The following is a 57671-nucleotide window of genomic DNA, read 5'->3' on the forward strand; positions in this document are numbered from 1 at the left end:
ACTTGAGCTCTATTCGTGCCGGTGTTGCTAACGCAGCTTTACTTGATGGGGTAAAAGTCGACTATTATGGAGCGCCAACTCCCTTGACGCAAATGTCTAGTGTGACTATTCCAGAGCCACGCGTGTTATTAATTACACCTTATGATCAAAACAGTCTTGATGATATTGAACATGCACTCTTAGCATCCAATTTAGGTTTGACTCCCGCCAATGATGGCAAGGTCATTCGCCTTGTTATTCCGCAATTAACTGGTGAAAGGCGTCAAGAAATTGCTAAAGAAGTCAACAAAATGGCTGAAGAGAGTAAAATTGCAATCAGAAATGTACGTCGGGAAGCTATGAATAGTCTGAAAAAACAGCAAAAAGACGATGAAATTACTGAAGATGAACAACGCAATTTGGAAAAGAAGGTACAAAAAGTTACTGACGATGCTACTAAGCAGATTGACCAAATTGCAGAAGAAAAACGTAAAGAGATTACCCAGGGCTAATTAAATGGCAGATAAAAAAAATCAGTTAAATCATTTAGCTATCATTATGGATGGTAATGGTCGTTGGGCAACAAAACAAGGCAAACCACGAATTGCAGGTCATTACGAAGGTATGAATAACGTGGAAAGAATAACTTTGGCAGCCAATCAATTAGGCATCAAAGTTTTATCTTTATATGCGTTTTCTACTGAAAATTGGGGTAGGCCTAAAGAAGAAGTAGCATATCTAATGAACTTACCTGTACGTTTTTTTGACAAGTTTATGCCAACCTTAATGAAAGAAAATGTCAAAGTGAACATTATGGGCTATTTAAACGAGTTACCTTCTAAGACCTATGATGTGGTGCAGAGAGCAATGGCTGAAACTGCTAATAATAATGGCTTAATTTTAAATTTTGCTTTTAATTATGGTTCACGAAGAGAAATTACTACAGCAGTAAAAGAGATTGCTACTCTGGTTGAAACAGGTAGTATTACCAGTGATGAAATTTCTGAAAAAATGATTTCGCAGAGATTGATGACTGCAAGCTTTGGTAAATACAGTGATCCAGATTTATTAATCAGAACATCTGGTGAGCAAAGAATTTCTAATTTCATGTTATGGCAATTAGCATATTCAGAGCTTGCTTTTAGTAAGAAAAACTGGCCTGATTTTACTAGAGAAGATCTGGAAAAATTTGTTATTGATTTTCAAAATCGTCATCGACGTTTCGGTAAAGTCGATGAATCGGATAGTTAGGTAAATATATGAAACAACGTGTAATCACAGCAGTTATTGCTTTAATTTTATTTATTCCTATCGTCATAGCTGGCGGACTTTGGATGGATTGGCTCACCGTTTTGTTTGCGGCCGTTGGTATCAGTGAATTCTTTTTAATGAAAAAGCAAATATTGGTGTCAGTAAACTTTCTGCTGGCTTTACTTGCTACCATTGTTTGGGCAGTTCCTGATAGCTTTCTTAAGTCAATGCCATTTCATTGGACAAAGTATGGCATTTATTTTGCTTTGATAATGCTAATGCTGACCTGGACTGTTTTAACTAAAAATAAAACTACTTTTGATGATGTAGCGGTTTATACCTTGGGTTCATTATATGTGGGAACCGGCTTTCATTACATGGCAAGTATCAGAAACGCAAATAATGGACTTGCTCTTCTTTGCTATGTTTTTGTTGTAGTTTGGTTGACAGATACTGGAGCCTACATGATCGGGCGTAAAATAGGCAAACATAAGTTGTGGCCTGTAATCAGTCCTAATAAAACCTGGGAAGGATCACTTGGAGGCACAATTTGCGCGGTAATTTGTGCTGCAATTTATGTTTACTTTGTGAACTTGAACCATTCGCAAGTTGAAATGATTATTTTTGCTCTTGTGTTATCAATAGTCGGACAAATGGGTGACTTGGTTGAATCAGCCTATAAGAGGTACTATGGCGTGAAAGATTCTGGTAAAATATTGCCAGGCCATGGTGGTATTCTGGATCGCTTTGACAGTATGCTCTTTGTTTTACCTGTTTTTGCTGCTTTAATGGGAATCATACACTAGGAGGATTCTTGTGAAAGGTATACTTATCTTTTTAGTAGTATTTGGAATATTAGTTTTTGTCCATGAATTCGGGCACTTTATTGTTGCTAAAAAGTGCGGCATTTTAGTACGTGAATTTTCAATAGGCATGGGACCAAAGCTTTTCCAAGTTAGGCGCAACCCAACTACCTATACGATTAGATGGTTGCCGCTAGGCGGTTATGTCCGTTTAGCAAGTAAAGATGACGAAACTGATCTGGCAGCAGGGATGAGAGTAGTTTTGCAACTTAATCAGCAAAAAGAAGTTGTAAAAATTGATGCTTCTGAATCAGAAATGCCAATCGAAGGAGTACCATTACAGGTTACTAAATTTGATTTGGTCGATAAACTTTTTATTTCTGGATATGAAAATGGTGAGGAAGATCGGCTAGTTACCTATAAGGTTAATCATGATGCCACGGTTATTGATCATTCAAAAACTGAGTTAATTATTGCGCCAAGGGATACCCAGTTTCAAGAAGCTAATGTCTGGCAAAAGTTGGCTACTAACATTGCTGGACCATTAATGAATATAATTCTAGGCTTTGTTGTTTTTTTAATTTGGACATTTACTGTTCCAGGGCCTGCAACTACAGAAATAGCTGAAGTGACACCTAATTCACCAGCTGCTATTGCAAAAATGGAACCGGATTCAAAAATTGTGGCTCTTAATGGTCACAAAATAACGTCCTTCGAACAAATTTCGGAAGAAATATCTCAGAACAAAAGTAAAAAAATCAGTATTTCTGTTATCAAAGATAAGCAAAAAAAAGTGGTAAGCGTTCAACCAAAAGTTGTTAAAGTTCAAGGCCAAAAAGTATACCAAATCGGAATTAGAGCAAAAAGTGATGAAAGCATCAGTGCTAAATTTAAACGCGGTTGGAATACGGCTGTTTCTACTACGGGAATGATTTTCAATGCAGTTGGTGGCTTATTCCGTCATTTTAGTTTAAATAAACTTTCCGGACCTGTGGGCATTTATTCTCAGACATCACAGGTTTCGCAAATGGGTTTTACCTATATCTTGGCCTTTTTAGCCATGATTTCAATTAACTTGGGAATAGTGAATCTAATTCCTATACCTGGTCTTGATGGTGGTAAGTTTTTGCTTAACCTTATTGAAATAGTTCGTGGTAAACCAATTTCTGAAAATCATGAAGCCATGGTAGAATTGATAGGTTTCGGCTTACTATTAGTGTTAATTATTGCTGTAACGGGAAACGATATTTACCGTTACTTTATTAAATAAAATATAAATTTGGGAGAGAGTTTTAATGCGACAATCTAAATTATTTATGCCGACTTTAAAAGAAGCACCAGCTGATGCTGTAGCTGAAAGTCATAAATTGATGCTGCGAGGCGGATATGTTCGTCAGGTTACGGCAGGCGTTTATGCCTATTTGCCTTTAGGGTACCGTGTTCTAAGTAAAGCTGAACAGATAATGCGTGAGGAAATGGCTAAAATCAACGTGCCAGAAATGGCAATGCCTGATCTATTACCTGCTACTTTATGGGAAGAATCTGGCAGATGGCAAAAATATGGTCCGGAAATGTTTAAACTTAAAGACAGACACGGTCGTCAAAGTCTGCTGGGACCAACTCATGAAGAAACATTTACTGATATTGTCGCAAAAGATTTAAAAAGTTATAAACAAATGCCGATAGCTCTTTTCCAAATTCAATCAAAGTTTAGAGATGAAAACAGGCCTCGTTTCGGTTTACTGAGATCGCGTGAATTTATCATGCTTGATGCTTACAGCTTTGCCGCTACTAAAGAACAGCTTGATCAACAATTTGAAGATGAGAAAAAGGCTTTTACGGCTGCATACCAACGTTGTGGCTTGAAAGTTACACCAGTTATTGCTGATTCCGGAACTATGGGCGGAAAAAATTCAACTGAATTTCAGGCTCCAGCTGCCATTGGTGAAGATACTATTGCTACGAATGAAACAGGTACATATTCAGCAAATTTGGAAATGGCTTGCAGTATTGATACGTTCAAGCAGGAAGAGGAACCGTTAAAACAAGTTGAAGAAGTAGCTACTCCCGATCAAGAAACAATCTCAGACCTAGTTGACTTTTTAAAAGTTCCAGCTACCAGAATTGTTAAAAGTATACTTTATATTGCTAATGAAAATGATAAAGTATTGGTTTTAATTCGGGGTGATAAACAAGTAAACGAAGTAAAACTGAAGCACCTATTAGATGCTGATTCACTTAGAGTAGCAACAGATGAAGAATTGGAGCAAATTACTGGTGTTACTAAGGGCAGCGTCGGACCAATTAATGCCGATTGGGCTGATCAGGTAATTGCAGATAATACAGTAAATAATCTTTATAACGTGGTTGTCGGGGCCAATAAGACAGGTTTTCAATTTAAAAATGTGAATTTGAAGCGAGATTTTAACCCTGATAAATTTGGTGATGTGAGAGTAGCTAATGAAGGTGAACCAGATCCGGTCGATCATTTACCTTTAAAATTTACTACTTCTATTGAAGTTGGTCATATTTTTAAACTGGGAACTTACTATACAAAAACTATGGGTGCAAACTTCCTTGATAAAAATGGTAAAGCTCAACCTGTTATAATGGGTTCATATGGTATTGGTGTGACAAGAGTTTTGTCTGCAGTAATAGAACAGCATTTGACCAAAAATGGCGTGGCGTGGCCTAAAGAAATCGCACCATTTGACCTGCACATTGTGCAAATGAAAATGAAAGATGAAGGTCAAACAAATTTGGCTCAAAAACTTGAAGAAAAATACAGCGCTACGTATGATGTATTATATGACGATCGTAATGAACGGGCAGGAGTTAAATTTGCTGATGCTGACTTACTAGGTGCTCCAGTGCGAGTAACAGTTGGTAAAAAAGCCAGTGAAGGAGTAGTCGAAGTTAAACGGCCTACTGATGAAAAAGCAACTGAAATGACAGTGTCCGAGTTAGACGATTTTATTAATAAAGAGTTAGGATAATTTTCGTGACTGATAAAAATAAACTATTTTTAAGGTTATTGGAGCAAATCAAGTTTCCGCAAGAGTTTGCAGATAATGATTTATTGCAGAAAGGCGAAATTGAGAACGTGGATGTTTACGCTAAAGAACATAGGTGGGATATCCATGTTCTTTTTACTACGCCACTAAAATTTGAAACTTTTAATGCTTTAAATAAAGCTATAACAGCTAGTTTTTCCTCTTTTGTCAATACTCGTTTGTTTGTTCGTTCTCAAGATGGAGCAGATGACTATTTGTCTGACTATTGGCAATTCGCAGTGCAAAATTCTCATGCTTTACAACCGGTAGCACGTGAATTTATTTCTAGTCATAAGCCTAAAAAGGAAAATGGACGTTGGATTATTCCGGTAGACAATTTAGTTGTTGATGGCCTGCTCGAGCAAAAAATGCTTGATGAACTAGCAGAAGAAATGAGAAATTTTGGCTTCTTTAACTTAAAGTTTGTAACTGAAATTGATGATGAAAATTCAGTAAATAATTTGGCTAGTCTTCAGGAATTGCAGGAACAGCATGAGCAAAATATGCAGGAAGAATACGATGCAGCCCCACCCCAAGAGAAACCTAAACAAGGGACTTATCCTACTAAAAAGACTCGCTATGGTAACCGCAAGTTGGATGAGAGTTTGCCAGTTACCCAAATAAAGGAAGTAATTGACGGTAGCAGAAATGTTGTCATAGAAGGCAATATTTTTAATATTTCTAGTCGCGAATTGAAAAATGGTTCAATCATTTTTACGGGTGAAATAACTGACTACACTGATTCAATTTCATTTAAAAAGTTTGTTTCGGATAAAGAACAAATTGAAAATATGACAAAAATCAAACCGGGAACTTGGGCTAAAATGCAAGGATCGGTTGCAGAAGATCAGTGGAGTCATGACACTGTTTTTAATATTTCTTGTTTTGAAATTGTTGAACATGTTGGCAGAACGGAAAAATATCAGGGTGATGAAAAAAGGGTCGAGCTACATCTACATACAAATATGAGTCAACTTGACGCCACTAATACAGCAACTGATTTTGTTATGACAGCTAAAAAATTTGGTCAAAAAGCGATAGCTATTACAGACCATGCTGATGTTCAAGCCTTTCCTGAAGCATATAATGCTGGTAAACAGAATGGCATCAAAATTATTTACGGCTTAGAAGCAAATATGATTGACGATCATGCATTACTAGTTCTTAATCCGGCATCAATGACATGTAAAGATCGTGAATTTGTTATTTTTGACGTTGAAACTACAGGTTTGTCGTCCGTTTACGACACCATTATTGAAATCGGTGCTGTAAAGATGAAAAATGGGGAAGTGCTGGAGAGGTTTGATAAATTTATCAATCCCCATCATCCATTAAGTGAACAGACCATTAATTTAACTTCAATTACTGACGAAATGGTAGGGGCAGCTGATGATGAGGCTGTAGTTATCAAGCAATTTCAGGATTTTTATGGCGACCGTCCACTTTGTGGTCATAATGTTCAATTTGATGTTGGTTTTGTCAACGCAGCTTTAAAACGAGCTAACTTAGAAGAAATTACTCAGCCGGTAGTTGATACGCTAGAAGTATCACGGTTGCTTCACCCAGAACAAACTAGACATACCTTAGATTCTCTAGCTAAAAAATATAATGTTGTTCTTGAGCATCACCATAGGGCTAACCAAGATGCTGAAGCTACGGGCTACTTAATGTTTAAGCTCTTGGATGCCTTTACTAAAAAGTATCACGAAGATAATTTAGGTAAAATGAACGATTATGCTGCTCAAGGTCAAGTGTTTAAGAGAGCAAGACCGCAACATATGACTATCTTAGCTAAAAATCAAGCTGGACTTAAAAACATGTATCGTTTAGTTTCTATTGCCAATACCAAAGATTTTTATAGGATTCCCCGCACTCCTAAATCTGATTTGGTTAAGAACCATGAGGGACTGCTATATGGCTCGGGCTGCTCCGAAGGCGATGTTTTTGTTGCAATGATGCAAAAGGGCTATGACGAAGCGCGTAAGAAAGCTCGCTTTTACGACTATCTCGAAATTCAACCACCAGCAAATTACTCGATTATGATCGAAGATCATCTGATAGCTGATGAAGCGGAACTTGAAGAAATTCTGACAAATATTTATAAATTGGGTAAGGAACTTGATAAACCAGTAGTTGCTACTGGTGATGCACATTATATTGAAAAACATGATGCAATTTATCGGACGATTCTAATTTCGGCTCAGCGTAGTAATCCTGACAGGAACAAAAAACAACCTGATATGCATTTTTACACTACTCAGGAAATGCTGGATGCTTTTAGTTTTTTAGGAGAAGATGCAGCTAAAGAAATAGTGATTACTAATCCAAACAAGATCGCGGAATCAACTGAGGAAATTTCACCTATTAAAGATGGACTTTACCCACCTCACATTGATAATGCTGATGAAGAAATGAAGCGTTTGACTTATGACAAAGCACATGAATTATATGGGGATCCATTGCCGAAGATTGTTCAAGATAGACTTGATATGGAACTCAATTCAATCATTTCTAACGGTTATGCGGTTATTTATTTGATTTCACAAAGACTAGTGGCTAAGTCGAATAAGGATGGCTATTTAGTTGGGTCTCGTGGTTCTGTTGGCTCTAGTTTAGTTGCGACAATGTCTGGTATCACTGAGGTCAACCCATTACCACCACATTATCGTTGTCCAAAATGCCAGTATTCCCAATTCTTTGAAAACGGTGAATATGGCTCTGGATATGACTTGCCTGATAAAAAATGTCCCAAATGTGGAGCAGAGTTGGTTAAGGATGGACAAGATATACCATTTGCAACGTTTTTGGGATTTCACGGTGACAAGGTTCCTGATATTGATTTGAATTTCTCGGGTGACTATCAGCCAGTAGCTCATAACTTTATTCGGGTAATGTTTGGTCCCGATAATTCTTATCGAGCAGGTACAATTGCCACTGTTGCTGATAAGACAGCTTACGGTTATGCTAAACACTATGATGAAGAAAAAGAATTGAATCTGCGTGGTGCTGAACTTGATCGTTTAGCAGCTGGTGTCAGTGGGGTCAAACGAACTACCGGGCAGCATCCAGCAGGCATAGTTGTCGTTCCTGATGATATGGATATATATGACTTCACGCCGGTACAATATCCTGCAGATGATGTAAATGCTGCATGGTTGACAACCCATTTTGATTTTCATTCTATTCATGATAACATCTTAAAATTTGATATTTTAGGTCATGATGATCCAACAATGATCAGAATGTTGCAAGATCTTTCCGGAGTTGATCCTTTAACAATTCCACCCGATGATCCAGGAGTAATGTCGCTTTTTTCTAGTCCTAAAATTTTAGGTGTAACACCCGAGCAAATTCAATCAGAAACTGGTACTTTAGGCGTACCCGAATTTGGTACAAAATTTGTCCGAGGGATGTTAGAGGAAACAAAGCCGACTACATTCTCCGAGTTACTGCAAATTTCTGGACTATCTCACGGTACTGATGTCTGGTTAGGAAACGCAGAAGAGCTTGTTAACAATGGAACTTGCAAACTGAAAGATGTTATTGGTTGTAGAGACAACATCATGATGGACTTGATTCACTGGGGAGTTAAACCTGAAGTAGCCTTTTCAACTATGGAATCAGTTCGTCATGGTCGGGGAATAAGTGATGATGATATGGCAGTTTTACAGAAAAACGATAAAATTCCTGACTGGTACATTCCGTCTTGTCTCAAAATCAAGTATATGTTTCCGAAAGCTCATGCGACGGCTTATATATTAATGGCTTTAAGAATTGCCTGGTTCAAAGTTTACTATCCTGAAATTTACTACACTGCCTATTTCTCAGTACGTGCTGATTTATTTGATTTAGTAGCTATGAGTCATGGTAAAAACACGGTAAAAAAGGCAATGTCTGATATTCAAAATCAAGGTAATGACGCATCCGCCAAGGATAAGAGTCTTCTGACAGTGTTAGAAATTGCTAATGAATGTTTAGAGCGTGGAATAAAAATTAAAATGGTGGATATTAACCAGTCAGAAGCCACTAATTTTAAAATTATTGACCAGCATACGATTCTAGCGCCATTTAACGCTGTTCCCGGGCTGGGAAATAATGCTGCCAAACAAATTGTTGCTGCCAGAACTGAGCAGAAGTTTTTGTCAAAAGAAGACTTGGCAAACCGTGGAAAAGTATCCCAGTCAATTATGGATTATTTAGAAAATAATGAAGTTCTAACTGGAATGCCGGAGCAGAATCAACTTTCACTCTTTTAAAATTTTGCAGTATTAATATAAATGTGATATACTTGCTAAAGAAGTTCGAATAAATGATTCGGAGTGAGCAGCTTTGCTCACTCTTTTTATTACGGAGGAAAGTACTTGGCGAAAGTTAAAGATTCTGTTCTTAAAGAAATTAAACCGATTATTGCAGAACGCAATGATGAGTTTGTTGATATAGAATACGTTAAAGAGAAGGGTCAAAACTATTTAAGAATATATGTTGATCGAGAAAATGGTATTGATATGGATGAAATTGCAGGGTTAAGTGAATTATTATCTGCAAAGCTTGATCAGATACAACCCGATCCGTTCCCTGATCCTTATGTTTTGGAGGTTTCTTCTCCTGGTATCGAGAGGCCAATCAAAAATGAGACTGATTGGCAAAAAGCTTTAAATGAATATGTGCATGTAAAGTTATACCAGAAAGTTGAAGGTGGCAAAGAATATGAGGGGACTTTAAAATCTTATAATGATAGCGAAATCGAACTTGAAATAAAGGTAAAAACTAAAAAGAAAGTTTTATCACTTCCCCGTAAAACAATTGCAAGCATTCGTTTCGCAATTGAGTTTTAGAAAGGTTGATTAAAATTTATGTCTAAGGAAATGCTTGAAGCCTTCGCTACTCTAGAAAAAACAAAGGGTATAAAACAAGATGTAATTGTTGAAGCGATCAAAGCAGCACTGGTTGCTGCATATAAGAAAAATTATAATCAGGCAACAAATGTCATAGTTGAATTTGATGAACGTAAAGGCGACTTTAAGCTGATGACTGAAAAGACTGTCGTTGAAGAAGTTCATGATGAAAGGTTGGAAATCAGTTTAAAGGATGCTTTAACAATTAATCGGGCATATGAACTTGGTGATAAAATTCGTTTCGAAGTTGCACCTAAAAATTTCGGTAGAATTGCGGCACAAACGGCTAAACAAGTTATTATGCAACATTTGCGTGAGGCAGAGAGAAATCATATTATTGATGAGTATTCTCAGTACGAAGATGAATTAATAACAGGCACTGTTGAAAGACGTGATAATCGTTTCGTTTATGTTAAAATTGGTAATGTTGAAGCAGTTATGCCGCGTAACGATCAGATGCCAGGTGAAAGCTATAATCCACAGGATCAAATTCGAGTTTTGGTTACTCATGTTGGTTCAGATTCAAAGGGTGCACAGATTACGGTTTCACGAACTGCCCCTGATATGGTAAAAAGGCTCTTTGAACAGGAAGTACCTGAAATTTATGATGGAACTGTTGAAGTGGTCTCAATTGCTCGTGAAGCAGGAGACAGGACCAAGATTGCTGTAAAATCTAACGATCCTAATATTGATCCAGTAGGTACATGCGTTGGTCAAAGAGGAGCCAGAGTACAAAATGTAGTTAATGAACTTGACGGTGAAAATATTGATGTAGTTAAATACGAAGAAGATCCATCAGACTACATTGCTAATGCTTTGAATCCTGCTGAAGTAATTGCCGTGCAATTTGGAGATGAAGACAATGAAAAAAGTGCTTTAGTAATTGTTCCTGATTACCAGCTGTCACTTGCAATTGGTAAAAAAGGACAGAATGTACGTTTAGCTGCCAGATTGACTGGCTATAAGATAGATATTAGACCGGAATCTGAAGTGGAATTTGTCGATGAAAGCAGTGATCAAGCTGAAAGAGAAAATGAACAAGCTGAAGCTGATGATTCAGTTGAAGATAGTTCAGATTCTGCTGCAAAAATAAATAGTGACTTTGTTGAGGACGATGAATCAGATGCAGAGTCAACAAATTCTGAAGAAACCGAATCTGAAGATGAGCTACAAGATAAAGTTACTGATGGTGAAACAGTAGATTCTACTGAAAATTAAAGCAAGAGGTGAAACTTTTGAAAAAAAGAAAGATTCCAATGCGAAAAGACTTGTTAACTAATACTATGCAGCCTAAAAAAGAATTGGTGCGTATTGTAGTTGACAAAGAAAAGAATATCTCAGTAGATCCTACTGGTAAAAAACCTGGTAGAGGAGCGTATGTTTCGCTTGATCCTAGTCAGATCAAAAATGCTCAAGAGAAAGGTTTAATTGAGCGCAGTTTAGGAACAAAAGTGCCTAAAGAGTTTTACCAGGAACTTTACTCATATGTTGACCATCAAAAGGCGAGAAAAGAATTGTTTGGTGATAAATAGATTTGCAAAATAGACAAAAAGCATTGAACTTGTTGGGACTATGTCAAAAAGCTGGAAAATTAGTTTCAGGATCCGAAATTGTTACTGTGGGCACAAAAGCCAAAAAGGTCAAACTAATTATTTTAGCTCAAGATAGTCATGCAGATACCACTGCAAAAATATCTAAAGTTGGGAAACAAAATGACGTTTTTATTATTAACGAGTTTAATAGTAATGAAATTTCCCAAGCGATAGGAAAAAAGCGAAAGGTTTTAGGAATTACTGATACTGGTTTCTGCAAAGCATTGTTACAAAAAATAGATGAAGGAGTGTGATTTGATGGCTAAAACAAGAATTTATGAATTGGCAAAAGAATTAGGCATCGATAATAAAATTGTGGTCAATAAGGCTAAGGACCTGGGCCTTGATGTTAAAAATCATATGTCATCACTTGAAGATTCACAAGTAAATCAATTAAAAGATAGTTTTCGTAGCTCCGCTCCCGCGCAAAAGCAAGAGAAACCTGCGAAAAAGAGCAGTAAAATCAAAATTTCCGTTACCTCAATTCGCAAAAATGAAAAAAAGCATGAGGAAAATAAGGGTAACAAGAACAACAAAAGAACCAACAATTTTCACAGATCTAACAATAGATCAAGACAGGCTCAAGATCGTAATAAACAAGGTACTAACCCAAGTCAAAAGGCTTCAAAGCCGGTAGCACAGGATTTATTAAAACAGTTGAAACAAAAACAACGTGTGGACGAAAAGAAATTAAACCGTCAAAGTGAAAAAGTACAGAAGTCATATAATGAAGACCAAACTAAGGCTAAAAAATCTTCTGGTGAAGATAACAAAGTTGTTTCTAAATCAGAAAACAAAGTTATCAAAACAGAGTCTACTGCACCTAAAGTAACTGGTCCAAAAATAATTAAGCCTTCACCTGCCAGAATGAAGAATAAACAAAAGGCAAGTCCAGTTAATAAGCCTAAAGCCTTAGATACAAATAGTGCACCTGAACCAGCAAAAGAAGAAAAGCGTCGTGGTAATGGTCACGGCCGTAATTCAGGTAAACCTGGCAGAAAAGGTAAAAATCAAACTTTTGGTGCCAATAATTATTCTAAGCATCAAGAAAAACGCAAACGCAAGAATAAGAAAAAGCAATTTGAACAGGTACCAAAGAAACAGCCAACTCAGAGAAAAGAACGTCCGTTACCAGAAACACTGGTGTACGAAGTTGGTATGAATGCTCAAGATTTGGGTAAATTGTTGCACCGTGAACCAGCTGAAATAGTTAAAAAACTATTTATGTTAGGTGTGATGACTAATCAAAATCAGTCACTTGATAAAGATGCAATAGAATTAGTAGCTGCTGAATATAATATCAATGCCAAAGAAAAAGTTCATGAAGATATATCTGACATTGATACTCTTTATGATAAGAGAATGGCTGCTTCTAAGGAATCTAAGCATCAGACCAAGCGTCCGCCTGTAGTTACGATTATGGGACATGTTGATCATGGTAAGACTACTTTACTTGATCGTTTGCGTCATACTCACGTGTCTGCTCATGAAGCTGGTGGCATTACGCAGAAAATCGGTGCCTATCAGGTAAGAGTTGATAATAAGCCAATCACATTTTTAGATACGCCTGGACATGCAGCATTTTCTAATATGCGTGAACGTGGTGCTGAAATCACCGACATTGTTGTACTGGTTGTAGCTGCAGACGATGGAGTTATGCCACAAACTGTTGAAGCTATTGACCATGCTAAAAGTGCTAAGGTTCCAATTATTGTTGCAATTAACAAGATGGATGTACCAGGTGCAAATCCTGAACATGTTACTGAACAGTTAATGAAATACAATTTGATTCCGGAGAATTATGGTGGTGACACTATTTTTGTAAACATTTCTGCCAAAACTGGTGAAAATGTTGATGAACTTTTACAAATGATTCTCTTACAGGCAGATGTCATGGAATTGCAGGCAGATCCTACGCAAAAGGCTATCGGCACCGTTATTGAAGCTCGGCTTTCCCGTGGACGTGGACCAGTTGCTGACCTTCTAGTTCAACAAGGTACATTAAAAGTTGGTGATCCAATTGTTGTTGGAAATCGCTTTGGTAGGGTTCGTGTTATGACGAATGACCGCGGTCGTCAGGTAGAAAAAGCGACTCCATCTATGCCAGTTGAAATTACTGGACTAAATGATGTGCCTGAATCAGCCGATAAGATAGTTGTCTTTGATGATGAAAAGACAGCAAGAAGCGTTGGTGAGCAAAGAGCACAGCAAGCTTTACAACAGTCTCGTGAAAATGTCCAACATGTTACTCTTGATAACTTATTTGACACGATGAAGAAAGAAAACATGAAAGAAGTAGACGTTGTCTTAAAAGCAGATGTACAAGGTTCAGTAGAAGCTTTACAACAATCGCTTGAAAAGATAGAAGTTGAAGGTGTTCGTGTTAATATTATTCATGCGGGTGTAGGTGCAGTAAATGAATCGGATGTTACATTAGCAGGAGCTTCGAATGCCTTTATTATTGGCTTTAATGTTCGTCCAACCGCTACTGCTAAATCTCAAGCTGAAGCAGATGGAGTAGATATCCGACTGTATAGTATAATTTATAAGGCAATTGATGATGTTAAAGCTGCCATGAAGGGTATGCTTGAACCAACTTATGAAGATAAGGTTGTCGGTAATCTGACTGTACGTGAAACTTGGAAAGTTTCTAAAGTTGGGACGATTGCTGGTGCATTTGTTGATTCCGGATATGTTTCAAAAGATTCTGAAATCAATTTGATTCGTGATGGAGTTGTTATTTATACTGGAAAAGTTGCGTCACTCAAACGGTTCAAAGATGATGCCAAGATTGTTAAGCAAGGATTCGATTGTGGTTTAACTATTGAGGGCTATAATGATATTAAGATTGGTGACGAAATGGAAGCCGTCGAAAAACAGGAAGTTAAGCCTGAATAAGTTAACTGGGAGGAAAGTATGAAACACAGAATAGGTCGTGTTGAAGGAGAAATCCTCCGTGAATTGACGAAAATTTTACGCAAAAATATTCGTGACCCACGAGTTAATGATGTTACAATTACAGCGGTTGAATGTACAAATGATCTCTCTTATGCTACTGTATACTACAGTATTCTTTCTGAAGATTCTAAAAAAGAAGAAGAAGCGGCTGCTGGTTTAAATAAGGCTAAGGGAATGATGAGGCATTTGTTAGGGCAAGTCCTAACTGTTTATAAAGTTCCCGAATTAATTTTTAAACGAGATAATTCAGTTAAATATGGAAGTAAAATTGATCAGTTAATCGCTGAAGTAAAAAAGCAGGATGCAAATCGCAATAATTAAGAAAAGCGCTGTGAAGCGCTTTTTTCATGGTTAAGGTATTAAAAAATGTTAAATGGTATTTTAGTGATAGATAAGGATAAGGGTATGACAAGTGCCGACGTAGTCTATCATTTACGCAAAGTGTTGCATATTAAAAAAATGGGTCATGCTGGTACCCTGGATCCTGATGTTACGGGAGTGCTACCAATTGCAATCGGTCAGGCCACAAAATTGATTGAACTGATGCATGAGGAAAACAAAAAATACATAGGTCAAGGAATTTTAGGCTTTGCCACCGATAGTTACGATATTAGTGGCAAAAAAACAGATTTTAAAAAAATTTCTACCGAAGTTAAAGCAAATCAAATTCAAAAAGCTATGCAAGAGTTTGTGGGCAAGATAGAGCAGGTACCACCTGTTTATTCGGCCGTCCGAGTAAATGGCAAGCACTTGTATGAATATGCAAGAGCAGGTATTAAAGTTGAAAGGCCTAAAAGGCAGGTTGAAATTTTTTCTTATGATCTTACAAATGAACCTGTTTTTGATAAAGAAAATGGTCAAGAGGTTTTTGATTTTGAAATTGAATGCAGCAAAGGGACCTATGTTCGTTCTTTAATAAATGATTTGGGAACAAAACTTGGTGTGCCAGCAGTAATGAAAAATTTGCGTCGCACTTCTAGTTCTGGCTTTGATATAGATCAAGCTGTTAAATTGACTGAAATTACCAAAAATCCTAATTTGGTAACTGCATTGCTTCAACCAATCGATTCTTTCTTTACTAGTTATGTCCATGAGGATATTGATACAGATCTGTGGGTCAAAGTTAAAAATGGTGCAACGATTTCTTTGAAAACGAATGCAAAAAAGGTGGCATTACGGTACAATAATAGCGTTAAGGCAATTTATCAGAAAGATGGTACCATGTATCGCCCTTATTTAATGCTTTTACAAAATGAATAAGTGAATGAAGGTCTTATTGTGGAAATTATCCATTTAACTTACCCGTTTAAGGAAAATATTATTCCTCAAAAAATAATTCTTGTTTTAGGGTTTTTTGATGGCGTTCATCGTGGTCATCAAGAATTAATCAAAATCGCAAAAGAAAAAGCAATTCAAAAGAATTTACCATTAGTAGTAATGACATTTGATCGGCATCCTAAAGAAATTTATCAAAATAAAGAAGTTAGTTATATTGATACACTAGCTGAAAAAGCTTATAAAATGCAGAAACTAAAAGTTGATTTTTTGCTCGTGATGCATTTCAATGATGCATTTAGCAAACTGACTGCACAGGAATTTGTTGATAAGATTATTGTCAAATTAAATGCCGATACAGTTGTAGCTGGTTTTGACTATACTTATGGTCCCAAGCAGATTGCCAATATGAAAAACTTCCCTAAATTTGCCAAAGGAAGATTCAATATTATTGATGTTCCAAAGCAGTCGTATGATGGCCAAAAAATCGGCTCTACCGAAATTAAAAGGGCCATCACCAGTGGGGATATGGAATTGGCTGCAAAGTTATTAGGATTTCCGTATGTTATGTCGGGCTATGTGGGTCACGGTTTACGTAATGGTCATAAGCTTGGTTTTCCCACTGCGAATCTCGTTTGGCCTAAGGACAAAGTTGTTCCTAAAATTGGAGTATACGCTACTAAGACCAAGATTAAAGGTAAGTGGTATGACTCTATGACAAGTGTGGGCTATAACGTCACGATTAATGAAGGTAAAAAACTTTATATTGAATCAAATTTATTTGGATTCGATCAAGAAGCCTATGATGAAGAAATAATAATTAAATGGTATAAGTATACCCGTGGTGAAATTAAATTTGATAACCTGAAGGATCTAAAAAAACAAATGAGCGCTGACGAGTCAGAAATTAAGACTTATTTTGCAAATATTGATTAGTATAATTGATTTTAAAGAGATGAATGTTTTTTGTAAAAAAGTTAGCACTCAACTTGACATTCTGCTAAAAGCTAGTATCATATTAATTGTTAGCACCTAATAGGATTGAGTGCTAAAAGTGAGGGCGATATTTATGTTGACCGAACGTCAAGAATTAATTTTAAAAACTATTATCAATGATTTTACGCAGACACATGATCCTGTTGGCTCTAAGACAGTCATGAATCAGTTGCCTATCAAAGTTTCAAGCGCAACTATTCGTAATGAAATGGCGATTTTAGAAGATAAAGGTTTGATTGAAAAAACTCATTTGTCAAGTGGTCGTGTACCTTCAACTGAAGGGTACCGTTACTATCTTGACAATTTAGTTGAGCCTTTACAAATTTCATCTTCTGTTTACAAGAAAATCATTAATCAGCTTGATCAGCCGTTTCATCAAGTAAATGACATCGTACAAGAAGCGGTTAAAATTTTGTCTGACTTAACAAATTACACTGCATTTGCGGAAGGACCTGAAAATAGTGATTTAACTATTACAGGTTTTCGGATTGTGCCTTTATTTAGCAGACAAATTATGGCTATTCTAGGTACTAGTGATGGTGATGTTCATGACCAGGTTTATAGCTTACCAAACAATATTCATGGTGATGACATTGAGCGTGCCGTACGTATGATTAACGATGAACTGGTTGGAAAAACCTTAGATCAAGTTACACCAGGTTTTCTCAAGAAGACCTTAGGAAAAAAACTAAAAGCTGCTCATGTTTCTGAATTAATAGATTTAGTTGAAGATGTGATTAGTGATGCTGCCAGCGAGCAAATGTATGTCGATGGTCAGATTAATTTACTCAATAATATTTCTTTAAGCGATGTTTCTAATTTGCGTTCATTATATGAAATGATTGAGCATAATGATTTGATATCCAGTCTTTTGGATCGCGAGCAAAATTCTAAAAGTGACCGTTATCCTGTTCGGGTTAGCTTAGGATCTGAATTGTCCAATGATCTGTTAAAGGATTATAGTCTGCTTACGGCAGAGTACAGTGTTGGTACCCATGGGAAAGGTATAATTGCTCTACTTGGCCCTGATAATATGCCGTATTCTCAAGTTATAGGATTACTTGAATATTTTAGAAACGAGCTATCTAAAAAGCTGCTTGATTATTATGGTAGATTCAAATAAAGGAGGTTAGCCGTGAGTAAAGAAGAAAATAATAGTAAAAACTCAAAAAAAGAGCAAAAGGAAGCGGCTGCATCAAAAGAAACTAAAAAGGATTCTCAAACTAAGGCTAACGAAAAAAAGAAACCTGAATCTTTAGAAAGTAAATTACAGCATAATTTGACTCAGTTGCAAAAAGAAAAAGACGATTTGGAAGATAAGTACTTGCGCAGTCAAGCAGAAATGCAAAATATGCAAAATCGTTATAATAATGAAAGAGCGCAGCTTATTAAATATGAATCACAATCCTTAGCCAAAGATGTTTTACCAGCGATGGATAATTTAGAAAGAGCTTTGGCAACAAAGGTTGATGATGAAGCTTCAAAGCAGCTTAAAAAGGGAGTGCAAATGACACTTGATTCTCTGGTTAAAGCCATGAAAGATCACGGAATTAGTGAAATCACTGCTGAAGGTGTGAAGTTTGATCCCAATTTGCACCAAGCTGTCCAGACAGTTGAAGCTGAAAATGAGGATCAAAAAGATCATGTTGTGCGTGTTTTGCAAAAAGGATACTTATACAAAGATCGTACTTTAAGACCAGCAATGGTTGTTGTAGCACAATAATTGAAAGGAAGCATATCAATGTCAAAAGTTATCGGAATTGACCTCGGAACTACCAACTCAGCGGTTGCTGTTCTTGAGGGTAAGGAACCAAAAATTATTACTAACCCTGAAGGAAATCGGACAACTCCTTCAGTAGTAGCTTTCAAGGATGGAGAAATTCAAGTCGGTGAAGTTGCTAAGAGACAAGCTATTACTAACCCAAATACTATTTCTTCAATTAAGCGTCACATGGGTGAAGCTGATTATAAGGTCAAGATTGGTGATAAAGCATACACACCGCAAGAAATTTCTGCTATGATTTTGCAATATATCAAGAAATTCTCTGAAGATTATCTTGGTGAGAAGGTTACCGAAGCAGTTATTACCGTTCCGGCATACTTTAATGATGCTCAACGTCAAGCTACTAAGGATGCCGGTAAAATTGCGGGCTTAGACGTTAAGAGAATAATTAACGAACCTACTGCATCTTCACTTGCGTATGGCCTTGACAAAGATGCTGAAGACGAAAAAGTTTTAGTTTACGACCTTGGTGGTGGTACTTTTGATGTTTCCGTTTTGCAATTAGGTGACGGAGTCTTCCAAGTACTTTCAACTAATGGTGATACTCACCTTGGTGGTGATGACTTCGATAACAAGATTATTGATTGGTTGATTAAGAACTTTAAAGATGAAAATGGTGTTGACCTTTCTAAAGATAAAATGGCTTTGCAAAGGTTAAAGGATGCTGCTGAAAAGGCTAAGAAAGATCTTTCTGGTGTGTCTTCAACTCACATTTCATTACCATTTATCTCGGCTGGTGAATCTGGTCCATTACATTTGGAAGCTGATTTAACTAGAGCAAAATTTGACGAATTGACTGCTGATTTAGTTGAAAAGACTAAAATTCCATTTGATAATGCTTTGAAAGATGCTGAATTAACAGTTAATGATATTGACAAGGTTATTTTAAACGGTGGTTCAACTCGTATTCCTGCTGTTCAAGATGCAGTTAAGAAGTGGGCAGGAAAAGAGCCTGATCACTCAATTAATCCTGACGAAGCTGTTGCGTTAGGTGCCGCAATTCAAGGTGGTGTCATTTCTGGTGACGTTAAGGACGTTGTTTTACTCGATGTTACTCCACTTTCGCTAGGTATTGAAACCATGGGTGGCGTATTCACCAAGTTAATTGAAAAGAATACGACAATTCCAACTTCAAAGAGTCAAATCTTTTCTACTGCTGCCGACAATCAACCTGCTGTTGATGTCCACGTCTTGCAGGGTGAACGCCCAATGGCTGCCGATGATAAGACATTAGGTCGCTTCGAATTAACTGATATTCCTGCAGCTCCTCGTGGTGTGCCACAAATTCAAGTCACTTTTGATATTGACAAAAACGGCATCGTTAATGTTTCTGCTAAGGATATGGGAACTGGTAAAGAACAAAAGATTACCATTAAGAGTTCATCCGGTTTATCCGATGAAGAAATTAAGAAGATGCAAAAAGAAGCTGAAGAACATGCTGAAGAGGATAAGAAGAAGAAAGAAGAAGTTGACCTTCGTAATGAAGTCGATCAATTAATCTTCTCAACAGAAAAGACTTTGAAGGATGTCAAAGGCAAGGTATCAGAAGATGATACTAAGAAAGTTCAAGATGCACTCGATGCTCTGAAGAAGGCTCAAAAGGACAACAACTTGGATGAGATGAAGACCAAGAAGGATGAATTGTCTAAAGTTGCCCAAGACTTAGCAGTCAAATTGTACCAAGCTAATGGCGGGGCTCAAGGTGCACAAGGACAAGCTGGACCTCAGGCAGGACCACAAAATCCTGGTTCCCAAGATGGTAATTCAGGCAGTGGTTCCGCAGGTGAAGGCGAGTTTCATAAGGTAGACCCAGATAAGTAAAGGGTTTATAATTGAATAAATTAGAAAAGAACTGCCAAATAGTAGTTCTTTTCTTTTGTAAAGTTAAGGAGCTTATAGATGGCACAAGAAGATTACTATAGCGTTCTTGGTGTTGATCGCAATGCCAGTGATAAGGAAATTACCTCTGCTTATCGTAAACTTGCCAAAAAATACCACCCTGATTTAAACCATGAACCCGGTGCTGAGGAAAAGTATAAGAAGGTTAATGAAGCTTACGAAGTTTTGCATGACAAGCAAAAGAAAGCACAATATGACCAGTTTGGATCCGCCGGAGTTAATGGTCAAGGTGGCTTTGGCGGTGCAGGTCAAGGATATAGTGATTTTGGTGGCTTTGGTGATTTTGGCGATATTTTCAATGACTTCTTTGGTGGAGATACTGGTGGTAGTCAGCGTCGCGCCAACCCAACTGCGCCAACTCGTGGTGAAGACTTAGACTATACTTTGTCCATTGATTTTATGGATGCTATTACTGGTAAAAAGACTCAAGTTTCATACACACGCAGTGAAACCTGTCCTACATGTAAAGGTAATGGTGCTGAAAAAGGAACGCACCCGCTAACCTGTGATAAATGTCATGGTACTGGTTATATGACTATCACCCAAAAATCTTTGTTGGGAGTTATTCGTCGTCAGACAGTTTGCGACAAATGTCATGGTAAGGGAGTAATCATCGAGCATCCTTGCCAGACATGTCATGGTAAAGGCGTAATTGATAATAAAAATACCATTGAAGTTAATATTCCCGCCGGAATTGATAATGGTCAACAATTACGTTATGAAGGCCAGGGAGAAGCAGGTAAAAATGGTGGCCCTTATGGTGACCTTTATATCAGTTATCGCATCAAACCATCAAAAGATTTCGAGCGTAAAGGAACTACTATTTATACTACTGTTCCAATATCGTTTGCGCAGGCAACTTTAGGCGATGAAATTAATGTTAAAACTGTGCATGGAGAAAAGAAGTTGAAAATTCCTGCTGGTACACAACCTAACAAAGAATTTACCATACACGGTGAAGGTGTGCCGTATTTGCGTGGCAACGGTAATGGCGATCAAATTACCACTGTTCAAGTACAGATTCCAAAATCAATTAATGAAAAACAGAAACAGGCCCTGGTTGATTTCGTTAAAGCCGGTGGTGGTTCAATAACACCACAAGAAAAGGGATTCTTTGAGAGATTAAAGGAAAAGTTGCAATAAAAATATGCTATTATTACTTTAAATGATGGTCTTCAAAGTGGAGAATTATGATGTTGAGTTGCCCAAAAGGTTATAAATACTGGTGTCAAAATGATACTGGTTTGTCAATTAAATCCAGTGCTCCTTGCTGGGCAAAAAAAGAATTCAAAGATTATATGAGACTTTTTAAAGAAAATGGCAAGCTAGATAAAAATGGCATCGCAAGATATTATTAGTATTATTTGAAAGTTTAACTAAAGGACTAATTCTTCAAAATTAGAGGGATTAGTCCTTTAAGTTTGATAAGTAATTTCTTTACCCTAATTAATTTTATAGGTGCTTACGAATTTGTTATAATAATAAAGATAGAGTAAAGGGTGCAAATTATATATGGACATAACAAAATTACAAGATTATCAGAAGCGTATTCGCAATTTTTCTATTGTAGCTCATATTGATCATGGTAAATCGACGATTGCCGATCGAATTTTAGAGTTGACTGATACGGTATCTGAACGCCAATTAAAAAATCAGATGTTAGACGATATGCCGCTGGAACGCCAACGCGGCATCACCATCAAGATGAACTCAGTAGAAATTAAATATCATGCGCAAGATGGCGAAGACTACATTTTTCATCTAATTGATACACCAGGACACGTAGATTTTTCTTATGAGGTTTCCCGTTCCTTAGCGGCTTGTGAAGGTGCACTGTTAGTTGTAGATGCTTCACAGGGTGTACAAGCACAAACTTTGGCCAATACCTATTTAGCAATTGATGATGACTTGGAAATTCTGCCTGTTATAAATAAAATTGATCTGCCTTCAGCTAATCCGGAGCAGGCTAAAGAGGAAATCACAGAAATGTTGGGGTTAGATGCTTCCGACGCTGTTGAAGTTTCCGGTAAAACTGGGCAGGGAATTAAGGAGTTGCTTGAACGCATAGTTAAAGATATACCAGCTCCTAATGGAGATCTCCAAGCACCGTTAAAAGCGTTGATTTTTGATTCAAAATATGATGACTATCGCGGTGTTGTTTTATCTGTGCGGATTGAAGAAGGTACGGTTAAACCCGGCGATAAAATAAAAATCATGAATACCGGTAAGGAATATGAAGTTACTGAAGTTGGGGTTTCCAGTCCACACCCGGTTAAAAAAGATATTCTAATTGCTGGGGATGTTGGTTATTTAACTGCTAACATTAAGTCTGTTCGTGAAACTCGTGTTGGTGATACTATTACTTCGGCTGAGCACCCAACTGCTGAAGCACTTCCCGGTTATCGTCAGATACCACCGATGGTTTATTCAGGTATGTATCCCGTTGATAATTCTAAATACGATGATCTTAAAGAAGCTTTGCAAAAACTGCAGCTAAATGATGCTGCTCTAGAGTTTGAACCCGAAACTTCGACCGCTCTTGGGTTTGGATTTCGTTGCGGTTTTTTAGGCTTGCTTCATATGGATGTGGTCCAAGAAAGACTAGAACAGGAATTTGACCTAGACTTAATCATGACTGCCCCTTCTGTTGATTATCATGCGATTATGAATGACGGTACGACCAAAGTAATTGATAATCCTTCTGATTTACCGTCTGCAGGTGAATATAAGGAAGTGCAGGAACCTTTTGTTAAAGCAGAAGTGATGGTCCCGAATGATTTTGTTGGTCCGGTGATGGAATTGTGTCAACGCAAACGGGGCGAGTTTGTGACTATGGACTATTTAGACAAATATCGAGTTAACGTGATTTACAATATGCCGCTAGCTGAAATTATTTATGATTTTTTTGATGATTTAAAATCTTCCACTAAAGGTTATGCCTCACTTGATTATGAAATAACGGGTTATCGGGCAACTGATTTAGTTAAAATTGATATCCTGTTGAATAAACAAGTGGTCGATGCTCTTAGTTTCATTGCTCACCGTGATGAAGCTCAAAATAGAGCAAGACAAATGACATCAATGCTCAAGAAATTAATTCCCCGGCAGAACTTCGAAGTTGATATTCAAGGGGCAATTGGAGCAAAAATTATTTCTCGTGCCACTGTTAAGCCTTACCGCAAGGATGTTACTTGGAAAATTCATACGGGAGATCCTGATAGAAGGGCAAAACTGCTTGAAAAGCAAAAGCGGGGTAAAAAACGGATGAAAGCAGTAGGTCATGTTGAAATTCCTCAAGATGCTTTTATGGCTGTTTTAAAAATGAATGATGATGACTTAAATTCAAAATAGAAAATAAATATAAAAAGGCTGAATTAAACGTATGATTGAATGGCGTGAGCGTAAAGGTGAAGAATTAGCTCCGGAATTGATTGAAAAGTATCAGCTTAGCCCTATTACGGCTAAGCTGCTTTCTTTGCGCGGAATAAATACTGCAGCAAAAATTGAATTTTGGTTTAATGCCACTGAAGATGATTTAGCAGATCCCTATTTAATGCACGATATGAAAAAAGCTGTTGACAGGATTAACCAGGCAATTGATGCGGGCGAAAAAATTACCATTTATGGTGATTACGATGCTGATGGCATTACTGCCACTACTATTATGGTGGAAACACTGGGCATTTTAGGTGCCGATGTTCATTTTTTCATTCCCGATCGTTTTAAAGATGGCTATGGACCAAATCTAGAGTCTTACGAGAAAATTGTAGCAGATGGGACTAAGCTGATTATTACTGTAGATAATGGTATTACTGGGGTTGACGAGGTAGCTTTTGCCCAAAGTAAAGGTGTAGATACAATAATTACAGATCACCATAAATTTCAAGAGCAAGTTCCTGAAAGCTATGCGTTAGTGCATTGCAACTACCCTGGCCAAAAATATCCGTTTGATGATTATTGTGGTGCTGGAGTGGCCTATACTATTTGCCGAGCTTTAATGCAGGATTCAATGCCAGAATTATTGGAACTGGCAATGATTGGCACAATTGGAGATATGGTCAAGGTGTCAGGAGAAGGTCATATTATTGTTAAACGCGGTTTAAAAATGCTTAATGAGACTGAGCGGCCGGGCTTAAGGGCTCTTATAAAAAATGCCGGTTTACAAATGGGGCACATTGATGAAACTGATGTTGGCTTTAATATTGCACCAAGATTAAATGCTGTGGGCAGACTTGCCAATGCAAGTTTAGACGTTGACTTACTATTATGTGAGACTGACGAGGAAGCTGAAAAAATAGCAGACAAGATTGAAGGTCTAAACGATGAACGTAAAAATTTAACTGCTGAAGTTTATCAATCTTGTATTAATCAAATTAAAAATAATGGTTGGCAAAGAGATAAAACTTTAGTTTTATATAATCCCAAGTTCAATGAAGGGGTTTTGGGCTTGGTTGCAAATAAATTAGTTGAGAAAACTCATAAGCCAACCATAGTCCTGACAAAGAATGAAGATGGAATTATCAAAGGTTCGGGGAGGTCTGTAGATGGTTTTAATCTTTTTAACGCCTTAGAGCCTTTAAAGGATAAACTTTTTCTGAAATTCGGTGGTCACGATTTTGCGTGTGGCTTGTCTATGACCGAAAGCAAAATTTCCTCTTTACGCAAATCATTTGAAGATAGTTTTACGGGTACTTTTAATCAAAATATTCGTTATTATGATTGTGAACTACCTTTTTCTCATCTTGATTTGCAAATTATAGCTGATATCAAACAGGTTGGTCCTTTTGGAACTGATAATGTCAAACCCATTTTTAGCATTACTCATCCGAAAATTAACAGCTGTTTTTACATGGGTAAAGATAAAAATCATATCAAATTAAGCATTAGTAAAGACCATAATAAGGTTGATGTTGTGGGATTTAACAAGAAGTTTCTTACAAAAATTCTTTTGCCATATATAGATCAGCTATTCCTAGAGCTACAGGAAAATTGTTTTCGTAAACAAATAAAATTGCAAGGCATTATAAAGGGGATCATTTTTGCTGCACCAAAATTAGCAGTTCCTGAGCCAGTGGTTGATCTGCGCAATGAAAAATATGTGATGGGTTTTGCAGACAGGTATTTGTTATTTGATAAAAGAAATAAAAACTCTGCTTCTAGTCTATTTGATATTGATCCTGCAAAAATTACATTGGTAAATGATTATGACAATGAAGGGGAAGTAGCAGTTTTTCTTGATGTACCTCACAATCAAAAAGAATTGGATTTTGCGTTGAACAATAGTTACGAACAACTTTATTTACACTTTCTGATGGATCAACTGCCAGTCCAACATTTGCCGCAAAAATCAGATTTTGAAATTTTGTTAAAATATATATACTCTCACCCCGGACTTACACTGCAGGACTATCGCAAAGTAGGTAATTTTATCAAAATAAGTTACGATAGCATTCTCTTTATTTTGCGAGTATTCTTTGAACTTCATTTTATTCAATTAGAAGAAAACAAAATATTTGGCGTCACTAATCCTGTTAAAAATAAATTATCAAATTCAAAATATTATCAAGCTGCTAAGTCTCAAATAGTTTTTGTAAATGAATTGCGGCAAATGCCAAGTCAAAAATTACTAATGTACGTGAATGGGCAATTAAAGCAACATTAATTTTTCTTGCTTTTAATGCTTTTAAGCCCAAAATTTGTTAGAATATAAAGGTCGAATAAGCTTTAGCAAGAAAGTTAAGTTTTGGAGGTTTTTCTTCTTATGGCAAACGATTTTGAGAAACATATTGCAAGTGTAAAGGATTTTCCGAACAAAGGAATAATCTTTCGCGATATTACACCTGTGCTACAAGATGGCAAATTGTTTCAGGCAGCTACGCACAAGTTAGCTGAATACGTTAAAAGTAAAAATGCCGATATAATTGTCGGCCCCGAAGCTCGTGGGTTTATAGTAGGTTGTCCTGTGGCAACAGAATTAGGTATTGGTTTTGTGCCAGCTAGAAAGCCACATAAATTGCCAAGGGAGGTCGAGCGTGCTTCATATGACCTAGAATATGGTTCGAATAGTTTGGAAATTCATAAGGATGCCATTAAACCCGGTCAGCGTGTTGTAGTTTGTGATGATTTACTTGCTACAGCAGGAACTTTAAGGGCGTGCAAGCAATTAATTGAAAATCTAGGTGGAAAATTAGTAGGTTCTTGTTTTTATATTGAACTACCAGATCTAAAGGGAAAAGAGAAATTACCAGGACTTGATGTCTATTCTTTAGTTAAATATCATGGTGCCTAATTTTTATTGATTAGATTTTTAAGCATCAAATTTTAAAAAAATAATAAATGTGCATGAAGTGCTCTTTAATAGTTAGATTTTTGTAATCTGCTGTTAAGAGCATTTTTTCATGATTAAATATGTTTCAGCTAATAAAAACAGCAAATGCTGTAAAGTAAAAAATCTTAAAATTTCATCTAAATAAAAGCGCTTTCTGAAATTTGAAAAAACTTTAATTTTTGAGTCCAAATTTTTTACAAGCTCAGGTCAGGTATATATAATGATACAGTATTTTAAAAAAAGGAGAATAGAATAATTTGCAATTAAGAAAAGCAACAATGGCCGATTTTGACCAAATTATCGCTATTTTAAAAGATGGAGCAAATCAGTTGGCCGAGCATGGTGTCAATCAATGGCAAGGAGACTATCCTTCTAAAGGTCAAATTAAAGAAGATATTGAAAATGGCTGGGCTTTTTTAGCTGTTTCCGAGGATAAAGAAACTGTTGGTGCAATTGCCATAGTGGATGGCCCTGACCATGTATATGATCATTTGGACGGCAAGTGGCTGTGTAATACAGACAAATATGTTGTTATTCATCGTGTAGCGATTCATTCTCAGCATTCTGGTAAAGGTTATGCTACCAAGCTTCTACAGGCTGTTATTAATGATATAAAAACTAACCGTGACGATATTGATTCAATTCGAATTGATACTCATGAAGATAATAAAGCAATGCAGCATTTGATTGCAAAAATGGGTTTTACAAAAGTTGGCCTTTTACATGGTGTTTATCGTCCAAATGAAACGTCATATGTATATGAATTAAAAAAATAAAGTTAAAAGATAATTGTTATTTAAATCTAAAAAAATATTGATTTAAAAGTAAAAAAGTTGTACAAAATTGTTTACTTTGGTTATTTTATGTATTAATATAAACATAACGAATGTAATTTAAAGCATTTGTTATAAACGTATAACCAGTGAAAGGGGGGATTCAAGGGTCAATTAGCAAAATAATTATCTATCTTTGTTATTGGCTCGCCTCTAATCAAAAAATTAACTTTCCTGATTAATTTAACTATTTTTTCCTATTCTAAATTATTATACCAAATAGCATATACAAAACCTTTTTACCGGTGTGATGGAAAATTCAGGAACTCATCGGTAAACCTTAAAAAACCTGATTACGGAAATTTTCCGCAATCAGGTTTTTCTTTATTTAAATTTAAAATTAACGATTCTTCATTATTGGTTGATAGAATAAATCAATAACAATTGCGGCTATCAAGGCAATGGCAAAGGTAAGTAATATATTTGTCCAGCTTATTTTTGTCATAGCTATACCAAATAATGCCAAGATGACAGTTAGAAGGACGTCTCCTAATTGCGTCAAACCAACTGCTTTAGAAGGATAATCCTGCCAAAAGTATTTCTTAGTTCTTGTAATTAAGACGATAAACATTGCACTCAAAACCAGGTAAACATAAACCATCGTTGATACAGTACCATGACTATAGCCGTGCATATTAAGATAGGCAATAGCAGCAATCCCAATAGCAGTCCAACCGAAAGCTAATGAAAAAGCAATTTTAGCTAATTTAGCCATATTCCAGTTCTCTGGTTTATAGGTGATGTGCGTTCTATCAGTACCAATCATCATTGTTACCATATTATTCATAATTGTGTAAATGACCATAGCGTTTAAGGCCATTGGAATGTAGTTAAAGAAAAGGTAGCCAAATGTTAAGAGCATTGTTAATTGTGCAGTTCTGGCTAACTTTGTTAAGGACCAGGTAGTCATTCTTTGGTACACTCTGTGTCCAGCGTCAAGTATTTTTACTATTGAAGATAAACCGTCATTTAAAAGTACCATTTTACCAGATCGTTTGGCTACATCAGCTGCATTAGAGACCGCTATACCAACTTCAGCTTGCTTTAGAGCAGGAGAATCATTCACGCCATCTCCTGTCATACCTACTATATAACCTTTCTTCTGGAAGAATTTAACCATGCGCAATTTATCTTCTGGTAAAACGTCTGCAATACCGGCCAGTTTGCTGGTATCTGTTTGGTCAGTAAAATCACGAATAGAAATTACCTCCCCTTGCAAGTCAACCTGCTTTGCCACTGCAATAGCAGTTTTCTGATTATCTCCAGTCAGCATAATCGGCTTTACTCCCCGTTTTCTGAGCTCTTCGAGGGCAGCTTTGGAATCAGATCGCACCATATCTTGCAAAATGAAAACACCAGCCAGCTTATCATCAATTAACAAGGCTACCGAACGTCCAGCGCTGAAATCTATTTCTTTTGCCTTTTCGTTAGCATCTTGATCAATTAACGAAAGTTGTTTAAATGAACCTAGTTTAATATTATGGCCATCACAGATTGCCATAGAATAGCCGGTGCTTGAAGTAAAAGGCGTAAATTTAGAAGCTGACTTGATGCTTAATCCTTGTTTTTTAACATATTCATCAATTGCAGTATCAATAAGTTTTTTGTTTCTCTGATCCGTAGCGGCTGATGCTAATTGCAGAACATCATTATTATTCATTGAACTGAAATTGGTCCACTGACCGACTGCCGTTTTATTTTCCGTAATTGTTCCTGTCTTGTCTAACAGGATCAAATTAAGGTTTGCTGCATCTTGAATACCGGTTAAATCAGAAGTTAATACACCTTCTTTACTTAAACGAGTTGCTTCAAAGGAGTTAGAAAGTGCAAATGTAGAAGGCATAGCAACTGGTATTGAAGCTATAAACATCATTGCTAAAAATGGCAGCATGTTAATAAGATTATTCAAGTCACCGCCCTTAAAGAAAGAAGCAATGACAATTACTAAGGTTAAAATTCCGTCAAGAATGCATAGATAATAAATAATTTTAGTTAGCAGTTGCTGCAAGTGACCAGGAGCTGCAGAATTATTAATTAGATTAATTGTCTTACCGGAACGTGAATCTGCACCTGTGGCAGTAACGACGGCCAAACCATTTCCTTCAGTTACAGTAGTACCGGCAAAGGCTGTATCTTGTGGATTTTTTCGCACAGTTCTTGCTTCACCTGTAATTGAACTCTCGTCCGTAGAAATTTGTCCATCGATCAGCTTCACATCAGCAGCCAAGACGTCACCAGCTTGCATACTGATTAAGTCACCCGGGACTAAATATTTTGAATCAAAATTTTGCCACTGCCCATCTCGTTGAACAGAAATGGTAGGAGTCAATTTGTGTGAAATATTATTTAGAACACGTCTTGACTGCTTTTTCTTAGAGGCACCATTCCAGGCGGCAAAAAGGAGCATCAAAAGCACAAATAATGATTGTATCCATTTTCCTAGCACACACTCTAAAAGTAGAGCAGCTTCAAGAATCCACGCTGATAAATTCCACAACTTGGATAGAAACTCTTTAAAAAAGTTGAATTGAGGCTCAGGCACCTCATTTAATCCTTTTTTCTGCAAAAGTTTATCTGCTTCGGCTTGAGTTAAGCCTTCAATTTTTTCAGACATAATTTTACTTCCTTAGTTATTAATACTTTATTTAAAGTAGCATAAAAAACTTACTTTTGCTAGCAAATTAAGATTATCATTGACAAGATTACTTTAATTTATTATTTAAAATAATCATAAAAAAGTGTAAAATAGGTATAGTAGTGTATTAGTACACTTGAATTTAAATATGTTTCCTAAAAGGAATTTCAAAAGAAAGTCTATTCCTAAAAGTTAGATAAAGGAGATATCATGTTCGAAAAATTTTTGGTTCCAGTTTATGTCTTTTTTCTGATTATAACTAACCAAATTCCATTGGATCACAATTCTTGGATTGATAGAGCTAATCCTGCTATTCCAGAAGTAACTAGTTATGCTAAAGTCAAAAAAAATACGCAAAATTATCTAAACGTTCAGGCCTATAATCCTGAAACTGGTAAAAAATTACCATATAAAATTGAAAGAGTAGGTGGTTTTGATCCAAGTAGACAATATATTAAGATCGACCACAAGGGACAGTACGTGAGAAAAATTGTCTATATCTCCGAAAGTACTTACTTAAAAGCAATTAGTCAAAAAGACGACTAGCCATAAAAATGGCACAAAAAAAGCCTGCATTATTGCAGGCTTTTTGAGTTTAAAAACTAATCTTTGTCAACACTGTCTGGAAAAGTAGCTAGACGCTCGCCTTCACCAAGATCTTCTTCAATTTCGAGCAAACGGTTGTATTTTTCAACACGTTCTGAACGAGCAGGCGCACCAGTCTTAAGCTGACCACCGTTAACAGCAACGGCAAAGTCAGCGATGAATGTGTCACCAGTTTCACCGGAACGGTGAGAAATCATAGTGTTGTAACCGTTCTTACGTGAAAGACGGATAGTTTCCAAAGTTTCAGTAACAGTACCGATTTGGTTTAACTTGATTAATGAAGCGTTACCGGCACCTTCCTTGATAGCTTTAGTCAAAAGCTTAGGATTAGTACAAATGAAGTCATCCAAAACAATTTGAATTCTGTCCTTGTGGCTTTGAGTAAACTTAATCATGCCGTCAACATCGTTTTCATCATATGGGTCTTCAATTGAAATTAATTCTGGGAATTCGTCAAGTAACTTGTCGTAGTATTGAGCTAATTCTTCGTCATCAAAGACTTTACCTTCAAAGTGATACTTGCCATCTTCTTTGTTGTAGAAGTATGAAGCAGCACAGTCACAGGCAATAGCAATGTCTTCGCCTGGCTTGTAACCAGCCTTAACGATAGCGTCATGTAAAGCTTGCAAAGCTTCTTCAGAGTTCTTCATGTTAGGAGCGAAACCACCTTCGTCGCCGAGGCCAGTTTCGTAACCCATGTCTTCAAGAACTTTCTTCAAAGTATGGTAAGTGTTAACGATCTTTTCAAAACCATCACGGAAAGAAGTCTTCTTAACTGGGGTAATCATGAATTCTTGAACGTCGATACCATTGTCAGCGTGCTCACCACCGTTAATAACGTTATGGAAAGTTTGTGGCATTTCAAGATCGGTGCCGCCAAGGTATCTGTATAAAGGTTGGTGGCTGTCTTTTGCTGCAGCAGCTGCAGTAGCCATTGATACGCCTAAAATAGCGTTGGCACCAAGTTCAGCCTTGTTAGGGGTGCCATCTAAGTCGATCATTACACGGTCAATGTTTGGTTGATCATGTGGATCCAAGCCTTTTAATGCCTTAGCAATTTTAGTATTGACGTTTTCAACGGCTTTGGAAACACCTTTACCGCCTACACGACTGCCGCCATCACGTAATTCAACTGCTTCGTTTTCACCAGTTGAAGCACCTGATGGAACTTCAGCTTTACCAACAACACCGTTTGATAAGGTTACAAAAGCCTCAACAGTTGGGTTACCACGTGAATCATAGATTTCCAGTGCATGAACATTTTCAATGACTGATTTTAACATCTAAAAACCTCCTAAATAATAAATGCTGTACTAATTTTTATAAGTACATACATTAGTGGAGCAACTGCTCCATATCTACATCACAAATTTTAGCCTAAGTTTGTGATTATGTAAACATTTGTAACCGATTTCTAATGTTAAAAAATATTAAAAAATTTTTTATCGCTTTTTTTTGGTATTTGATTTATTATTTAGCTATATATTTTTTTAGATATATAGTTTATTTATATAAGGATACACAAATATGGATAAAGTAAAGTTAATAATAGACTCTGGCTCAAATGACAGAGCAAATGAAAATCTGACTGTAGTGCCATTAACAATGACAATTGCAGGAAAAGATTTTGTTGATGACGAAAATCTTGATATCGATGAGTTCATCAGCAGTATGGAGAAAAATACGGAGGAAGGAAAAACTTCCTGTCCCAGCATTAATGAATGGCTAGAAGCTTTAAAAGGAACTAAATTTGCAATAATGATAACAATTACTAGTGGCCTTAGTGGCAGTTTTTCATCTGCTTTTCAAGCTAAACAAATATATGAAAAAGATCACCCTGATAGCCATGTAATTGTGATTGATTCAAGGACTGCTGGCCCAGAAATTTCAGTTATTTTACAAAAAATTCGTAAATTGGCTAATAGCAAAATTCGTTTTGTAGATTTGGAACAAAAAATATCCGATTATAAGACACACACACATTTGTTATTCGTATTAAAATCACTGCATAATTTAGCACTCAATGGGCGAGTTAATATGGCTGTGGCTAAAGTCGCTAAAGTTTTAAATATTGATGTGGTTGGTACTGCTAGTGAGGAGGGTAAGCTAGAGCCTTTGGCAAAAGTACGAGGAATAAAGCGTGCTTTTAAAGAAGTCCTGAAATTAATGAGTGAAATGAAATACAAAGGTGGTAATTTAATTATTGATCATTGTAAAAATGAAAAAGATGCTGAAAGTTTAAAAGCAAAAATTTTAGCACTTTATCCAGAAGCAGAGATCAAAATTCGCTCAATGAGGGGACTTTGCACGTTTTATGCCGAAGAAGGCAGTTTGATGGTTGGTTTTGACGATTTGTAATTTATTTGCAAATAAAAAATTCCTTTTTTACACTTGTTCTCTATATAACAGAATATAAAAAAAGGTGATTTAGCCCTAACTTAATAAAGTTAGGACTATTTTTTATTTATTAATGTAAGCGCTTTATTATAAAAGATTGTGAAGTTAAATTCATCTTCAAAAGCGCTTAACATAGTGCTATAATGAAATTAGATAGCGCTTACATCACAAACTCATATAGTGTTGTCTAATAAGTTTTATCAAGTTCTATGTTAGAAAGTGAGAGAAATCAATCTGGTTTTTGCTAAATTGATTTCGTCGGAGGAATAAAAATGGATATACTTAAAACAGTCCTTGCGATCATCCCTATCGTTTGGCTGATACTTTCCTTGGGTGTTTTTCGCATTCGAGGAGATTTGTCGTGCTTAATCGGCTTTGCTTTATCAATAATTCTCAGTATTGTCGGTTTCCACTTTTCGTTTTCAAACAGTATTACCGCTGGAATTGACGGCATAATTATGGCTTTATGGCCAATAATTTATGTTATTATTTCCGCTCTGTTTATCTACAATATCAGTAGAAAATCAGGAGGAATGGATACAATAATGTCTATGTTAACTTCAATTACTAAGGATATGAGATTCTTAGTATTAATCTTAGCATGGGGATTAGGCGGATTCTTGGAAGCCATTGCCGGTTTCGGTACTGCGGTAGCGATTCCTGCAAGTATCTTAATTATGTTGGGCATGAGTCCTATTAAAGCAGCTGTGGTTTGTTTGGTAGCAAACACTGCTCCTACTGCTTTTGGTGCCGTTGGTTTGCCAGTAACAACTCTGGCTAAAGTAACAGGTTTGGGAGTTACTGAATTAGGTTATTTAATTGCTATACAATTATTTGTTTTAATGATGATAGTTCCATTCGTTTTGGTCATGATGACTGAAGGTAAGGGACTTAAGTCATTTAAAGGAAAAGGTGTTTTGGTTTGCACCCTGGTAGCTGGTTTAACATTTGCAGTTCCAGAAATTTTCATTACTAAATATTTAGGTCCTGAACTACCATCAATTGTAGGTTCAATAGTTTGTCTGCTATGTTTAGTAGTTATTATTAAGAAATACAGCAGCAAAGATGAAACTGAATCTGCTGGTACTGAAAAAGACGATAAGGCTCCTATTTCCACTGCTGATAAAATTAAGGCTTGGGTACCATTTATTTTGGTATTTTGCTTTATCATTTTCACTTCATCAATGTTCCCAGCAATTCATAATGCACTTGCAAGCGTTAAAACCAGTTTCCACTTCTATAATGGTGCAAATGCCAAGCCAGTTGACATTGACTGGTTGTCATCACCGGGTACTTTGATTTTACTGTCAAGTATCATTGGTGGTGCTATCCAAGGTTTGTCATTTAAGGAAATGTTTTCCGTTTTGACAAGTACGATCAAGCAATTAGTTAAAACAATTATCACAGTTTGTTCTATTGTGGGCCTGTCCAAAGTAATGGGTTACAGCGGAATGATTGATGTCATTGCAGTTAGCCTCGTAACTTTAACTGGTGCCTTTTACCCAGTAATTTCACCAATCATTGGTGTTCTAGGTATCTTTATCACTGGTAGTGATACTTCAGCTAATGTTCTCTTTGGTGAATTGCAAGTACAAGCTGCCCACGCACTGAAAGTAAGTCCATACTGGCTAGCAGCTGCTAACATGGTTGGTGCTACCGCTGGTAAGATGCTTTCACCACAGAACATCGCAATTGCTACAGGAGCTACTGGTCTTGAGGGTAAAGAAGGAGTTATTCTTAAGAAAGCTTTGCCGCATTGTGCATGGTACACTGCATTATTGTGTGTGATCGTGTTTGTGTTAGGAAAGATGCTTAGTTTCCTATAATTTAATTGTATAAAATAACTGTTGATAAGCAAAAAACAACCTCAAACCAAAAGTTTGGGGTTGTTTTGTTCTTAAATAACCATTAAAAGTAATTGTTGAGAAATACTAAAACAAAAGACGGCTAGAGAAGTGGCCCCGATAATATCTGATGGAAAGTGAGCCTTAAGACTGATACGAGAAATTACAACCATCAGCCAAATTGCCAGCAAAATCCATAAAAGTCTATTTCCTAATCGTCCTGCAAAAAGTCGCCAAATGATTAAAGCCATAACAGTGCTACCTAAGACATGACCACTTGGAAAACTATAGCCTTCTTCTAAATCTGAATGTAGGATTGGCCGTTTTCTGCGCATCCATTTTTTTAAAAAGATACCAATCAGATCAGTAAAGCCTAAAGTAAATAATGCCCAAAAAGCTAGTAAACTTTCATTATTACTGATTAAAAAACTTGCCAGAAATACATCCAAAACAACTAAAAGTTTGGGATCGTTTATAAATGCAATAATCTGCCAGCCGATTCCATCGCGTCTTCTGATTAATTTATGATGAAGCCAGTGATCAAATAAATTGAAACGTCGTGAATTTCTGACATTAAAGATAAGTAGTATTAGTATTAGAGCAGACAATGTTTCTACCCAAAAGTTAATATTCAAATCGAATCCCTACCTATAATTTGTATTCGATTATATTTTAACAGTAACGAGGCAAAGCGTAGAAATTAAAATCTACTCTTGAGCAAAACTTAAGATTTGTAATTTAAAGGAAATTCAGAATTTGAACTTTACTAAAATTAGTTTTAGCAAGGTAATTACTTTTAAAAAAGCTTGACTTTAATTAAAACCAACTTAAAATTATCATTATCAAGTTAGGGCGTAATTTAGGAGGAAAAAATGAATAATAATCATACTTCTAAGCAAGAGACTGTGGGTGAAGCTATACGTGATATTGCTCACCATGAACATAACTTTGCTTTAGCTGATAATTCTACTAACCATCTTGGTGATCTCGTTATTTATGGCACCCTTTATCTTTTTACACTTTTATTTTCTGATATTTGGTTTGACTGGCTGTTTGTATTGTTGGCTATTGTTGCAATCATTAGCGTAATCCGTTATCAAAACTTCTTGCGACACAAGGTTAATTCCCAAAAAATGACTTCGTTTTTCGTAAATACTAGTTTGATTTCAACTGGTGTGAGGTGTTTTGTAATAGGAAACGCACCATTATTAGCTCTTAGTATGCATACTCAGGGAAAATTTAACTTCTCCATTTCTTTGCTGGTTGGCTTAATTACTGCTTTGATTGGAACAACTTGTCAATATCATTACCTGACTAATCATCAAGTCATTGACAGGCAAAAGGAATCACCAAGCGAGACCTGCAAAAAAGCTTTTGATTTTAGTATTAAAAGTTGCAAAAAGGGTTATGTCAACCAAGGCTTTTTCTTTGATATTGCGTGTGGTTTTGCCCTTTTGGCAAATCATTTTTCTTATGAAGAATTAATCTTAGTTAAATTTGAAGCTTGGCAATTTGTTTTAATTACTATTTTGATAGTAATGGGTACAGTTCTATTTCAAAGGTTTTTACACAATAAAGTTGTTACAAATAATATAAGTAAAGGCTTTAAGTGGGGTACTTTATTAATGACGGCTGCGCGCGGCTATCTGATAAGTATTGCACCATGGGTTGCAGTGTGTCTGTTCACGGGCAATTCAATCAATTGGTTAGCGGCAAACCTGTTAGGTATATTTGTTGCACTTATTGGAACTGGATTGCAATACAAATATTTACATAAAGTCAGAGTCTTTTAAATGCAGAGCTAAGTATGAATATATTTGACCATGAGGACACTGATACAAAGATAAGCCAGTAAAAGTAATTTCTTTTACTAGCTTTTTATATGACATAAAAAAACTCCATAAAGCTTGTTTAAAGCTTGTTTTTGTGCAATGCCTTAAATACTTAGCTTGAACAAAAAGCAAATTAGACAATAGAATAAAATTATTTTCATCAGAGAAAATTATGAAAAAAGAAAAAACAAGGTTTAAAGCTCTAAATGATATTGGGCATTAAATTGCTACATGTGTTAAACCTAATTTTACTTTGAAAATAGGTAATATCTTGCGGTTATCTGCGTTAATGTGCACGGATTTTAATTTAATTTGTTTGGAGGCAAAAATCCACATAAAAATGCAAGACTAATAATTTTTTAACTTGTCTCAATTACTACAATTGTAGGTATTTTTATCTGCCCGAACCACTAAAAAATAATACTGCTTTTAAAGTCACCACGGTAATAGAATGGACGAGCATTATTATGACTATATTGAAAAATTGTTTCTAATATAGTTTTTTGCGTATAATAAATATGATTTTGTTAAAAGGGATGTAGTAAAAATGAAGTGGTTAAAGAAATTAAATAAGCCCATCTGGATGCTTCATGAATTACTTGCTATTTTTATAGCAGTTTTATTATCATTTTTAATTCTGTATAACAAGTTTACTTGCTATCTTACTTCTCAATTTATAATTGCTTTTGGTATAAATACCTGTATTTGCTTTTTAAAATTTAGAAAAAATAAGAGATTAAATCAAACTTTTTTACTCACCATATTTTTTATTTTAAGTTTAACTCTTTGTAGTCTTTTTTATGGGATTATATTTAGTTTACTTTTCTATTATTTTTTTGCAAATTATATAGAAAATATATTTGGCTATCAATTTTTGTTTAGAATATATTTTACTATAAACATCATATTTTCAGGGATTTCTGGTTACGTTTTTTTAATATTAGTAAATTTTATTACAAACATTGGATTATTTACTGGTAAAAAAGATCCTCAAAAAATGATTAATATACTAACCGTGGTTTTTGCAATTATTAGTCCGATAACTGCAAAAATTCTCACATCAAATATGCTTTATGATTTATTAAATAAAAATTTTGCTAAAATACCTGATAATTATGTCTATGACAATATAAATGTCATAGTTTGTATAATTTCAACTTTATCAATACTATATTTTCTTTTGGTTTTGTATTGTATTCTTTTATTAAAGATAGTTAAAAAAAGTTCCATTGATAAAGGTAAAATTTTTGTGGTTTTTATAAGAAGCCTTATAGTTACAATAGTTACACTTATAGGACTTTATACTATTATTCAACCAGATGCTACTCTAAATTCTTATACTTTTGTTATCAAAGATAAATTAATAGGAAATAAATCTACTAATAAAATTACAGTGATTCCTAAAGGAAGTAAAAACAGAAAATCCGTACCAACAAAATACGATGAGGAAAAATTGTCATTTACTGCTGCAGCCGCAAGTGTTTACCCAATTCTTGATACATGGCAATGTGTAAATGATGAAATTAAATTAGAACTAAAGAAGAAAAAACGAAAAAAGAAGAAAAAACGAAAAAAGAAAAAAAAACGAAAAAAGAAAAAAAAACGAAAAAAGAAGCTCGATAGTAAAAATTTAAAAAAATAAAAATTTTTATTTATTATACGTTAAGATTAAATCAATACTAATTTTCCCTTAATAAATTTAACTACATTACTCATGGTAGGACTAACCACATCATTTAATGATTTTTCACAAAAGAGGGTGAAAGAATGGATACTTATTTAACCAAAAAATCTGCAATTAAAGAAGCAATTCCAACAATATTCGGCTATATTGGCATTAGTACGGCTTTTGGAATTATTGGCAAAGCCAGTGGCTTTTCTACTTTGGAAGTTTGCTTGATGTCTATTCTGATTTATGCCGGATCCGTTCAATTAACCACTCTGAATATGCTGGTTGCGGGCAGCCCGATTGCTTCAATTGTTTTAGCCGCTTTCCTGGTCAATTCTCGAGTAATTCTTATGAGCACGACTGTAGCAGGTTACTTAAAACAAGAAAATTTAAAAAGTAATATTTTGATAGGAACTTTTCTCACTGATGAAAGTTTTGCTCTCGGTATGAATAAAATTAATTATACAAATGACAAGTTAAATTTTAACTGGTTTAACACAGTAAATATTGTTTCTTACATAACCTGGCAAGTTGGAACACTTTTGGGAGCAGTATTGGGCAGTTTTATTACTGATCCTAAAAAATTAGGGCTTGACTTTGCTATTGTAGCAATGTTTATCGGTTTGCTTTATTTGCAGGTAATTGGGGACAAAAAACTAAATAAAGTACTCCAAATAATTGTGATATTGATTTCTTTTGCGCTGACATATTTACTGACTATTATTTTACCTGCCAACTTAGTGGTAATAGTTGTAACCTTAATTGGTTGTAGTTTAGGAATGGTAATAAAGCATGTCTTCTTCTGAATACATTTTAACGACAATCATTTTCTGTGGAATCACCACTTTGTTATCTAGAGTGATACCTTTTGTCTTGTTGAAAAAATTCACCTTGCCGCCAAAATTAGTTGAATTTTTGTCTTTTGTGCCTATAGTAATAATGGCTGCTCTTTGGTTTAGTAACTTATTAATAGCAAAACCAGGTCATTTGCCTCAACTTAACATGCAGTATGCTTTGGCTTCACTGCCAACATTTATTTCCGCAATTATTAGTAAGTCACTCTTAATCATTGTGATAGTTGGTATGATTTCACTAGCAGTTCTGCGTTTAATTTAAAAAACGAATGGTACTGTGTAAATTAAATACTAAAGTCGATCACCATGTGAACATTTTTTATATTTTATAAATAGTTTGTAGTTTATTTATAATGTATAGAATAAGAAAAAACATGTAAAAAAGTATTGTGCCATATTGCTCAATGCCTTTTTGTAAAACAAAAAAATATATAAGATTATTTTCATAGTAATGATAAAAGAAGGGTGCAGTTTATTTTTATAAAAATAATAGAAAATGAAATCTAGTAATTAATTTTAAAGTTGGCGAACATTTTAATATGCTATTGACGATTTTTTCGATATTATCATCTTGCTGTGCTTTATATTCATCAAGCATATAGGCATATTCGCAGTTATTGTCATGTTTGAGTTTCCCAAACGTTTTGAAATGACATATAAAGCAATTCGTTTGCTGCTATGATAGAGAATGCAAAAGGGCATAACCCTGTTGTATTTGTATTACTTCTAAGAAATCTAAATTCGAGCAGTGATTTCTTAGAAGTTTTTTATTTTCAAAATATTTAAATCTTATTTTTTACTTAAGCCAATTAATTCTATAGTAGACAATATAACTTCTCCAGCAGTTAAATCAGCCGTTACTTTGCTGACTTGACCTTTTTCAGTATCTTTGCCTAATATTTCGTTTAAATTATCATCAGACCCATCTTCTGATATCAAGTTACCTCTGCCTTTTATTGGCCGTATGACATACCTTCCGGGTTTAATATCAAGTCCTACTAACCATATACCAGCATTTATTTTTGTTTTATATGTATATTTATCTGGTGTTGGCGTGAAGCTTGTAGACTCTATCCAGTCTAACTTGATTTTGTCATTTTTTACTAAGTTGGTAGTAAAAGAAGTTAACTGATCTCCTTTATCATCGTTTCCTAAAATAACGTTAATAGTGAAATCGCTGTTAGATAAATTACCACTGCCCTTGACAGCTTTAATAACGTATCTGCCCGGCTTTATATCTCTACCGACCTTATACTTACCAGCGCCTAAAGTAACTGCTTTAGCTGTGTTCTTCACTGGTATAAATTTGGAAACCTTTTTGGAAGCATAGGCAGAAAGCTTTTTCCTCTTTTTTACAGGAGATGGTTTTATTGGATGAGGTACGGTAGTTTTGTATGTTTCATTATGACTCTGGGCTTTATTTGAAGTTGATACAAAGAAACCACAAATTAAAACTAGTATTAGTCCCCATACCAACCAACGTTTCACTAATGGCTCATTTGATGGATTTTTACTTGGTGTTGGTGCTTCTTTATAATCTTTTCTATTTTTTAATTTTCTTTCACTAATAATCATGTAAATAACAAATATTATTAGTGCAATTACCCATAAAAATTTCATTTGCCTTCTCCCATTATATTTGTATCAGTATATTTATAATTTACCATTTTTATAAATGTCTTAAAAGAATAAATTTACATATGTTTTCAAGTACTATTGAACATCGTATTCTACTGGGATAACTTTACCTAAAATTTTTCCCGGCGTATCTTTTTTTAAAACAATCTAAATCATAGTCATTATTTTCAAAAATTAAGATGACTTTATCTCCAACAAGCTTTACATGTTTTATCGTAGCCTCATTATCTATTAAGATAGCTGTCAAATCAGCATTTTCAACAGTTGGTTTTTTTATAGGCGTTACTAATGAGACATCAGGAATAGTGGCGGCATGAAATTGCCTTTGCAATATAACATAAACAGCTTACAGAGGGCACATAGTCAAAAGCGTATTTTAATAAATCTTCCATTGTTTACTTTGATATCACTGTCCATTAAGTTACATATAACATCAAAACGCTATATAAGAAATTACAGCCTGACAATGTAAGACTGGTTAAAAGTTATGAGGGAGCATAAAATTGCTATCGTCGATAATGAAATAAAGTTAAGTAATACTAATCATATTGAAATACAATAAGCTTTTAAGTTAAACATTGGTTTATTAGGAATAAAAGAGCAGTTTTTATAACTGCTCTTTTATAATGGATTCTGAATTACTATAATTAAATGGTTGGCGAACTTTTGGCGATCAAATAAATTAAAAATATTAATATATCAAGCTTTAAAGCGATATATTTAAGGAGAGTACAGGATTTGAACCTGCGCGCCAAGGAAAAACTTGGTTCGCCGGATTTCGAGTCCGGTGCATTACCACTCTGCCAACTCTCCATAACGAATAACATTATACCTTAACTGAAATTTTTTTCAACTTACCACTTACTCTAAACTGAACAAGTGCGTGTTTGTTGTGTATTTGCTTAATATAATATCGGAAAAAGCAATTAAATCAGTATTCACATTAGACAGCAATATTACTCTTTTAAATCTCCAATTGTCTTGAGGTAGGTTTTAATTTTTTGTTCTACGAACTTGATATTATTGTCAATCTTCTTTTCTTGTTCATTCAAATCATCGAGCTGATTAAACAGTAAAACTAGTCGTTCAGGGATGGTCTGGTCGCCTTTGTAGCGTAATTGGGCATATTTTTGCATTTTTTTGATACTCATGCCAGTCTTTTTTAAGCGAGAAATGAAACTAATCCAGGCAACATCTTTTTCAGTATAGATGCGACGATTATTTTCATCCCGATTTGGGAAAATTAATTTTTGCTTTTCATAATAACGCAGTGTGTCAATTGAAAAGCCACTAAGTTTGGAAAATTGACCAATCGAATATTTCATCGTATTTCCTCCCTACAAATTCCAGCCAAATAAATGATACATTGTCATATTTTACCACTACCAAAAAATTTTAAAATAGTGGTTGACATGGACTACACTCCAGCAATTATTCTGAAAACTGTTGAAAATTAGATTACAGAATAAAAGGAGAAAACTATGACAAACGATGAACGCTATCAAAAAGGATTAGCAAATTTAAAAAAAGTTGACCGGGAAGGTGGCCAATCAGTTATTGATTCACTTGCTGGTTTATCTGAAGATGTAGGGCGCTACATTATTGAATTTGCATTTGGTGATGTATACGATCGTGGTGTTCTTGATCTGAAACAAAGAGAAATGATTACCATTACAACTTTGCTGACACAGGGTGACACAGAACCGCAGTTGAACGTTCATATCAATGGTGCCTTAAACGTGGGTTTAACGCCAGAAGAAATAATTGAGACATTTATTCAAACTATTCCTTATGTGGGTTTTCCGAAAGTGCTAAATGCGATTAATGTTGCTAAGAAAGTTTTCAAGGACCGAGGGATCGATTTCACAAAGACATCTAAAAGTGAATAATGTCATGATTAAACTAGTTGCTTGTAATAGGTAAACTAGTTTTTTAATCTAATATTTTAAACAGGGAGAGGACTTGGTTTTCAATAAACTAAGTCCAGCTTACGAAAATTTAAGTTAAAATTTTTTATTAAAGAAGTGTTATATGAAAAGTTCATTATCTAAACGTGCAGCCGTGACTGACACAATTCCAACTGTTTTCGGGTATTTAGGAATTGCGACAGCTTTTGGTGTAATCGGCCGTGCGACCGGCTTTTCGACCATTACCGTAATTTTAATGTCGATCATAATTTATGCCGGATCAGCAGAATTTACAGCTGTTAGTATGTTGGCAGCAGGTAGTCCGATTATTTCAATTATCTTTGCTACATTTATGGTCAATTCAAGGATGATTTTGATGAGTACGACCGTTGCACCCTATTTCAAAAAAGACAGCTTGGGCAAAGGTGTTTTAATTGGCACTCTTCTAACTGATGAAAGCTTTGCTTTAGCGATGAATAAAATTAATTATACTAAAGGTAAAATGAGTTTTAGCTGGTTCAATACCGAAAATATGATTTCATATAAAACTTGGATATTTGCCACAGCGATTGGCGCCATACTGGGCAACTTTATTAAAGATCCAAAACAATTAGGACTCGATTTTGCAAATGTGGCAATGTTTATTGGTTTGTTATATTTGCAAGTAAATAGTGATAAATCTTTAAATAAGCTGTTACAAGTAATAGTAATTTTGTTGACATTGGTGTTGACTTACATTTTGACAATGATTTTGCCAGCTAGTCTAGTTATTATTGCTGTAACACTTATTGGATGTACATTGGGGATGGTAATAAAAGGTGTCTTCTTCTAATTATATATATTTAACAATTATCGGTTGTGGCGTTGCAACTTGGCTTTCACGGGTTTTGCCCTTTTTTCTATTAAAAAAATTCTCATTACCGCAAATAGTGGTTGATTTTTTATCTTTTGTACCAATTGTTATAATGTCTACTATGTGGTTTACTAACTTATTCGTAGCTCAACCAGGCCAATTACCAAAAGTTGATATTGAATATTTAATCGCGTCAATACCAACTTTGATAGCAGCCATTACCAGCAAGTCACTTTTAGTGATTGTGATAGTTGGAATAGTTTCATTAGCTCTATTAAGGTTCATTTTGTAAAGCTGCTAGTTGATTTACGTTTCTAAAAGTTTATCTTAAGAGAATTGTGAGTTATACTAGTAAAAGTTGTTAATTCATAACTATTAATCAAATTTGTTATTAAAAATAATATAAATATTTTGGTTGGAGTGAAAGACTTTCAAGAATTGTTCTCAGGTTTGGGTTGCCTGAGCAATTTTGAAGGTCTTTTTGCTGTAGAAGGCGGGAATGTAAATGAAATTTTTAGGAATGCTAGTTGTTATCTTAATAGCTACCTTAATTGGCGGACAATTTAGTGCAAGGTTAAAATTACCAGCTGTTGTAGGAGAATTATTAGCTGGGATAATAATTGGCCCGGCTGTTTTTAATCTGGTGCAACCTAGCGGTATCATCAAAGTATTCTCCGATATCGGTGTGATTTTTTTGATGTTTTTAGCCGGTCTTGACAGTGATATTAAAACACTAAAAAGGCTTTTACGTCCTAGTGTACTGGTAGCTGCCTTTGGTATGATAGTACCAATTATTATCGCTTATATGACTGGTATTCTTTTTAAATTTTCACAGGTTGAAAGTTTATTTTTAGGCTTAACTTTTTCAGCTACCTCAGTATCAATTTCTGTTGCTGTTTTGCAGGAGATGGGGCGTCTGGAAGGAAAAGAGGGCATGACAATTTTAGGCGCTGCAGTAGCAGATGACCTGCTTTCAATACTGCTTTTGAGCATTGTTAGTGGACTAACAGGTGTTTCTGAACCCGGATCAAATATGGGAAAAGATCTGGCTTTGAGCTTGCTTATTCAGGCAGCCTTTCTTATTTTATTAGTCCTTCTTAGCGTTTATGTCATACCTCGGTTAATCAACTTAAGTCAGCGTCTGACATTGCCCGTTCCAGAGACCTTAGTAACAATGATAATTGTGGCATTTGCTTCATGGGGAGCTGAAGAAGTGGGACTTAGTAACGTAATTGGAGCCTTCTTTGCCGGATTAGCCCTAAATCGTACTTCAGCACAAAAAACACTCAAAAAGAATTTTACAGTAATCGGCTACAGCAGTTTTATTCCCATCTTTTTTGTCAGCATTGGTTTAGACATGAGCATTAAAGGAATATTGCACGACTTTATTTTATTTATTGTTTTGGTAATTGGCGGTGTTTTTTCAAAATTGGTTGGTGCAGGCTTGGGAGCAAAGATTGCGGGTTTTAGCAATTCAAGTTCTTTGTTAGTCGGGACAGGAATGGTTTCGCGTGGTGAAATGGCACTCGTCGTTGCACAAATAGGTTTAACCAACCATCTACTAGCGCCAGCAGCTTATTCAACAGTCATTGGAGCAATAATTATGACAACCGTAATTTCACCCTTTCTGCTCAAATGGTCAATATTAAAAATGGATAAGATGGATAAGAATGAATAAAGCAAAACAAGATACCTAAGATCAATATAGCGATCTGACCTTCTAGTTAAATTTCTTAAAGTCATTTAGAAGTTATGCTATGATTAAAACCGTGTTTTTTCACTGTTAAAATTAAACAGAAGGTAGGAAGGTCTGATGAAAATAAAGCCGAGTGCTGGGATCTTTAAATTAAGATGGTATATAGAACAGATGCGAGGTTGGAGCTTTAAAACATATTTATTATTAATGTTGGGAATAGGCATTATTGTTGGTACTACTGTAGCAGCACCCGTTACTCAAATTTCCTTGTTAACAATGGTAGCTGCAATTTTGGGTTTTACCTGTACACTTGCCATTACTAATGCCAGACAAATCAATGGTATTTTAGGCTTAATTTCCTCTGCGATTTATATCATAGTTTCCATATACGCCCAAAATTATGCCAATGTTATTTTGCAAGCTATTTATATTTTGCTCTTAGATTTACCTGTATTAATGTTGCCGTCTTGGTCTAAAGATACGGAAAAACATATTCATGGTTTGACACTGATAAAGTGGCTTCTCACCATTATCTTTTTTGTCGTGGTGCTAGTTTTACTTTATCTGCTAGATACTAAACTTTTCACTAGTCCAAGGCCCCTAATTGATGCAACAGCTGGAGCAATTGGAATTACTGGTTCTCTTCTTTGTATGTTACATTTTCGCGAGCAATACTATTTTTGGACTATTCAGGGAATACTTTCAATTATTTTATGGGGAGTTACCGCATTTCAAGGGGATGCTAATCTAACTTTATTTTTAACATATATTTTGTATTTAACTAATGATTTACTAGCATTTACCGATAAGCATATTAGCTGGTTTAACTAACAAAAAAGGAGTCTTTTATGTAAAGTGACCCCCAAATTTAGGACAAATTTGGGAGTTCACATCAATGTAAAAGACTCTTTATTTTGCTAAATGCTTTTTAACAATTCTGCTTAATATCTTGGTTGCACCTTTGCCAGCCTTATCATCATAATAAGATTGATAGCGAGTATCATTATCGTAAGCATTGACTATTCCTAAGTGGATTTTGCTGGAATAATTAGGCATAATAATTCGCAGCCAATTTTGATGCTTTGTAAAGACATCATCACTCAAGTCGGCTTCTTTAGAGGGATCTTTAACAATTGCTTGTAAATCTCGTACTAGATCAGCTTCAGTTTGCTTCATTTTATTATATTTTGTTTCAGTAAATTGACTTTTTTCCGCCATGACTTCCTCCTGTAATTTATTAAGATACTTAAATAACTATAGCAATATTATCTTGAAAAATCATGTCTAAATTTCTTCGTGGGAAAAAGCTGAATTTAAAAAGGCACAATTGGTAAAGTGGGGCAAAAGACAAGAAATCTCATAAATAAAGCGCTATAATTAAGGTAGAGGAGAACTAATGATCACTTTTGTTTGGGCAGAAGATGAAAAACACCAAATTGGTATAGATGGACATTTACCTTGGAAACTGCCTGCCGACTTACATCATTTTAAAAAAATAACATATGGACATCCCATTGTCATGGGGCGAAGAACTTTTATGAGCTTGCCTCATATTCTACCTGGTCGCAAGCATATTGTTTTAACAACTAGTCATGAATTGAAAAATAAATTTCATGCTGATCAAAGAGTTTTAATAATACCTACGATCAGTGAATTACAAAGTTGGATTGATAGACACAAAAATCTGGAAATTTGTGTTATTGGTGGTAACTCGGTTTTTGGTGCTTTGAAAAATCAGGTAGATTGCCTGGAAAAAACTGAAATCAAAGCCACTTTTACAGCTGATGTGACAATGACAAAACTTAATTATAGCGATTTTAAGCTAGTAAAAAGGGAATTCCAGCAGCCTGACAATTTAAATTTGTATTCCTATGAATTTTTAACTTATATGAGGAAGGAGAAGTAACATGAAACAAGTTATTACTTCAACCGTCGTTTTGATAATTTGTATATTAACTTTGATTAGCAGTTTTTTACTTGCAGAAAACTTAAATCATAATTATTGGTGGCAGGTAATTGGTATGGCCATTGTAACTTTTGCTGTGGGACAATATTTTTTAAAAATAATAAAATCATATCAAGCAACTAAAAAATAATTTATTTTTTGGTTGACAGGAAAATTTTTAGATGTTAAATTAATAAACAATTAAATAAATAATACATCTTGAAAAGCAGAGTAGCTATTATTTTTACTAATAAAGAGAGCTGATGTTTGGTGAGAGTCAGTTAGTAAGGTGTAGTGAACATGGGCTTGAAACGATGACTGCTAGTGATATTTAGCTAGTGGCGGAGTTGCATCCGTTAACTTTGCAAGCTATTGTTAGATAGCTGTTGAGGTTTATTACGTGAGTAATAAGCAAATTAAAGGTGGTAACACGAAGCACTCGTCCTTAGTTTAGGATGAGTGCTTTTTTTATTGAAAAATTGGGAGGTTTTTCTAATGACTAAAAAAAGTCGCAATATAATTATTGGAGTAATTGCAGCCATTGCAATTATTGCAATTGCCTGGTTTAGCTTTGGCAAAAAAGGGGATAGCAATCAAAAGAACCATGTTGTTACTGTAGGTATAGTTAGTGAGTCAAAACCAAAAGAGGTTATTTGGGATCACGCTGCGGCCTTGGCCAAGAAAAAATATGGTATTACGATTAAAATCAAGAATTTCACTGATTACAATCAACCAAATAAGGCCGTAAAAAGCGGTGATATCGATCTAAATGCTTTCCAACATTATGCTTTTCTTAAAGCTTGGAATAAAGCCAATCATGGTGGATTAGTAGCTATCGGACGCACAGATATCAATCCAATTAGGCTATATTCAAAGAAATATCATAAATTGAGCGAATTGCCAAAAGGTGCCACAATAGCTGTGCCAAATGACGCAAGTAATGAATCCCGTTCTTTACTCGTTTTGAAAAATGCCGGATTAATTTCATTACGCAAAGGTAAAGCTCTTGTGACTGTTGCAGATATTGTGAAGAATCCTAAAAACATCAAAGTTAAAGAAATTAGTGCCGATCAATGCGGACGGGTAATTAATTCAGTAGATGCAGCAGTTATTAATAATGACTTTGCTCGTCCTGCAGGTTTGGGTGAAAAACAAACAATCTTTGTTGAACCGGTAAATAAAGATTCTTACCAATGGATAAATATCATTGTAGCTAAGAAAGATCAAGCAAAGAATAAGGACTACCAGGCAGTAGTCAAATGTTATCAAACTGCTGAGACTAAACGGATACAAAAGAAATATTATGGAAACATGACTAGAAGTGCTTGGGACATTAAATTGAAGTAAAAATTTTAATGATCGGAGAAGATTGTAATGGGTATTATTGATTTAGAACACGTAAGCGTAGATTTTCCTGATAAGAAAGGCAAAATTGTACAAGCAGTTCATGATGTTAGTTTAACTGTAGAAAAAGGTGATATATACGGAGTCGTGGGCTTTTCTGGAGCTGGTAAGTCTACTTTAGTCAGAACAGTCAACCTTTTACAAAAGCCAACAGCCGGCAATATTAAAGTTAACGGAACTGATTTTGTTAAAGACGGTAAGCAGGTAATAGCTAATAAAGACTTACAACTAGCTCGCAGAAAAATTGGCATGATTTTTCAAAATTTCAATTTATTAAATGAAATAAGCGTCGTTGACAACGTGTCCTTTGCCCTGAAACATTCTGGATTAAAAGAAAAAGAAATTAAGGAAAAATCATTAAAATTATTAGACTTAGTAGATTTAAGAGACAAAGCAAATTTTTATCCGGTACAGCTTTCAGGTGGCCAGCAACAAAGAGTTGCGATTGCCAGAGCTTTAGCGAATGAACCAGACATTCTAATCTCTGATGAGGCTACCAGTGCTCTTGATCCCCAAAATACTCTCCAGATTCTGACACTGCTCAAAAAGCTCCAACAAGATCTTAATTTAACTATTGTCTTGATAACTCACGAAATGGCAGCTATTAAGAAAGTTTGTAATAAAGTCGCATTAATGCAGTCTGGGCAAATTGTTGAAAAAGGCAGTTTAAGGGATGTTGTGCTACATCCTAAAAATGATTTGACCAAAAGTTTCGTGGGTGGCTCTTTGGAAGTAATCAACACTTTGAAGTCTCTTAATATTGATAAACTAGACAATGATAATGAAGCCATATATCAACTTGTTTATAGTATGGCTAATGTCACTAAAACAATTGTTGTTGATTTGTATCGTGAAGTAGGGGTTGAAGCCAGCATGTTATACGGCAATGTTGAATTGCTTGATGATGAGCCAATTGGCACTTTACTTGTTCAAGTCAAAGGAGACAAGACAAAACAGCAGGAAACAGTTGCTTATTTAAGAAAAGCAGAAGTTGCTGTCACTCGTTTAAACGAAAAGGGGGATCTATATGAGTAGTTGGTTTAGCAAAGTTTTTCCCAATGTTGTGCAATTAGGTTGGCTAGGAGACACAGGCTGGGGCACCAGCATTATTCAAACTCTGTATATGACTTTTTGGGCCGGAATTTTTGGTGGCATTCTAGGAATGGTTTTTGGTATAGTTTTAGTCTTGACAAAGAGTGACGGCATCAGGCCTAATAAATTTTGGTTTAACCTTTGTGATAAAATAGTTTCAATTTTTAGAGCTATTCCATTTATAATTTTGTTAGCATTTATAGCTCCGGTAACGCAAAAAATTGTAGGTACCCAAATTGGCATTCAAGCGGCTTTAGTTCCTCTTACATTGGGCTGTTTCCCGTTTTATGCACGTCAGGTTCAAGTAGCACTAGAAAGTGTTGATCACGGGAAAATTGAAGCAGCACAGAGTTTAGGGGCAACGATCTGGGATATTATATTTAGCGTTTATTTAAATGAAGCCAGATCGGAACTTGCTCGTGTTTCTACCGTAACGGTTATCAGTCTAATTGGTTTGACTGCAATGGCAGGTGCAATTGGAGCTGGTGGATTAGGTAACACAGCAATTTCATACGGATATAATCGGTTTAATAATGATGTTACTCTTATTGCGACAATTTTAGTTATTATTTTAATATTTATTGTTCAAGTTATTGGTGATTTTTTCGCCAACAAATTAAATCATCAAAATCGTTAGAAATTTTGAAACAAAATAAAAACAACGAGTTGAATCTCGTTGTTTTTTCGTATTTAAATGTAGAGTTATTTAACTGCATCCTTCAATGCTTTACCTGGCTTGAATGCAGGTACTTTAGTTGCAGGAATAGTTAAAGTTTTACCAGTTTGTGGGTTTCTACCTTTTCTAGCTGCACGATTACGTACTTCAAAAGAGCCAAAACCTATGATTTGTACTTTTTCGCCTTTAGCCAAGTTATCCTTGATTGATTCGATTAAAGCATCGATAACTTTTTCTGCATCTTTTTGTTTAAGATCTGTCTTTGCTGAAACTTCTTTAGTAAGTTCAGACTTGTTAATTGAAGCCATAATTCTTCTCTTTTCTATAAAAAATATTACACATTCAATGCTATTAAATAGTTTGAACTTTTTCTATACCAATCCACCTAAAGCATTGTGTCGCTTGATATTCGGCAACTTTTATTATTTTAGCACAGATAGGGCAACCTTCAACAGTAAAAAGCTAAATGTTAGCTTAATTTTTGTTGTTTTAACAAGCGGTTGACCATTTGCAAATAATTAAGATAAAGTGGTTTAAACCGGGAATGTTTCTCCTTTTGCCACGGTTTTGGTTTACCGCAAAAGTGTAAAATTGAGGTGTTTTTCATGACCCACTCGGTATTGATTTCGCCTGTGCTCCTTGTTAAGTAAACTGAGAAAGCTCTGGCATCGTAATTCCAGCGAGTTTCTGGAATTTTTAAAATATCTTCGCCATATAAGTAATTGAGAATATCTTGATCTGGCAAAATTAAAGTATCATGATGCTCTTCAATTGCCTGAGTAATTTCTTCAATTTTAATTTTTGTACGCATTTGATCTAAATCCATTAACATTATTCCAGAGTTAAAGTAGCCGGTTGATGTGCCCAGCCTGATATTATTAATTGAACTCATAATGTCTGTTAACCCTTCATGAACTGAAGCTGCAAACATTTTTCCTTTAAGGTCTAACTCCCATAAAGGCACTATTGAATTAATAACTAATATGTCAGGATCAAGATAAATAATACGATGTAAATCAGGTGGCAAAATTTTACTTGAAAGTAATCTGAAATACATTTCTTTCGGATAATCATGCAAGTTGAGTAATGAATCAGGAAATTTAATATTCTTATTCATAGTTAAGGTGGATACTTTAATTCCTATTTTTAGCCCAAATTTTTTTAATTTATTCAGAGCGTGCTGGTTGATGTTATCGTAAATTAGCCAGACATGAAACTCTTCAGTCATATTGTTAAGCCTAAGGGAATACATCATAACTTCGAGTGGTTTGATATAGTTTTGGTCAATAGTGACTAGTATTTCAATTGGTTCTTTTTGCGACTTTTTCATGAATTTCTTCCTTTAATAACATTATTATGTTTTCACTATTTCTTAGTATAAAGCAAAAGTATGTAATGTACCTCATAATATAAGTTATGAAAATGATATATCACAAATCAAAGACGTAAATTAATTGTTTCGATTTTGTAAAAGAAATTATTTATTCAAAGTAGTAGAATGTATATAAATAAGTTTTTCAATAATGAGGTGTCAAAATGAAGAAAAAACTTTTGTTAAGTCTAGCTGGAATTGCATTTTTGACTTTGGGATTAAGTACCACTAAGCCAGTTTCGGCTGCAGAAACTGATGCAAATTCAACTAATCAAAGTCAGACTAATAATACAACTTCTAATACTACAAAGGGAGATTCGAATACGTCAAACACTACAGATCAAAGTAAAACCAATAATGAACAATCCAATACAACTAACAGTACAAATAAGCCTTCTATAACAGATACGACAAAGAAGCCCAAGAAAAATAATACTAATTCAAATAATGCAATAAAATATTTAGGCAAAACTGTCAAATTAAAGAGAAATGCCTATATATATGACAGTAAGGGTAAAAGAATTAAAAACAAAAAACTGAAAAAAGGAACAATTCTTTCGGTTATCGGTTTTACTACAGTTAAAAATAAGAGTTATCTGCAAATATCATTAAATGGCAAGAAAACTAAGAAGAAAGAATACGTAAAGCCAGGTAATGTAAAGCTTTTTAAAGTTGCCAGCTATAAAGTAAAACGCAATGCTAAAGTTTACGATAGCAAAGGCAAGCTTCTGGTAAAAGGAAATAAATATTCATACGTTAAAAAAGGTACAACAGTTTTTGTATATAGTACTAAGAAGATTAAAGGTAAAAAGTTAGTAGGAATATCTGAAACACAGTTTTTAAAATGGTCTGATTTAGTTCATAAGACTGGTAAAGCTGTCATTAAATAATTTGGGTTTTGTTTTTCATAGGGGGCACATAAATGACTGATCCTGTTTTAAAAAGAGTAGCTATCAGAAAATATACGACTGAAAAAGTTGCTCAAGATGATATTGCTAAGTTGATCAACGCTTTTCAAGCATCTCCTTGTGGCATGCACCAAACTGACGTGATGCAGATGACCGTGGTTGAGAGTGAAGAATTATTAGCAGAAATAGAACAAGTTACAAGTAACGCTTGCTATAATGCTCCTTTATTATTTGTCATCAATGTCAAAAAGAATAATGAGTTTGGTGAAAGAGACGCTTCTGTTGCTGCAGAAAACATAATGGTAGAGGCGGCAGAACTCAACCTGGGTTCGGTTTATCTAATGAATGCGGCTAGTGTACTCAATTCTGCTAAAAACTTGGAAGAAAAGTTAGGTCTTCCGCAGAATTTTGAAACCTGTGTTATTGTTGCCTGCGGTCATGCTGCTGAAGAACCAGACGATGATAGATCAAATAGATATAAAGTAGTAAGAAGATAAGATTTTTAGTATAAGAACCAAAGACTTTAGCTATCAGCTGTATTTTAATGATGCTAGCTAAAGTTTTTTATTTTGAACAAAATATTCAATTTATTGCACCACAAATGGTTTAAATAAAGGTTACTTGGTATAATAGTTATGTAAGCGTTACATTTATTTACTGAAGGAGCTAATTACATGAAAAAAATTATTAATGATCCTGCTAATGTTGTACCAGAAATGGTTAAAGGTATGGTGAGATCTTATCCACAATTTATAACAAAAATAGAAGATGCTGAGGCTGTGATGAGAGCAGATAAAGAATCTATGACTGGTAAGGTAGGTATTGTCAGTGGTGGAGGTTCTGGTCACGAACCTACTCATGCTGGTTTTGTGGGTAAAGGGATGTTAAGTGCAGCTGTTTGTGGAGAAGTGTTTACATCCCCAACGCCGGATCAAATATACGCAGCAATCAAAGCAGTTGACCAAGGTCAAGGTGTCTTTTTAGTAATTAAAAATTATTCTGGAGACGTCATGAACTTTGATATGGCAAAAGATATGGCTGATATGGACAACATCAAAGTTAAATCAATTGTGGTTGACGATGATATAGCTGTTGAAAACAGTACTTTTACGCAAGGTAGACGTGGTGTAGCCGGTACTTTGTTTATGCATAAGATACTTGGCGCCATGGCTCAAAATGGTGCAAGTTTAGACGAAATTGCTGCAGCAGCTAAAAAAGTTTTGCCTAATATTAAAACAATTGCGGTAGCCTTATCAGCTGCTACCAATCCTGAAACAGGCAAACCTGGTTTTGTTTTAAAAGATGATGAAATTGAATATGGCGTAGGCATTCACTCAGAGCCTGGCTACCGCCGTGAAAAAATTAAGCCTGCTAAAGACTTGGTTTCTGAATTGGTAGGTAAATTAAATGATGAAATGCATTTGGATCACAACAAGAAATATGCGGTATTGGTTAATGGCATGGGTGCAACTCCATTAATGGAACAATACATTTTTAGCAATGACTTGCTTGATAAATTGGCGGAGTTTGATGTTAAACCAGCTTTCATGAAAGTTGGTAATTACATGACATCATTGGATATGGCCGGTATTTCGCTCACATTTTTTGAAATAGCTGATGAAAAATGGCTCAAGTACCTTAATCAGCCCGTTGAAACCATTGCTTGGTAAAAGAAGGGAAGAATAATATGGGATTGACTGTAAACAATTTAATTGACTGGATGAATAATTTTTCTGCCAAAATCGAACAAAATAAGCAATATTTAAGTGACCTTGATACAGCCATCGGTGATGGTGACCATGGCTTTAACATGAGTCGCGGGATGATCGCGGTTAGTCAAAAACTTTCCACTAAACCTGAAACTATCACTGACGTATTCAAGCAAATTGCCATGACTCTAATTTCGACGGTTGGTGGAGCTTCAGGCCCGCTGTATGGCACCGCTTTTTTAGAAATGGCCAAGAAAAGCGCTACTAGTGATGACATTGGTGAATTACTGGACGCTGCTTTAGCTGGTATTAAAAAACGTGGCGGTGCTGAACCAGGAGACAAAACGATGGTTGATGTTTGGTCAGTACTCGTACCTGAAGTAAAAGCGCATAATTTAACTCAAGAAAAAATTGATTCTGCTGTAACTGCAACTAAAGATTTGATTGCTAAAAAGGGTCGTGCTTCATATTTAGGAGAGAGATCAAAAGGTCATGTTGATCCCGGCTCGCAATCTAGTGGCTATCTCTTTGAAGCTTTACTAGAAACTAAAGGTATACTATGAGTTTAGGCATTACGTTAGTATCACATGTTCCTGAAATACCTACTGGATTGACTAAACTTTTAGATCAAGTTGCAAAAGATGTATCAATTACAACTGCTGGCGGAACAAATGAAGAAGATATAGGGACTAGCATGGACAAGGTTTTGCAGGCTTTTTCTGACAATAAAGCTGATGAAATTTTGGCTTTTTATGATTTAGGCAGTGCCAAAATGAATATTGAATTGGCTACTGAAATGACTTCCAAAAAAATTCACTTATATGATGTTGCCTTCATCGAAGGGGCATATACAGCAGCCACTCTGATTGAAGCCGGAGTTAATTTATCTGAAATAGAAAAACAGCTTGAGTGCTTAAAAATAAAAAAATAGGTTTAAAACAATATAATATTCGGCTTTGTCCTAATTTTTGGGTCATATCAAAATTTCATAGCTTACTTTTTTAATAAAAATAACAGATGCAAAAATATAGTGGCAATTTTTAAGAAGCAGAATACAAATATGCTAAAAGCAGGAATATTAAATAACAATTATCAAAAAAGGATGCATTCACCATTTTATTTAAAGAAAGGGTTTACACAAGCAAGATTTTATAATATATTTTGTTTGGGAGTAATTTGCTACTAAACATTATTTTAGGTTTATTTAACCTAATAATCGAAGTAGGAGATTTTAAAAAATGAATAATAGCTTATCAATGCAATTAGTGGGAGAGTTCATCGGAACTATCATCTTAGTATTGCTTGGAGATGGCGTTTGTGCTGGTGTCAATTTGAACAAGTCAAAAGCAAAAGGCAGCGGCTGGATCGTTATTTCTTTTGGTTGGGGTTTCGCTGTAACTTTCGGTGTATTTTGTGTTAGTTGGCTTTGTCCGGGACACTTTAATCCAGCGGTTTCATTAGGAATGGCTATTGCAAATAAATTGCCTTGGTCTTCAGTTTTGCCATATATGCTGGCACAGACAGCCGGTGGCTTTATCGGCGGTATCTTAGTTTGGTTAACTTATTTTCCTCACTGGGAAGAAACAACTGATCAAGAGGGCATTCTAGGTTCTTTTGCAACTACACCAGCAATTAGAAACTATATGTGGAATTTCTTTACAGAAATGATTGCTACTTTTGTTTTGGTTTTCGGCTTGCTCGGACTAACTAATACTAAATTGGCAGCGGGTCTCAATCCATTACTGGCAGGATTTTTGATCACAGCGATTTGTTTGTCCTTGGGAGGACCAACTGGTATCGCTATTAATCCAGCTCGTGATTTAGGACCAAGACTTGCTCACCAATTTATGCCAATTGCCAATAAAGGCGGTTCAGATTGGGCTTATAGTTGGGTGCCAGTCTTTGGGCCACTTTTAGGTGGAGTAATTGCGGCATTATTATTCAATGTGATTGCTTAGTTAAAAAGGCTTACGTTAAAAGGACGTAAGTCTTTTTTTATGCCCAAATTATTGATATTCATCTGGTTTAAAATGTCGCAGAATTTCAATCCCTTTGCGCTGATACTTGTTAGGTATAAAGCTTTTTCTCATTGCTATCTGCATGTATGCCCACAATTTTTGACCCGGTTTTAACCGAATGACGTGAATATCAGAAACCTCTTTTAAACTACTTTCCATAGCAAGAGCAATGCCCACATTGCGTTTAACTAATTCTATCATCATTCTCATTGTAGTAGCAGTGTATGAAATCTGTGGCGTAAAATCACCTAACTTCGCTTCCTGTTCCAAACATTCTCTGGTTAAATAGCCTCTTTTGCGAGCGACAAACTTGCGGTTGCGCAAGTCGGAAGCACTAATTTGATGGACATCCCGCCACTTGTCGCTCGTACTGGTAATAATGACTAGTTCGGTTCTTTGCAAGTTATGAATAAAATATTCGGGGTCATTGATAGGAACCATCCACGAATATATTGCTACATCGACGGTACCGTTAGTTAAGTCGGAAAACGCGTTAGCCGATCTTTCAATTCTCGAATCAATTAGATTGGCAATATTTGCTTGATAAAATTTTTGAATAATATCGGCGATGTAAAGGCTACCGGCTTCCCCAGAAAAGGCAAGCCGAATTTTTTTGTCACTAGCATGCATCACATCATAATTGATGCTGGCGATATCCTGCAACAGTATTTTTGCTCTTTTATAGAGTAAGTCGCCGGCATCGGTCAAAGTTATTTTACTTTTACGATTTTTTTGCAATATTAGTGGATCATCGAACTTATCTGCCAGCCGCTTCACTGCCATGGAAATTGTGGGCTGGGTAACATCAAAAAATGCGGCTGTGGTGGTATAGTTACCAGTTTCGACTAATTTACAAAAATATAATAAGTCTTTTTCATTCATGAGTACTTCCTAAATAAATAAAATTTATAAATATATCTAATTAAATTATATTAAATTTAGCTTTAATGTACAATAACAAGTTGCTGTAA

56 protein-coding genes, 1 tRNA gene and 1 other annotated feature (1 of these 58 cut by a window edge) are annotated in these 57671 nt (G+C 35.3%); of the genes, 46 read left to right on the top strand and 11 right to left on the bottom strand.

What is annotated here, in order from left to right; genetic code table 11:
* The 23 genes from frr to H3U49_RS01365 form a co-directional block, all read left to right on the top strand.
* A protein-coding gene (gene frr, locus H3U49_RS01255; protein ID WP_045928214.1) for a ribosome recycling factor crosses the window boundary here: on the top strand, positions 1-491 show its 3' portion. It extends 67 nt beyond the left edge of the window; the window shows 491 of its 558 coding nt (coding positions 68-558); its start codon lies beyond the left edge, outside the window; its stop codon occupies positions 489-491.
* 4 nt (positions 492-495) lie between these two features.
* Positions 496-1230, top strand: a complete 735-nt coding sequence (locus tag H3U49_RS01260; protein WP_198179048.1) for an isoprenyl transferase — start codon at positions 496-498, stop codon at positions 1228-1230.
* 8 nt (positions 1231-1238) lie between these two features.
* Complete coding sequence (locus H3U49_RS01265) at positions 1239-2036, top strand: phosphatidate cytidylyltransferase (protein WP_198179050.1); 798 nt, start codon at positions 1239-1241, stop codon at positions 2034-2036.
* Positions 2037-2046: 10 nt separating this feature from the next.
* Positions 2047-3303: an RIP metalloprotease RseP gene (gene rseP / locus H3U49_RS01270; RefSeq protein WP_198179052.1), complete on the top strand. Its 1257-nt coding sequence runs from the start codon at positions 2047-2049 to the stop codon at positions 3301-3303.
* 25 nt (positions 3304-3328) lie between these two features.
* Positions 3329-5029 (top strand): proline--tRNA ligase, encoded by a 1701-nt coding sequence (locus H3U49_RS01275; protein ID WP_198179054.1) that lies wholly within the window; start codon positions 3329-3331, stop codon positions 5027-5029.
* 5 nt (positions 5030-5034) lie between these two features.
* Entirely contained in the window at positions 5035-9342 is a 4308-nt protein-coding gene (locus tag H3U49_RS01280) for a PolC-type DNA polymerase III (protein WP_198179056.1), read from the top strand.
* A 105-nt stretch (positions 9343-9447) separates the two neighbouring features.
* Positions 9448-9921: a ribosome maturation factor RimP gene (gene rimP, locus H3U49_RS01285; protein ID WP_198179058.1), complete on the top strand. Its 474-nt coding sequence runs from the start codon at positions 9448-9450 to the stop codon at positions 9919-9921.
* A gap of 18 nt (positions 9922-9939) precedes the next feature.
* The gene (gene nusA, locus H3U49_RS01290; protein ID WP_198179060.1) at positions 9940-11199 is read left to right on the top strand and encodes a transcription termination factor NusA; all 1260 of its coding nucleotides are present in this window, start codon (positions 9940-9942) and stop codon (positions 11197-11199) included.
* A 17-nt stretch (positions 11200-11216) separates the two neighbouring features.
* Positions 11217-11513, top strand: coding sequence for an RNase P modulator RnpM (gene rnpM, locus H3U49_RS01295; protein WP_141639320.1), 297 nt, complete (start codon positions 11217-11219; stop codon positions 11511-11513).
* A 2-nt stretch (positions 11514-11515) separates the two neighbouring features.
* Entirely contained in the window at positions 11516-11827 is a 312-nt protein-coding gene (locus tag H3U49_RS01300) for a ribosomal L7Ae/L30e/S12e/Gadd45 family protein (RefSeq protein WP_198179062.1), read from the top strand.
* A 4-nt stretch (positions 11828-11831) separates the two neighbouring features.
* On the top strand, positions 11832-14471 hold the full coding sequence (gene infB / locus H3U49_RS01305) for a translation initiation factor IF-2 (RefSeq protein ID WP_198179064.1): 2640 nt from the start codon (positions 11832-11834) through the stop codon (positions 14469-14471).
* Between the two features lie 18 nt (positions 14472-14489).
* The gene (locus H3U49_RS01310) at positions 14490-14852 is read left to right on the top strand and encodes a ribosome-binding factor A (protein WP_034979538.1); all 363 of its coding nucleotides are present in this window, start codon (positions 14490-14492) and stop codon (positions 14850-14852) included.
* 45 nt (positions 14853-14897) lie between these two features.
* On the top strand, positions 14898-15791 hold the full coding sequence (gene truB / locus H3U49_RS01315; RefSeq protein ID WP_198179066.1) for a tRNA pseudouridine(55) synthase TruB: 894 nt from the start codon (positions 14898-14900) through the stop codon (positions 15789-15791).
* An 18-nt stretch (positions 15792-15809) separates the two neighbouring features.
* The gene (ribF, locus tag H3U49_RS01320) at positions 15810-16742 is read left to right on the top strand and encodes a riboflavin biosynthesis protein RibF (protein WP_198179068.1); all 933 of its coding nucleotides are present in this window, start codon (positions 15810-15812) and stop codon (positions 16740-16742) included.
* Positions 16743-16875: 133 nt separating this feature from the next.
* Positions 16876-17925, top strand: a complete 1050-nt coding sequence (gene hrcA / locus H3U49_RS01325) for a heat-inducible transcriptional repressor HrcA (RefSeq protein ID WP_198179070.1) — start codon at positions 16876-16878, stop codon at positions 17923-17925.
* Between the two features lie 12 nt (positions 17926-17937).
* Positions 17938-18525 carry a nucleotide exchange factor GrpE gene (gene grpE, locus H3U49_RS01330; protein WP_198179072.1) on the top strand — a complete coding sequence of 196 codons (588 nt, stop codon included), beginning with the start codon at positions 17938-17940 and terminating at the stop codon, positions 18523-18525.
* Between the two features lie 18 nt (positions 18526-18543).
* Positions 18544-20406, top strand: coding sequence for a molecular chaperone DnaK (dnaK, locus tag H3U49_RS01335; protein ID WP_198179074.1), 1863 nt, complete (start codon positions 18544-18546; stop codon positions 20404-20406).
* 78 nt (positions 20407-20484) lie between these two features.
* Positions 20485-21627: a molecular chaperone DnaJ gene (gene dnaJ / locus H3U49_RS01340; protein ID WP_198179075.1), complete on the top strand. Its 1143-nt coding sequence runs from the start codon at positions 20485-20487 to the stop codon at positions 21625-21627.
* A gap of 50 nt (positions 21628-21677) precedes the next feature.
* The gene (locus H3U49_RS01345; protein ID WP_198179077.1) at positions 21678-21842 is read left to right on the top strand and encodes a hypothetical protein; all 165 of its coding nucleotides are present in this window, start codon (positions 21678-21680) and stop codon (positions 21840-21842) included.
* A 154-nt stretch (positions 21843-21996) separates the two neighbouring features.
* A complete protein-coding gene (gene lepA / locus H3U49_RS01350; protein ID WP_198179079.1) occupies positions 21997-23835 on the top strand; it encodes a translation elongation factor 4 in 1839 nt (612 codons plus the stop codon).
* Positions 23836-23869: 34 nt separating this feature from the next.
* Entirely contained in the window at positions 23870-26146 is a 2277-nt protein-coding gene (gene recJ, locus H3U49_RS01355; protein ID WP_198179570.1) for a single-stranded-DNA-specific exonuclease RecJ, read from the top strand.
* Positions 26147-26245: 99 nt separating this feature from the next.
* Positions 26246-26773, top strand: coding sequence for an adenine phosphoribosyltransferase (locus H3U49_RS01360; RefSeq protein ID WP_198179081.1), 528 nt, complete (start codon positions 26246-26248; stop codon positions 26771-26773).
* Between the two features lie 296 nt (positions 26774-27069).
* Positions 27070-27588, top strand: a complete 519-nt coding sequence (locus H3U49_RS01365) for a GNAT family N-acetyltransferase (protein ID WP_198179083.1) — start codon at positions 27070-27072, stop codon at positions 27586-27588.
* A 397-nt stretch (positions 27589-27985) separates the two neighbouring features.
* Here H3U49_RS01365 and H3U49_RS01370 read toward each other — a convergent pair whose 3' ends face one another.
* Positions 27986-30259: an HAD-IC family P-type ATPase gene (locus tag H3U49_RS01370; RefSeq protein WP_198179085.1), complete on the bottom strand. Its 2274-nt coding sequence runs from the start codon at positions 30257-30259 to the stop codon at positions 27986-27988.
* A gap of 231 nt (positions 30260-30490) precedes the next feature.
* Between H3U49_RS01370 and H3U49_RS01375 the strand changes: the two genes are divergently transcribed.
* Positions 30491-30826: a YxeA family protein gene (locus tag H3U49_RS01375; RefSeq protein ID WP_198179087.1), complete on the top strand. Its 336-nt coding sequence runs from the start codon at positions 30491-30493 to the stop codon at positions 30824-30826.
* A 56-nt stretch (positions 30827-30882) separates the two neighbouring features.
* Here the strand turns inward: H3U49_RS01375 and eno are convergent, their stop codons facing one another.
* Entirely contained in the window at positions 30883-32169 is a 1287-nt protein-coding gene (eno, locus tag H3U49_RS01380; RefSeq protein ID WP_198179089.1) for a phosphopyruvate hydratase, read from the bottom strand.
* A 244-nt stretch (positions 32170-32413) separates the two neighbouring features.
* Between eno and H3U49_RS01385 the strand changes: the two genes are divergently transcribed.
* Complete coding sequence (locus H3U49_RS01385) at positions 32414-33244, top strand: DegV family protein (protein WP_198179090.1); 831 nt, start codon at positions 32414-32416, stop codon at positions 33242-33244.
* Between the two features lie 311 nt (positions 33245-33555).
* A complete protein-coding gene (locus H3U49_RS01390) occupies positions 33556-35109 on the top strand; it encodes an L-lactate permease (protein ID WP_232347667.1) in 1554 nt (517 codons plus the stop codon).
* A gap of 71 nt (positions 35110-35180) precedes the next feature.
* Here the strand turns inward: H3U49_RS01390 and H3U49_RS01395 are convergent, their stop codons facing one another.
* Positions 35181-35756, bottom strand: a complete 576-nt coding sequence (locus tag H3U49_RS01395) for a phosphatase PAP2 family protein (RefSeq protein WP_370466780.1) — start codon at positions 35754-35756, stop codon at positions 35181-35183.
* A 243-nt stretch (positions 35757-35999) separates the two neighbouring features.
* On the opposite strand from H3U49_RS01395, the gene H3U49_RS01400 reads away from it, so the two are divergent.
* The 4 genes from H3U49_RS01400 to H3U49_RS01415 all read left to right on the top strand — a co-directional run bounded on the left by H3U49_RS01400 (position 36000) and on the right by H3U49_RS01415 (position 39744).
* Positions 36000-36920, top strand: a complete 921-nt coding sequence (locus tag H3U49_RS01400; protein ID WP_198179092.1) for a hypothetical protein — start codon at positions 36000-36002, stop codon at positions 36918-36920.
* 586 nt (positions 36921-37506) lie between these two features.
* Positions 37507-38601, top strand: a complete 1095-nt coding sequence (locus H3U49_RS01405; RefSeq protein ID WP_198179093.1) for a hypothetical protein — start codon at positions 37507-37509, stop codon at positions 38599-38601.
* Positions 38602-38726: 125 nt separating this feature from the next.
* Positions 38727-39434, top strand: coding sequence for an AzlC family ABC transporter permease (locus H3U49_RS01410; protein ID WP_198179094.1), 708 nt, complete (start codon positions 38727-38729; stop codon positions 39432-39434).
* Positions 39421-39744: an AzlD domain-containing protein gene (locus H3U49_RS01415; RefSeq protein WP_034979597.1), complete on the top strand. Its 324-nt coding sequence runs from the start codon at positions 39421-39423 to the stop codon at positions 39742-39744. The genes H3U49_RS01410 and H3U49_RS01415 overlap by 14 nt, the downstream gene beginning before the upstream one ends.
* A gap of 527 nt (positions 39745-40271) precedes the next feature.
* Here the strand turns inward: H3U49_RS01415 and H3U49_RS01420 are convergent.
* From H3U49_RS01420 to H3U49_RS01435, 4 genes are all read right to left on the bottom strand, one after another.
* Positions 40272-41102, bottom strand: a complete 831-nt coding sequence (locus tag H3U49_RS01420) for a hypothetical protein (RefSeq protein ID WP_198179096.1) — start codon at positions 41100-41102, stop codon at positions 40272-40274.
* A gap of 124 nt (positions 41103-41226) precedes the next feature.
* Complete coding sequence (locus tag H3U49_RS01425; RefSeq protein WP_198179098.1) at positions 41227-41451, bottom strand: hypothetical protein; 225 nt, start codon at positions 41449-41451, stop codon at positions 41227-41229.
* A 392-nt stretch (positions 41452-41843) separates the two neighbouring features.
* Positions 41844-41933, bottom strand: a tRNA-Ser gene (locus tag H3U49_RS01430).
* A 143-nt stretch (positions 41934-42076) separates the two neighbouring features.
* Positions 42077-42445, bottom strand: a complete 369-nt coding sequence (locus H3U49_RS01435) for a MerR family transcriptional regulator (RefSeq protein ID WP_198179100.1) — start codon at positions 42443-42445, stop codon at positions 42077-42079.
* Positions 42446-42601: 156 nt separating this feature from the next.
* On the opposite strand from H3U49_RS01435, the gene H3U49_RS01440 reads away from it, so the two are divergent.
* The 5 genes from H3U49_RS01440 (at position 42602) to pnuC (ending at position 46407) form a co-directional block, all read left to right on the top strand.
* Positions 42602-43009 carry a carboxymuconolactone decarboxylase family protein gene (locus H3U49_RS01440; protein WP_198179102.1) on the top strand — a complete coding sequence of 136 codons (408 nt, stop codon included), beginning with the start codon at positions 42602-42604 and terminating at the stop codon, positions 43007-43009.
* 142 nt (positions 43010-43151) lie between these two features.
* Entirely contained in the window at positions 43152-43859 is a 708-nt protein-coding gene (locus tag H3U49_RS01445) for an AzlC family ABC transporter permease (protein ID WP_198179104.1), read from the top strand.
* Positions 43846-44172, top strand: coding sequence for an AzlD domain-containing protein (locus H3U49_RS01450; RefSeq protein WP_198179105.1), 327 nt, complete (start codon positions 43846-43848; stop codon positions 44170-44172). Before H3U49_RS01445 ends, H3U49_RS01450 begins: the two co-directional genes overlap by 14 nt.
* 213 nt (positions 44173-44385) lie before the next feature.
* Positions 44386-45558 carry a cation:proton antiporter gene (locus H3U49_RS01455; protein ID WP_198179106.1) on the top strand — a complete coding sequence of 391 codons (1173 nt, stop codon included), beginning with the start codon at positions 44386-44388 and terminating at the stop codon, positions 45556-45558.
* Between the two features lie 135 nt (positions 45559-45693).
* The gene (pnuC, locus tag H3U49_RS01460) at positions 45694-46407 is read left to right on the top strand and encodes a nicotinamide riboside transporter PnuC (RefSeq protein WP_198179107.1); all 714 of its coding nucleotides are present in this window, start codon (positions 45694-45696) and stop codon (positions 46405-46407) included.
* Positions 46408-46485: 78 nt separating this feature from the next.
* Here the strand turns inward: pnuC and H3U49_RS01465 are convergent, their stop codons facing one another.
* Entirely contained in the window at positions 46486-46794 is a 309-nt protein-coding gene (locus tag H3U49_RS01465) for a TipAS antibiotic-recognition domain-containing protein (RefSeq protein WP_198179108.1), read from the bottom strand.
* A gap of 178 nt (positions 46795-46972) precedes the next feature.
* Here H3U49_RS01465 and H3U49_RS01470 point away from each other — a divergent pair, with 178 nt between their 5' ends.
* From H3U49_RS01470 to H3U49_RS01490, 5 genes are all read left to right on the top strand, one after another.
* Positions 46973-47482, top strand: a complete 510-nt coding sequence (locus H3U49_RS01470) for a dihydrofolate reductase (RefSeq protein ID WP_198179109.1) — start codon at positions 46973-46975, stop codon at positions 47480-47482.
* A 1-nt stretch (position 47483) separates the two neighbouring features.
* Positions 47484-47672 (top strand): hypothetical protein, encoded by a 189-nt coding sequence (locus tag H3U49_RS01475; RefSeq protein ID WP_198179110.1) that lies wholly within the window; start codon positions 47484-47486, stop codon positions 47670-47672.
* Between the two features lie 59 nt (positions 47673-47731).
* Positions 47732-47971 (top strand) — a binding site (T-box leader).
* 45 nt (positions 47972-48016) lie between these two features.
* Positions 48017-48868, top strand: coding sequence for a MetQ/NlpA family ABC transporter substrate-binding protein (locus H3U49_RS01480; protein WP_198179112.1), 852 nt, complete (start codon positions 48017-48019; stop codon positions 48866-48868).
* Between the two features lie 27 nt (positions 48869-48895).
* Complete coding sequence (locus H3U49_RS01485) at positions 48896-49960, top strand: methionine ABC transporter ATP-binding protein (RefSeq protein WP_198179114.1); 1065 nt, start codon at positions 48896-48898, stop codon at positions 49958-49960.
* Positions 49953-50654 (top strand): methionine ABC transporter permease, encoded by a 702-nt coding sequence (locus H3U49_RS01490; RefSeq protein ID WP_198179115.1) that lies wholly within the window; start codon positions 49953-49955, stop codon positions 50652-50654. The genes H3U49_RS01485 and H3U49_RS01490 overlap by 8 nt, the downstream gene beginning before the upstream one ends.
* A gap of 65 nt (positions 50655-50719) precedes the next feature.
* On the opposite strand, the gene H3U49_RS01495 is transcribed toward H3U49_RS01490, so the two are convergent.
* Complete coding sequence (locus H3U49_RS01495; protein ID WP_034979630.1) at positions 50720-51001, bottom strand: HU family DNA-binding protein; 282 nt, start codon at positions 50999-51001, stop codon at positions 50720-50722.
* 161 nt (positions 51002-51162) lie between these two features.
* Positions 51163-52023: a glycosyltransferase family 8 protein gene (locus H3U49_RS01500; protein ID WP_198179116.1), complete on the bottom strand. Its 861-nt coding sequence runs from the start codon at positions 52021-52023 to the stop codon at positions 51163-51165.
* Between the two features lie 206 nt (positions 52024-52229).
* Between H3U49_RS01500 and H3U49_RS01505 the strand changes: the two genes are divergently transcribed.
* The 6 genes from H3U49_RS01505 (at position 52230) to H3U49_RS01530 (ending at position 56640) form a co-directional block, all read left to right on the top strand.
* Positions 52230-52955, top strand: a complete 726-nt coding sequence (locus H3U49_RS01505) for an SLAP domain-containing protein (RefSeq protein WP_198179117.1) — start codon at positions 52230-52232, stop codon at positions 52953-52955.
* A gap of 32 nt (positions 52956-52987) precedes the next feature.
* Entirely contained in the window at positions 52988-53470 is a 483-nt protein-coding gene (locus H3U49_RS01510; protein WP_198179118.1) for a nitroreductase family protein, read from the top strand.
* Between the two features lie 177 nt (positions 53471-53647).
* Positions 53648-54643: a dihydroxyacetone kinase subunit DhaK gene (gene dhaK / locus H3U49_RS01515; RefSeq protein ID WP_198179119.1), complete on the top strand. Its 996-nt coding sequence runs from the start codon at positions 53648-53650 to the stop codon at positions 54641-54643.
* Between the two features lie 17 nt (positions 54644-54660).
* Entirely contained in the window at positions 54661-55245 is a 585-nt protein-coding gene (dhaL, locus tag H3U49_RS01520) for a dihydroxyacetone kinase subunit DhaL (protein ID WP_198179120.1), read from the top strand.
* Positions 55242-55613, top strand: a complete 372-nt coding sequence (gene dhaM / locus H3U49_RS01525; protein ID WP_198179121.1) for a dihydroxyacetone kinase phosphoryl donor subunit DhaM — start codon at positions 55242-55244, stop codon at positions 55611-55613. Before dhaL ends, dhaM begins: the two co-directional genes overlap by 4 nt.
* Before the next feature lie 307 nt (positions 55614-55920).
* Positions 55921-56640 carry an MIP/aquaporin family protein gene (locus H3U49_RS01530; protein ID WP_198179123.1) on the top strand — a complete coding sequence of 240 codons (720 nt, stop codon included), beginning with the start codon at positions 55921-55923 and terminating at the stop codon, positions 56638-56640.
* Between the two features lie 48 nt (positions 56641-56688).
* On the opposite strand, the gene H3U49_RS01535 is transcribed toward H3U49_RS01530, so the two are convergent.
* Positions 56689-57582, bottom strand: a complete 894-nt coding sequence (locus H3U49_RS01535) for a LysR family transcriptional regulator (RefSeq protein WP_198179125.1) — start codon at positions 57580-57582, stop codon at positions 56689-56691.
* Between the last annotated feature and the right edge of the window lie 89 nt (positions 57583-57671).

This window comes from Lactobacillus sp. W8174, assembly GCF_016100975.1.
Classification (GTDB): Bacteria; Bacillota; Bacilli; order Lactobacillales; family Lactobacillaceae; genus Lactobacillus; species Lactobacillus juensis.

Excerpts from the sequence above, each read along its gene's own strand:
- H3U49_RS01415 (WP_034979597.1), top strand. The coding sequence starts at position 39,421 with ATGTCTTCTTCTGAATACATTTTAACGACAATCATTTTCTGTGGAATC.
- H3U49_RS01370 (WP_198179085.1), bottom strand. The coding sequence starts at position 30,259 with ATGTCTGAAAAAATTGAAGGCTTAACTCAAGCCGAAGCAGATAAACTT.
- H3U49_RS01470 (WP_198179109.1), top strand. The coding sequence starts at position 46,973 with ATGATCACTTTTGTTTGGGCAGAAGATGAAAAACACCAAATTGGTATA.
- truB (WP_198179066.1), top strand. The coding sequence starts at position 14,898 with ATGTTAAATGGTATTTTAGTGATAGATAAGGATAAGGGTATGACAAGT.
- H3U49_RS01490 (WP_198179115.1), top strand. The coding sequence starts at position 49,953 with ATGAGTAGTTGGTTTAGCAAAGTTTTTCCCAATGTTGTGCAATTAGGT.
- dhaK (WP_198179119.1), top strand. The coding sequence starts at position 53,648 with ATGAAAAAAATTATTAATGATCCTGCTAATGTTGTACCAGAAATGGTT.
- infB (WP_198179064.1), top strand. The coding sequence starts at position 11,832 with ATGGCTAAAACAAGAATTTATGAATTGGCAAAAGAATTAGGCATCGAT.
- H3U49_RS01275 (WP_198179054.1), top strand. The coding sequence starts at position 3,329 with ATGCGACAATCTAAATTATTTATGCCGACTTTAAAAGAAGCACCAGCT.
- H3U49_RS01435 (WP_198179100.1), bottom strand. The coding sequence starts at position 42,445 with ATGAAATATTCGATTGGTCAATTTTCCAAACTTAGTGGCTTTTCAATT.
- H3U49_RS01400 (WP_198179092.1), top strand. The coding sequence starts at position 36,000 with ATGAATAATAATCATACTTCTAAGCAAGAGACTGTGGGTGAAGCTATA.
- H3U49_RS01410 (WP_198179094.1), top strand. The coding sequence starts at position 38,727 with ATGGATACTTATTTAACCAAAAAATCTGCAATTAAAGAAGCAATTCCA.
- dhaM (WP_198179121.1), top strand. The coding sequence starts at position 55,242 with ATGAGTTTAGGCATTACGTTAGTATCACATGTTCCTGAAATACCTACT.
- H3U49_RS01475 (WP_198179110.1), top strand. The coding sequence starts at position 47,484 with ATGAAACAAGTTATTACTTCAACCGTCGTTTTGATAATTTGTATATTA.
- eno (WP_198179089.1), bottom strand. The coding sequence starts at position 32,169 with ATGTTAAAATCAGTCATTGAAAATGTTCATGCACTGGAAATCTATGAT.
- dnaK (WP_198179074.1), top strand. The coding sequence starts at position 18,544 with ATGTCAAAAGTTATCGGAATTGACCTCGGAACTACCAACTCAGCGGTT.
- H3U49_RS01375 (WP_198179087.1), top strand. The coding sequence starts at position 30,491 with ATGTTCGAAAAATTTTTGGTTCCAGTTTATGTCTTTTTTCTGATTATA.
- dhaL (WP_198179120.1), top strand. The coding sequence starts at position 54,661 with ATGGGATTGACTGTAAACAATTTAATTGACTGGATGAATAATTTTTCT.
- H3U49_RS01420 (WP_198179096.1), bottom strand. The coding sequence starts at position 41,102 with ATGAAATTTTTATGGGTAATTGCACTAATAATATTTGTTATTTACATG.
- H3U49_RS01505 (WP_198179117.1), top strand. The coding sequence starts at position 52,230 with ATGAAGAAAAAACTTTTGTTAAGTCTAGCTGGAATTGCATTTTTGACT.
- H3U49_RS01530 (WP_198179123.1), top strand. The coding sequence starts at position 55,921 with ATGAATAATAGCTTATCAATGCAATTAGTGGGAGAGTTCATCGGAACT.
- H3U49_RS01265 (WP_198179050.1), top strand. The coding sequence starts at position 1,239 with ATGAAACAACGTGTAATCACAGCAGTTATTGCTTTAATTTTATTTATT.
- H3U49_RS01385 (WP_198179090.1), top strand. The coding sequence starts at position 32,414 with ATGGATAAAGTAAAGTTAATAATAGACTCTGGCTCAAATGACAGAGCA.
- hrcA (WP_198179070.1), top strand. The coding sequence starts at position 16,876 with ATGTTGACCGAACGTCAAGAATTAATTTTAAAAACTATTATCAATGAT.
- H3U49_RS01510 (WP_198179118.1), top strand. The coding sequence starts at position 52,988 with ATGACTGATCCTGTTTTAAAAAGAGTAGCTATCAGAAAATATACGACT.
- H3U49_RS01390 (WP_232347667.1), top strand. The coding sequence starts at position 33,556 with ATGGATATACTTAAAACAGTCCTTGCGATCATCCCTATCGTTTGGCTG.
- H3U49_RS01465 (WP_198179108.1), bottom strand. The coding sequence starts at position 46,794 with ATGGCGGAAAAAAGTCAATTTACTGAAACAAAATATAATAAAATGAAG.
- H3U49_RS01445 (WP_198179104.1), top strand. The coding sequence starts at position 43,152 with ATGAAAAGTTCATTATCTAAACGTGCAGCCGTGACTGACACAATTCCA.
- H3U49_RS01405 (WP_198179093.1), top strand. The coding sequence starts at position 37,507 with ATGAAGTGGTTAAAGAAATTAAATAAGCCCATCTGGATGCTTCATGAA.
- H3U49_RS01440 (WP_198179102.1), top strand. The coding sequence starts at position 42,602 with ATGACAAACGATGAACGCTATCAAAAAGGATTAGCAAATTTAAAAAAA.
- H3U49_RS01495 (WP_034979630.1), bottom strand. The coding sequence starts at position 51,001 with ATGGCTTCAATTAACAAGTCTGAACTTACTAAAGAAGTTTCAGCAAAG.
- lepA (WP_198179079.1), top strand. The coding sequence starts at position 21,997 with ATGGACATAACAAAATTACAAGATTATCAGAAGCGTATTCGCAATTTT.
- H3U49_RS01345 (WP_198179077.1), top strand. The coding sequence starts at position 21,678 with ATGTTGAGTTGCCCAAAAGGTTATAAATACTGGTGTCAAAATGATACT.
- H3U49_RS01310 (WP_034979538.1), top strand. The coding sequence starts at position 14,490 with ATGAAACACAGAATAGGTCGTGTTGAAGGAGAAATCCTCCGTGAATTG.
- H3U49_RS01455 (WP_198179106.1), top strand. The coding sequence starts at position 44,386 with ATGAAATTTTTAGGAATGCTAGTTGTTATCTTAATAGCTACCTTAATT.
- nusA (WP_198179060.1), top strand. The coding sequence starts at position 9,940 with ATGTCTAAGGAAATGCTTGAAGCCTTCGCTACTCTAGAAAAAACAAAG.
- H3U49_RS01485 (WP_198179114.1), top strand. The coding sequence starts at position 48,896 with ATGGGTATTATTGATTTAGAACACGTAAGCGTAGATTTTCCTGATAAG.
- H3U49_RS01360 (WP_198179081.1), top strand. The coding sequence starts at position 26,246 with ATGGCAAACGATTTTGAGAAACATATTGCAAGTGTAAAGGATTTTCCG.
- dnaJ (WP_198179075.1), top strand. The coding sequence starts at position 20,485 with ATGGCACAAGAAGATTACTATAGCGTTCTTGGTGTTGATCGCAATGCC.
- pnuC (WP_198179107.1), top strand. The coding sequence starts at position 45,694 with ATGAAAATAAAGCCGAGTGCTGGGATCTTTAAATTAAGATGGTATATA.
- H3U49_RS01535 (WP_198179125.1), bottom strand. The coding sequence starts at position 57,582 with ATGAATGAAAAAGACTTATTATATTTTTGTAAATTAGTCGAAACTGGT.
- H3U49_RS01480 (WP_198179112.1), top strand. The coding sequence starts at position 48,017 with ATGACTAAAAAAAGTCGCAATATAATTATTGGAGTAATTGCAGCCATT.
- H3U49_RS01500 (WP_198179116.1), bottom strand. The coding sequence starts at position 52,023 with ATGAAAAAGTCGCAAAAAGAACCAATTGAAATACTAGTCACTATTGAC.
- H3U49_RS01260 (WP_198179048.1), top strand. The coding sequence starts at position 496 with ATGGCAGATAAAAAAAATCAGTTAAATCATTTAGCTATCATTATGGAT.